This is a genomic window from Halomonas sp. SCS19, from assembly GCF_040147015.1.
In the GTDB taxonomy this organism is placed as follows: domain Bacteria; phylum Pseudomonadota; class Gammaproteobacteria; order Pseudomonadales; family Halomonadaceae; genus Halomonas; species Halomonas litopenaei.
In genome coordinates, this window is record NZ_JAMSHN010000001.1 from 978,463 (window position 1) to 1,036,004 (window position 57,542).

Sequence of the window (57,542 nt, forward strand, 5' to 3'; positions counted from 1 at the left end):
GCCACTTGTCGAGTCTGACGCTATCCACGGGGGGCCTCCGGAGTCTGCGGCGCCGAGGGCATGATATCGGCGAAACGGTCCAGCGCGATAAAGTCCTTGAGCGACTTCTCCGGCCGCCGGCTGTCCGGCTGGCGGATCCCCAGCAGATGGCGAATACCGTACTCGCGGGCGCTTTCGAGCACCGCCGCGTTGTCGTCGATGAACAGGGTCCGCTCGCGGTCGAAGGGCTCGATCTCGTTGAGCGCATGCCAGAACGCCTGTTCTTCCTTGGGCTCACCGATATCGGCAGACGACACGATGGCGTCAAGGTAGTCGTCGAGGCCCGTCAGCGGCAGCTTCAGCGCCAGACTCTCGCGATCGGCGTTGGTCGCCAGCACCACTCGCGGATGGGCGCTCTTGAGCCAGCCCAGAAAGTCCAGAGCATCGCCGCGCAGGCCGATCAGATGCTGGACCTCGCGCTTGAGCGCGACGATATCCACGTCGAGCTCGCGGCTCCAGTAGGCCAGGCTGTACCAGTTGAGAGTGCCCTGCTCCCGGATGATCCGCGCGCGCACCACTTCCTGGGTGGCCTCATCCAGCTTGTGCAGTTCTACGTAGCGGCGAGGCAGATGCTCCAGCCAGAAATGACTGTCGAAGTGCAAGTCCAGCAAGGTGCCGTCCATGTCCAGCAGCACGGTATCGATGGTGTCCCAATCGAGCATTACCTCATCTCCCGCCATCACCAGCTCAATGCTTGTTCCACTGCGCCGGCGAACGTCCGCCGACACCTGAGTAACGTGTTAGTGTACCTCAAAGGCATTCGGGCTCGCAGCCCGGGCGCTTGCGCCTGGTCTCGGCCCGGTGCGGACGGCGGATGTCCCGCGACGCCGCCAACCCCGCCTGCCCCCTGTTCATTACGCTAGTCATTGCGCTATTCGTTGCGTTATTCATTACGCGATCCACCAGCCCATCCCACCGCCCAGGAGCTCCCATGGACGACAGTTCCCCGGAAAAACCCCGCATCCTCTCACGCAAGACCGTCGCCGAGAGCCGTCTGTTCCGGGTCGAGGAACTCGAACTGCGCTTTTCCAACGGCGCCGAGCGTCACTTCGAACGGCTGCTTGGCAACGGCAAGGGCATCGGCGCGGTCATGATCGTCGCCATGCCCGACCCCGACCATGTGCTGCTCATCCGAGAGTACGCCGCCGGTTTCGAGGACTATGTACTGACCCTGCCCAAGGGCGTCGTGGACCCCGGCGAGGACATCGTCACCGCCGCCAACCGCGAGCTGATGGAAGAGTGTGGTGTGGGCGCCCGGCGTATCGAACCGCTGGTCGAGCTTTCCCTGTCGCCCAACTATATGCGCCAGCGTATGCAGGTCATGCTGGCGAGCGACCTCTACCCCAAGCGCCTGGAGGGCGATGAGCCGGAGCCGCTGGTGGTGGAGACCCATGCGCTGGACAGCATAACCGCGCTGCTCGCCCGGGAGGACTTCCACGAGGCCCGCGCCATCGCTGCGCTGTACATCGCCCGGGACAAGCTCAAGGGCGAGCAGGCCGATACCTCACTTTGGTAAGACCCACCCTACCAATACGACCAGGGGGCCCTGACGGCCCCCTGGTCAACGTGCCTTGGTCGAATTTGCCTTGGCCAAGCTTCCTTGGCCAAGGCCCTCTTGTCGTGCCTGGCTGATTCGCCTCAGCGACGGGCGTGCAGCCGGCGGAGGTTGCTGTTGCCTTCCTTCAGGCGCACCCAGCGCCCCTGGCGGTAGCTGTCGAGCCCCGCTTCCAGCAAGGTCATCACGTCCACCGCCTGCTCGCCGGACACCGGCGGCGGGTCGCCATGCAGCAGGGTCTGAGCGACGGCAGTGTAAAAGGCGGGATAATTGCCCGGTTCCGACAGCCACTCTTCGGTGACCAGGTCCGGCTCCTCGGCGCTGCCCCGGTTGAGGGTCAGTTGTCCCGGCGCATCGTCGACGCCCCAGTCTTCACTCGGCATCAGTCCCTGCTTGAGCCAGCCTTCCTGGGGGTCGAGCCCGTAGATCGAATAGCTGCCCTCGGTGCCGTGCACCACGAAGCGCGGGCTGGGCTCGGCTACCAGCGAACTGGCCTGCAGGGTCACCCTGAGGCGGTCGTACTCGAGCAGCGCCAGAAAGTCGTCATCCACCTCGGCGCCGTCTCTGGCGGAGGCCAGTTCCAGCAGAATTGCCCGAGGCATGCCGAACAGCTCTATGGCCTGATCGAGCAGATGCGGGCCGAGGTCGTACCAGATGCCGCCACCGGGCTTGTGCTGCTCTCGCCAGCGGTTGTTCACCGCCGGTCGATAGCGATCGAATCGCGAGGTGAAGGATGTCACTCGCCCCAGCCGGCCCTGCTCCAGAAGCTTGCGCACCGTCAGGAAGTCGCAGTCCCACCGACGATTGTGAAAGACGCTGAGCAGCAGTTCCGAGCGGTCCGCCTGGGCGCGGAGCTGACGCGCCTCCGAGGCCGACACCGTGATCGGCTTGTCCACCACCACGTGCTTGCCTGCCGCAAGGGCCGCCTTGGCCATGGCATAGTGCTGCTCGTTGGGCGTGGCAATCACGATCAGGTCAACGTGGCGCACCTCGAGCAGCTCGTTGAGCTTGGCGTGCACCGTCACGTCCGGAAGGTCACGCAAGACCTTGTCGGCGTCGGAGCTGACCACCGAGGTCAGCTCGAGCCCTGGCGCGGCCTGGATCAAGGGGGCATGGAAGGTCTTGGCAGCCATGCCGTAACCCACCAGGCCCACATTGAGAGTCTGTGTTTTCATAGCGGTCCCCGTGCCTGCATCTCGCCCATCTTGTCGAGGGCTTCTTTGATCTGTCGATCCCCTGTCACGTCAGAATGACCAAATCCCCGGAAATTATCGAGTTCCGGCGTACACGCAAGCTGATTCAGTGAGCTGATCGGTCGCTCTTTTTGCCCATGGTGTCGCCTGAGCGCCGGACGCCATCAACGATGAAGGCCGGCGTATGCCGGCCTTCATCGAGCTACTCTGTGCTAAAAAGCGCAGACACTAGTCGTCAAGCTTTTCCAGATCGCGCACCGCGCCCATGTCTGCCGAGGTGGCTAGCAGAGCATAGGCCTTCAGCGCAGGAGTCACCTTGCGCAGACGCTGAATGCTCGGCTTCCAGGCATCCTTGCCGCGCTCCTGCTGGCGCTGGCGGCGCTCGGCAAGCTCGGCGTCGTCCAGCAAGACATTGATGGTCCGAGCGGGGATGTCGATGCGGATACGGTCGCCGCTTTCCACCAGAGCGATGGCGCCGCCGGCGGCGGCCTCCGGCGAGACGTGGCCGATCGACAGCCCTGAGGTGCCGCCGGAAAAGCGTCCGTCGGTGAGCAGGGCGCAGCCCTTGCCCAGTCCCTTGGACTTGAGATAGGACGTCGGGTAGAGCATCTCCTGCATGCCCGGGCCGCCCTTGGGGCCTTCGTAGCGGATCACCACCACGTCGCCTTCCTTCACCTTGTCGCCAAGGATATGTTCCACCGCCTGATCCTGAGACTCGACCACGTGGGCCGGCCCTTCGAACACCAGGATGCTGTCGTCGACGCCGGCGGTCTTCACCACACAGCCGTTCTCGGCGATGTTGCCCTTCAACACGGCGAGCCCGCCCTCCTTGGAGAAGGCGTGTTCGTAGTCGCGGATACAACCGGTGGCGCGGTCACCGTCCAGGCTCGGCCAGCGGGCGCTCTGGGAAAACGCCGTCTGGGTCGGGATACCACCGGGGCCGGCCTTGAAGAAGTTGACCACCTCCTCCGACGGATTGCGCATGATGTCCCACTCGTCGAGGGCCAGCTTGAGGCTGTCGCCGTAGACCGTGGGCACCGAGGTATCCAGCACCCCGGCGCGATCCAGCTCGCCGAGGATCGCCATGATGCCGCCGGCCCGGTGCACGTCCTCGATGTGATACTTCTGGGTATTGGGCGCCACCTTGCACAGCTGTGGGACTTCGCGGCTCAGCCGGTCGATGTCCATCATGTTGAAGTCGACGCCTGCCTCCTGGGCGGCGGCCAGCAGGTGCAGGATAGTGTTGGTGGAGCCGCCCATGGCGATGTCCAGGGTCATGGCGTTCTTGAACGCCGCCTTGGAACCGATGGCACGGGGCAGCAGGTGCGCTTCGTCACCTTCGTAGTAGCGCCTGGCCAGCTCGACGATGCGCTCGCCCGCCGTCTCGAACAGGCGGCGGCGATCGGCGTGGGTGGCCAGCACCGTGCCGTTACCCGGCAGCGCCAGACCCAGCGCCTCGGTCAGGCAGTTCATGGAGTTGGCGGTGAACATGCCGGAGCAGCTGCCACAGGTGGGGCAGGCGCTGCGCTCGACCTCGTTCAGGGTTTCCTCGTCCACCGAATCGTCGGCGGCCATGACCATGGCGTCCACCAGGTCCAGGCCGTGATCCAGCAGCTTGGTCTTGCCGGCTTCCATGGGGCCGCCGGAGACAAAGATCACCGGCACGTTGAGGCGCATGGCGGCCATCAACATTCCAGGCGTGATCTTGTCGCAATTGGAGATGCACACCAGGGCGTCGGCGCAGTGGGCGTTGACCATGTACTCGACGCTGTCGGCGATCAGATCGCGACTCGGCAGCGAATAGAGCATACCGTCGTGGCCCATGGCGATACCGTCGTCCACGGCGATGGTGTTGAATTCCTTGGCCACACCGCCGGCCTTTTCGATCTCACGGGCGACCAGCTGGCCCATGTCCTTCAGGTGAACGTGGCCCGGCACGAACTGGGTGAAGGAGTTCGCCACCGCGATGATCGGCTTCTGGAAGTCGCCATCCTTCATGCCGGTGGCGCGCCACAGGGCGCGAGCGCCGGCCATGTTGCGACCGGCGGTGGTGGTACGGGAGCGATACTCAGGCATGGAATCCTCGTCATTTTTCGTCCACCCGTGATGCAGAAGGCAACCGGGCGGTGTCGCGTGTCCAGACTGTCGATTCTGTCACGCACAGACGGCACTGACTAGCCTTGCACAGGCCATCACGCCACGGGCCCGAGAACCGCGTCATGCGGCCTCGGGCCCGATCCGGAACGGCTTGCCGGCTTACTGTCGGCGAAATGCACCGTCATATTGCCGCTAGCCGAACACCACCTTGGCGACATCCTTGTACCGATTGGCGAAATGCACGGTCATGCCGTCCTTGAGGTACTCCGGCAGTTCATCATAGTCGCGCCGATTGGCCTCGGGCAGGATCACCTCGAAGATATCGCTGCGGCGCGCGGCGATGACCTTCTCGCGAATGCCCCCTACCGGCAGCACCTGTCCGGTCAGCGTCAGCTCGCCTGTCATCGCCAGGTTGCGCTCGATGGACTGATGACGCGCCAGTGACAACAGCGCCGTGGTCATGGTCACACCCGCCGAGGGGCCATCCTTGGGGGTGGCGCCTTCCGGCACGTGCAGGTGAACAAAGGAGGCATCGAAGAAGCCGGCATCGGCGCCGTACTCGGTCAGGTGCCCCTGAACATAGCTGTAGGCGATGTTAGCCGACTCCTTCATCACGTCGCCCAATTGGCCGGTGAGCTTGAAGCCGCGATCCAGCCCGTGCACCTTGCCGGCCTCGATGGACAGGGTGGCACCGCCCATGGAGGTCCAGGCCAGGCCGGTGACCACGCCCTGCCCTTTCATCACCTTTTCCTTGCGGAACAGCGGGGCGCCGAGGAACTCCTCGAGGTTCTTGAGCGAGACCTTGACCGTCGCCTGGTCGTTCTCCAGAAGCTTGACGGCAGCCTTGCGCACGATCCGGTGCAGCTGTTTCTCCAGTTGCCTGACACCGGCCTCCCTGGCGTAGCCCTCGACCACCTGGCGCAGGGCTGCGGCGGTCAGATTGATACGCTTTTTGGGGATATTGTCGCGCTTGAGCAGCTTGGGCCAGAGGTGGTTCCTGGCGATCGCCTGCTTCTCTTCGGCGATATAGCCCGACAGACGAATCTGCTCCATACGGTCGAGCAATGCCGGCGGGATGGAATCCAGGGTATTGGCGGTGCACACGAACAGCACCTTGGACAGGTCCAGGCGAACGTCGAGGTAGTGGTCGAGGAAGTCGACGTTCTGCTCCGGGTCCAGCACCTCGAGCAAGGCCGAGGCCGGATCGCCCTGGAAGGACTGGCCCATCTTGTCGATCTCGTCGAGCATGATCACCGGGTTCTCGACCTCGACCTCCTTGAGCGCCTGGACCAGCTTGCCGGGCATGGCGCCGACGTAGGTGCGCCGGTGGCCCTTGATCTCGGCCTCGTCGCGCATGCCACCCACCGAGAAGCGATAGAACTCGCGGCCGAGCGCCTCGGCGATGGAGCGACCGATGGAGGTCTTGCCGACACCTGGTGGTCCCACCAGCAGCACGATGGAGCCCCCCACGTCACCCTTGAAGGTGCCCTCGGCGAGGAACTCGACGATCCGCTCCTTGACGTCGGTGAGTCCGTCATGGTCGCGGTCGAGTACCTGTCTGGCGTGGGCCAGGTCCAGCTGGTCCTGGCTGCGCTGGCCCCAGGGCATGGCCGTCAGCCAGTCCAGATAGTTGCGGGTGGTGCCATATTCGGGCGAACCGGTCTCGAGCACCGACAGCTTGGCCAGCTCGTCGTCGATGCGTTCCTGCACCCGCTCGGGCACCTCGCGGCCCTCGAGGCGCGCGCGGAAGGTGTCGACGTCGTTTTCACGGTCGTCCTTGGAGATGCCCAGCTCACGCTGGATCACCTTGAGCTGCTCGCGCAGGAAGAATTCGCGCTGACGCTCCTGCATCTGGGCGTTGACCTGCTCGCTGATCTCGCTCTGCAGCTGCGCCACCTCGATCTCCTTGCGCAGCAGCGGCAGCACCTTCTGCATCCGCGGCACCACCGGCAGCGTGGCGAGCACGTCCTGCAGCTCCTGCCCCTGGGCGGAGGTGATGGCGGCGGCGAAGTCGGTCAACGGGCCCGGCTCGTGGGGACTGAAGCGATTGAGGTAGTGCTTGAGTTCCTCGCCGTACAGCGGATTGATCGGCAACAGTTCCTTGATGCCGTTGATCAGCGCCATGGCGTAGGCGCGGGTCTCGTCTTCCTCCGCGTCCACCGGCTCACGAGGGTAGGACACCTCGACCAGAAACGGCGGGGTGCGCGACAGCCAGCGCTCGATCTTGAAGCGTCGCACGCCCTGGGCGATGAACTGGATCTGGTTGTCCTCGCCCTGCAGCTTGTGGGCCTTGACCGCGGTGCCGATGGTCGGAAAGTCCTCGTGGGACAGCTCCTCGACACCGGCCTCTCCGACGAAGGCGAGACCGACGGTGTCATGGGGCGTATTGGCGACCCGCTCGATGGTCTCGGACCAGCGTTCGCGGTTGATCACCAGCGGCTGCACCTGGGCGGGAAAGAAGGGACGATTGTGAATCGGCAACAGGTAAAGCCGTTCCGGCAGCGAGGCGCTGGCAGGAATCACCGCATGGCCCTGGACCTGCTCGCCATCGGCCAGGCCGTCCGCGGTTCCGTCTTCGGCGTCGCCACTCATGGGAATCCAGTCCAGATCGTCGGACCGGGGATCGCGATCATCGCTCATGGTGTCCTCATCCTGAAGTAGGGGGCGTCTTGCCCGTCTGGGTATCAGCAATGCGGGCGACCACGACCAAGTTCAAGGCGTGACAGGAGGATAGCAGCAGAGTGACGCCATCGGGGACGCTGTCGGGCCCAGCCGGGAGGGACTCAGGGGACAGGAATCTGGTGGCTCTTCTGACGGTGTGAGCGGAGTCCGCTCAACCACCCAGCAGCGGTGGTAGCGGACGTCCGTTGACCCGCAGTCGCCCCTTGACCACGTCGATGCCCAGCATCGAGGTATCCAGCGGCAACCCCAGCCACAGCGCGACCACGGCCGGCGGATCACGCCATTCGAAGTCTCCGTCCAGGCGCTGGCGAAAGCGCTCGCGCATCTCGGGGCGATCCAGCGACAGCAGGCTCAGCGACGCAAGGTCTCGGGGGTCCAGCACCAGCACGCCCTCGCCCTTTAGACTCAGTCCCAGCATGGGGCTGTCGAGATCCACGTCCTTCAGATCCAGTCGCGGAGAGTCCTTGAGCAACTGGGCCAGGGCGCGATCCATCGCCGAGTAGGCCTCGGCGTCCTCGAGCGAGACGGTGCCTAGCGCGGTCTTGTGACGCGCCAGGGCCACCACCGAACGCAGCGCCTCGGCGTTGATGCGAGACAGCTCCAGACTGACCTCGCCGTCCACCAGCATGTCATTGCCGGAGCGCACCTCACCGATGGTCAAGGTGCTCTGCAGCCTCAGCTCGCTGTCATCCAGCAGGGTGCGGGCCTCGAGCACCAGTTCGGTGCCATCCAGGTTGACCTGAGGGTGACGCAGACTGACGGCGTCCAGGGTCAGCTTGTCCTGCTGGGTGAAGTGCAGGGCCCCGGGGGTATAGGCGTAACGGCTTTCGTGATGGAGCGGGCCGATTTCCAGCACCGCGTCTCCATCGCGCAACTCGATCGCCTCCAGCAGCACCTGGGTGCGCCAGTCGCCATAGACTCCGTCAAAGGCGATACGTCCACCGGAGAATTGCAGCGAGCGAGGCGCTTCACCGGACGGAGACTGACTGATGAGAAATGGTGCCAGCCGCAACTCCCCCTGCAGGGTGCCCCCCAGGGTGCGGTAGTGAGCTTCCCAGCGGGGCGGGCTTGCCGGCATGGCATCACCGAACAGGCGCCGGTCGGCGTCGCCGACGTGTACGTCGAGCCGGCCAAAGACGCTGGTATCGAGTACGCCGTGGCGTGCCTCATAGGGAATCGCAAGATGCCAGGCGTGACCGATCAGGGGAGCCACATGCAACACGCCGGAGGAACGCAGCCAGCCCTGCTCCACGTCGTCGCGCGAGATTCGCAGGTCACCGCGCGCCTCGAGATCGGCAAGCGCCCTCTCCAGTTCGCGCTCGAACAGCAGACTGGCGAGATATTGGGCCACCGCCCAGGCCAGCGCCAGCACCACCACCACCGGTACGATCCATCGTTCCTTGCGCATTCCTTGCCCTCTCTGCCGAGAGGAGCCTCCCTGCCCCCGTCGGCGTGACGATACGCTGTTCAGTGTAGCCAGAACCACAGGTGCATGGTGCACCAGGAGTAAACGCCGGCCATGACATCATCGACCATGATGCCGAAGCCGCCGGCGACGCGACGATCGGCCCAGCGAATGGGCCAGGGCTTGATCACGTCGAATACACGAAAGACAACGAAGCCCCACAGCGCCGCTTCCCAGGAAAAGGGCACCGCCGCCATGGTCAGCCAGTAGCCGACAAACTCGTCCCAGACGATACCGGAGTGGTCGTGCACGCCGAGGTCCCGGGACGTCTTGTCGCACAGCCAGACACCCCAGACGAAGGTGATGGCGATCATCACCAGGTACCAGCCCAGGGTCAGCTCGGACAACAGCCAGTAGAAGGGAATAGCCGCCAGGGTCCCGAAGGTCCCCGGGGCAAAGGGCGCCGCCCCGCTGCCCAGCCCGAAGGCAAGAAAATGGGTCGGTCGACGCCACACGCTAGCCGGTGCTTTGTTCACGATGTCCCTCCGTGGAAATGTTGCCACCCCGGCAGCGAAGAGGCATTCACCCCTTGTATCCCCGGCGACGCGGTGACCTGGCCGATGGCAACGAAGGCGAGCCCCAGTTCCGCCAGTGCCAGGCGGGCCCGATCGAACGCCGCCGACGGCAGCGCCACGACCAGCTCGTAGTCGTCGCCGCCGGTCAGGGCGGCCTCTCGGGCCGCCTCGGTGCCGAGGGCCTCTACGAGCCCTTCGGCCAGAGGCAGCGCTTCGGCGTCAAGACGCGCCCCGACACCGCTGGCTTTCAGCAGGTGACCAAGGTCGGCAAGCAAGCCGTCGGAGACGTCGATGGCCGCGCTGGCCAGTCCCCGCAGCGCCAGACCTGCCTGCCAGCGCGCCTGGGGCAACAGGTAGCGGGCAAGCAGCGGTGACTCAAGATCTCGCTGACCCTCGTACCAGGCCGCCAGTCCCCCGGCGCCGCCACCCAGCGCACCGGTGACCGCCAGCACGTCGCCGGCGCGGGCACCGTCGCGACGCAGCGCCTCGCCCGTGGGTACCTCACCCATCACGGTGACGCTGACGGCGCGCTGGCCCCGGGTGACGTCGCCCCCGACCAGGGTCATGTCCGCCTCGTCGCACACAGCATGGAAGCCCTGGGCGAACTTTGCCACCCACTGCTCTTCCACCTCGGGCAACGTCAGCGCCATCAGACACCAGCGCGGCTGCGCGCCCATGGCGGCCAGATCACTCAGGCTCACCGCCAGGGCGCGATGCCCCAGCGCCTGCGGCGGTGCGTCTTCGGGAAAATGCTGCCCTTCCACCGACGTGTCAACGCTGACCACCAGTTCGTGCCCTGGCGCAGGGCGCATCAGGCAGGCGTCATCACCCACCCCGAGCGAGACGCCGGAGGCCTTGCCGGGCTCGCCCGTCGTGGGCGCCAGCCAGCGCTCGATGAGTTCGAATTCTCCGTACATCAGGCGCGACCTTCAGCGGCGACGGGCACTGACCTCGGCGCTTCTGAGCTTGATGGCCAGCTTGTCGAGAATGCTGTTGATGTACTTGTGGCCATCGGTGGCGCCAAAGGACTTGGCCAGCTCGACCCCTTCGTTGATCACCGCCCGATAAGGGACCTCCAGACGCTTGGACAGCTCGTAGGCCCCAAGGCGCAGGATCGCCAGCTCGATCGGATCGATGTCCTCGAGGCGGCGGTCCAGCAGCGGCGAGATGGAGGCGTCGAGCTCCTTGCGGTAGCGTGCAACGTTATGCAGTAGCTCATGGAACAGCGCCAGATCGGCGATTTCCATGACCTTGAGCCAGTTCTCGTGCACCTCCAGGTCGTCATCGGGCACCTGGCTGCGAAATTCGGCCTCGACCGCGGTGATGGACTTGTCGGTCATCTGCCACTGATAAAGTCCCTGCACCGCCAGCTCGCGAGCCGCACGGCGAGACTGCTGGGCCTTGCTGGGCGCACGCTGTTCGCGGCTCATGCGGGGGTCTCCTCGGCATCGTCACCAAAATGACGCAGCAGCGACACCATCTCCATGGCGGCCATGGCGGCTTCGACGCCCTTGTTACCGGCCTTGGTGCCGGCCCGCTCGATGGCCTGCTCGATGGAGTTGACCGTCAGCACACCGTTGGCCACCGGGGTGTCGAACTCCAGCTGCAGCCGCGACAGCGCGGAATTGCACTCGCCGGCCACGTGCTCGAAGTGCGGGGTACCGCCGCGAATGACCGCGCCGAGCGCGACCACGGCGTCGGGACGCGCCACCGCCAGCACACGCTTGACCGCCAGCGGCAGTTCCCAGGCGCCCGGGACGTGGACGATGTCGATCATCTCCATGTCCACCCCGTGGCGCACCAGGCTGTCCACCGCGCCCTCGACCAGGCTATCTACCACATGGTGATTGAAGCGGCCCACGACGATCACGTAGCGGCCCTGAACGTCGACGAAGCTGCCTTCGACTTGGGAAATAGGTTGCATCTTGAATCTTCCTGAATGTACCGGCCTGGGGCCGGTAGTCGGGGTGACCCTGTCAAAGGGCCTGTCCCCTGGTAAAAACCGAAACACCGGACGCCAGCATTACTGCCTCGCCCGGCGTGAATCAACCGCTGATATCGCCTGGCGAGACGATGTCCACCACCTCGAGATCGAAACCCGACAGCGCGGAGAACTTCCACGGTGAGCTCAGCAGACGCATCCTGCCGACACCGAGCTCGCGCAGGATCTGGGAGCCGGTGCCGATGGTCAGGTAGTTGCCGGCGCCGTCGGACTCGCTGCCGCGAGCGGTGCGGCGGCGCTCCAGGAACACCTGCAGCATATCGTTGAGGTCCTGATGCGGACGCATGTCATCGAGCAGCACGAAGACACCCTGCTCGGCCCGCGCCACCTCTTCCAGCGCCTGGTGGGCGCGCCAGGAGGCGTCCTCGCCCTTGACCAGGCACATCAGGTCACGCATCTCGTTGGCCAGATGCACCCGCACCGTGGTCACGCTGTCCGGACTCGGCGAGCCCTTCACCAGCGCCAGGTGGTGCACCTTGTGGGTGCGGTCGAGAAAGACGTGGGCGGTCAGCTCACCGTAGGCGGTGGTCACCGGCAGTCGCTCGACCTCTTCTACCGTCTGCTCGTTGTGGATCCGGTAGTGGATCAGGTCGGCGATGGTACCCATCTTGATCCCGTGGGTCTCGGCGAAGCGCTCGAGCTCAGGACGTCGGGCCATGCTGCCATCGTCGTTCATGATCTCGCAGATCACACCGCTGGGATCACAACCGGCCAGGGCGGCCAGATCGCAGGCCGCCTCGGTGTGGCCGGCGCGCCTGAGCACGCCGCCGGGCTCGGCCATCAGCGGAAAGATGTGGCCGGGCTGGACGATGTCTTCTGCCTTGGCATTGCGCGCGCAGGCGGCCTGCACCGTGCGCGCGCGGTCAGCAGCGGAGATGCCGGTGCTGACCCCTTCGGCGGCCTCGATGGACAGGGTGAACTTGGTACCGAAACCGGAGCCATTGTCCTGCACCATCAGCGGCAGCTTGAGCTGTTCGCAGCGCTCCCGGGTCATCGGCATGCAGATCAGACCACGGGCGTGAACCGCCATGAAGTTGATGTGCCAGGCCTCGACCTTCTCGGCGGCCATGATGATGTCACCTTCGTTTTCCCGATCCTCGTCGTCCATCAGGATCACCATACGGCCCTGGCGGATATCCTCGACGAGTTCGGCAATAGGGGCCAGGCCCCCGCTGGAAGACTGCGACATGTATGCTCCCTGGATCTAAAATGGCCACTCGCGACGGCGGCCAGAAACCGCGTCAGGGTACCGTGGCGCGGCGTCGGGCGCCAGTCAAAGACAAAGACCTGGCAGGGCGTCGGGCGCCGCTTATATCAAGATCGGACACTGCGACTCCGCGTTGGGCGCCGCTTATATGAAGCCCCGCTACTGCGATCCCCCGGCGACTTTCGTCGGGTCAGTGCTCGGCGCAGGCGGCCAGCGCCGGGCGCGCCAGAATACGCCAGTCCTTGCCGAGGGCGCGGATATCGAGAATTTCCAGAGGCCGCTGCTCGGCCATGCGTTCGATGCCCGACAACGCCATCAGCCCGCGCGCGTCGGAGCCGAGCAGGGTCGGCGCCATGTAAAGACGCAACTCGTCCACCAGACAGGCATCCATCAAGGCACCTGCCAGGGTCGCGCCGGTCTCCACCAACAGCTCGTTGCAGCCGCCCTCGTCACCGAGCCACTTGAGCAGCGCGCCAAGATCGACGCGGCCGTCGTCGCCTGCAGGCATCTCCAGCACCCGCGCGCCGGAGCGCATCAGCGCGTCTCTGCGAGGGGATTCGCTGCCCTCGACGCAGACCACCAGCGTCTCCCCTGGCTCGCTCAGGCAGGCCGCGGCCAGCGGCATGCGCAGGCGCGAGTCCACCACGACCCTAAGCGGCTGGCGTCGGGCGATGACTTCGGCGTCATCGAGCCCGAGCTGATCGGCACGCACCGTCAGCCGCGAGTTGTCGAAGATGATCGAATCCACCCCGGTGAGGATGGCGCAGCTCTGAGCCCGCAGCCGCTGGACGTCACGCCGAGCCTCGGCACCGGTGATCCACTGGGACTCGCCGGAGGCCATGGCGGTACGGCCGTCGAGGCTCATGGCGAGCTTGAGGCTGACCCGTGGACGCCCCCGGGTCATGCGCGACACGAAGCCGGCGTTCAATACCTGGGCGTCCGCCTCGAGGCAACCGAGCCTTACCTCGACCCCGGCGTCACGCAGGCGTGCGATACCGCGTCCCGCCACCTGAGGATTGGGATCCTGCATGGCTACCACCACCCTGGCGACACCGGCCTTGATCAAGGCATCGCAGCAAGGCCCTGTGCGCCCCTGGTGAGAGCAGGGTTCCAGCGTCACGTAAGCGGTCGCGCCTCGGGCGTGCTCACCGGCAGCCTCGAGTGCATGGACCTCGGCGTGGGGTTCCCCGGCGCGCTGATGGTAGCCGTCGGCCAGATGCTTGCCGTGCTTGACCAGTACGCAACCGACCCTCGGATTGGGCATGGTGGTGTAGCGACCGCGTTCGGCCAGCTTCAATGCCCTGGCCATCCAGGCTTCATCCTGGCCTGCCGTGATGTCCGTCGGATTCATGTGCTCTCCCCGGTGTCGGGCGAGAAACTCGGCTCCTGGGCCAGGCGGTCGATCTCGGCGCGAAATTCGTCGATATCCTGAAACCGTCGATAGACTGAAGCAAAGCGGATATAGGCCACCTGATCGAGGCGCTTCAGGGCATTCATCACCTCTTCACCGACCACCCGCGCCTGGACCTCGCGCTCGCCCCGTGCGCGCAGGTTCTGGCGGATACGTTCCACCGCCGCCTCGATCGACTCGGCGCTGACGGGGCGTTTTTCCAGCGCCCGCAGCATGCCGGCCCGCAGCTTGATCTCGTCGAACACCTCCCGCGAGCCATCGGCCTTGATGATCCGTGGCATGATAAGTTCAGCGGTCTCGTAGGTGGTGAAGCGCTCACCGCAGCCAGCACACTGCCGCCGTCGGCGCACCTGATCACCTTCGGCGACCAGCCGGGAGTCAGTCACTCGGGTCTCTTGGGCGCCACAGAAGGGGCAATGCATAGCGGACAGTCCGGCAGGAAAAATATGTCGCCATAGTGTAACGGCTGAGGCCTGCCCCGCCCAGCGCAATGGCCCAGGTCATCCGCGATTTCAGCTGAGTTGGCACGCCCTGTGCTTGATACTTTCTTTCTAGCCGTCAATGAAATGGCGAGCGCTCACGGGGCAAGGCGCCCCCACGCCTGCGGAGGACACCATGGCAAGCCACCTCTCCCCTCTGGAACCCGACGACTTTCGCCAGCGTGCCGCAGAGCTGCTCGCGCCTCTCTATGGTGCACGCAGCGAAGAGGTCCTGCGCCGTCTGCTGCGCCTGATCGAAGCGCAGGGGGCCGGGTTGAGGCACCGTCATGGTGCACGCCAGACGCTGTGGAGCGAGCAGGACCAGTGGCTGATCGTCTATGGCGACTCGCTGCTGGATGCCGACAAGCCCCCCCTGGCGGTACTCGATGAGTTCCTGAGCAAGCGCCTGAAGACCGTCTTCAGCGGTGTCCATGTGCTGCCCTTCTTCCCCTGGAGCAGCGACGACGGCTTCTCGGTGATCCACTATCGCGAGGTCGACCCGAAACTGGGCGACTGGCGCGATATCCGGCGCCTGGCCAGCCACCATGATCTGATGGTGGACCTGGTGCTCAACCATGTCTCGCGGGAATCGCTATGGTTCGCCGACTATCTCGGCGGCAACCTGCCCGGGCGCGACTACTTCATCGAGATGGACCCCGATACCGATCTCAGCGAGGTGGTGCGTCCGCGCAGCTCACCGCTGCTGGTCCCCGTCAGCACCCGCCGTGGCGTTCGCCACCTGTGGGCGACCTTCTCCGAGGACCAGATCGACCTCAACTTCGCCAACCCCGACGTCTTGATCGAATTCGTCGGCATCCTGCTGTTCTACCTGCAGCAGGGCGCCCGCATCGTCCGGCTGGACGCCGTCGCCTTCCTGTGGAAACGCCCCGGCACCCGCTGTATCCACCTTCCCGAGACCCACGCGGTGGTGCGGCTGTTGCGGGCGGTGGTCGACCACGTCGCCCCCGGCACCCTGATCATCACCGAGACCAATGTGCCCCACGCCGAGAACATCAGCTACTTCGGCCTTGAGCGACAGGACACGCCGCCCGACGAGGCCCATCTGGTCTACCAGTTTCCGCTGCCACCTCTGTTGCTGCACACCTTGACCAGTGGCGAGGCCGGCACCCTGGCGCGCTGGCTCGACAGCCTGCCCGAGCTCCCCGCCGGCTGCAGCTATCTGAACTTCACCGCCAGCCACGATGGCATTGGCGTGCGCCCGCTGGAAGGCTGGCTGGAAGGCCACGAGATCGACGCCCTGGTCGCCTTGATGCAGCGCTTCGGTGGCTTCGTCAGCATGCGCCGGCAGGCCGACGGCAGCGACAGCCCCTACGAGCTCAATATCACCTGGTTCGACGCCATGAGCGGCACCCGGCGCGGCCCCGACCCGTGGCAGGTCGAGCGCTTCCTGTTGAGCCAGCACCTGATGCTGGTGCTGAAGGGTATCCCCGGCGTCTACCTGCACTGCCTGACCGCCACCCAGAACGACCACGACGGGGTCGAACGCAGCGGGCGCCTGCGTTCGATCAATCGCAAGCGCTGGGACCGCCAGGAGCTGGAACCTCTGCTGGACAGCCGTCACACGCCGACCCGCGAGGTGTTCTTCGCCCTCACCCGACGCCTCGAGATCCGTCGCAGGGAACCCTGCTTCCACCCCGATGCGGCCCAGACGGTCATCCCCACACCACCGGAGCTGCTGGCGATCCAGCGCGGCCCCCTGGACGATGGCCGTCGACTGTTGGCCATTCACAACGTCACCGATCGGCCTCAGCCACTGGTACTGGACGGCCTCGACCAGTCCGGCTGGCAGGACCTGCTGGAAGGAGGCGCCTGGCGGCCCGTCGACACCCTGGCCCCCTATCGTTCACTGTGGCTGGTGCGCACCGACAGATAAGCCACCGCGCGCTCGGTGTATCACACAACAGCGCGGCCCTGGCGCTTTCACTGCCCGGCGACGTCAGCGGTCGAACCGATGGCGTTTGCTGCTGTCCTAGTGCGAGTGATTCTCGCTTGTCGCGGGATTCGTCCTACAAGATGCCGGAGAGTAACGACATGCCCCGCCGCCCCCGACTGCCCCGCCTCCCCGACCTGCCCCGCCATCAGCGTTCCTTCATGACCCTGGCGGCGGTGGCCTTCGGCCTGATGCCACTGTCCAGCGTCGAGGCAGAGGACCACCCCGCCCCCATCGAAGCGCTGGAAGAGGAAGGTCTTGAGGTGCACGGTGAATTCGACGCGCCGGGTGGACTCAGCGGCTTCGCCGCCAGCCATCGCGGACAGCCGATGACCATCTTCGTCACCGAGGATGGCGAGCACGCCATCGTCGGCAATCTGATCGATGCCGACGCCAACAATCTGTCGGAGGCGCCGCTGGAGCGCCTGGTACGCGGCCCCCAGGACGAGACCACCTGGCAGAGCCTTGAGGACAGCGCCTGGATCGCCGACGGCGATCCCGACGCCGAGCGCATCGTCTATGTGTTCACCGATCCCAACTGCCCCTACTGCACCCGCCTGTGGCAGCAGAGCCGGCCCTTCGTCGAAAGCGGCCAGGTCCAGCTACGCCACGTGATGGTCGGTATCCTCGACCCCGAAAGTCCGCGCCAGGCGGTCACGATGCTGGCCGCCGATGACCCTCAGGCCGCCCTCCGCGCCCATGAGAGCGGCGATCCGATTGAGCCCATGCGCCAACTGCCCAGAGACCTGGAGCAGCGCCTGCAGAGCAACCACGAACTGTTTCGCAGCTTCGGCATGGTGGCGACCCCGGGCATCGTCTATCGCAACGATGGCAAGCTCGAGATGAGCCAAGGCCTGCCGAGCGAAGAACTGTTCCATACCATCATGGGGCCGGAGCCCGACTGACAGGGTTTATCAAGGCGCTGGCACCAGGCCCCGGGCGGGGCCTGGTGCCAGCGCGATTTAGGCCCTTAGACATCTCCGGCGTTATCGGCCTCCACCGCGCTATATAGCTGTTCGGGCAGGTCCGGCAAGGCCGCCCGCACACGGTTCCAGCTCGGGATAAAGGGCTTCTCCCTGGGGTTGTCGAGAAAGGCGTTACCGGCCTCGATCAGATTGGCGGCAAACAACTCCACCGCCTGCTCCTCGGCGTGACGGTCCAGGCTCAACCCGTTCATGGTGGCGTCGTGGTCGTAGGCCTCGATCAGGTCGAGGGCCAGGCGATAGTAGGTGGCCTTGAGGGTACGAAAGCCTTCCGACGAGAAACCCACACCCTGGGTGGCCAGCTTGCGATAGAGCGCCTTGGCAATATCCAGGCTCATGCGGTTGAGCCCGGTGGCCGCGTCATCGGCGGACACCGGTTGATGCTTGTGGTCGTAGACGTCGGCGATATCCACCTGACACAGCCGATTGGTGGAGTGGTCGCGGTGGACCTCGGACAGCACCCCGATCTCCAGCCCCCAGTCGGCGGGGATACGGATGTTGTCCAGCACCTCGGTACGCATCGAGAACTCCCCCGACAGCGGGTAGCGATAGCTGTCCAGGTAGTCCAGGTAAGGCAAGGGCCCGTGCATGATCTTTAGCGCCCGCAGCAGCGGGGTCACCATCAGCCGGGAGACCCGGCCGTTGAGCTTGCCCTCGGCGATACGCGGGTAGTAACCCTTGCAGAAGGCGTAGTTGAAGCGTGGGTGGGCCACCGGATACATCAGCCGTGCCAGCAGGCCGCGGTCGTAGGTCAGGATATCGCAGTCATGCAGCCCCACCGCGGCGGTGCGCCCGGATGCCTGCACATAGCCCGCACAGAACCACACATTGCGGCCCTTGCCCGGCTGCTGTGGCGCCAGGCCTTCCTCGGCCAGCTGCGCGTCCAGCGCGCTCAGGCGCGGGCCGTCATTCCACAGGATGCGATGGTGCTGGGGCAGGCGCGAAAAGAACTCGCGTGCCCGCAGAAACTGGTCCCGGTCGGCACGATCGAGGCCGATCACGATCTCCGACAGATAGCTCGCCTGGGCCAGCGACTCGACGATGGCGTCCAGCGCCGGTCCTTCCAGCTCCGAGTACAATGACGGCAGGATCAGCCCGAGCGGGCGCTGGCGGCCGAAGCGCTCCAGATCCGCCTCCAGGTCTTCGACCTTGCGCCGGGTCAGGTTGTGAAAGTCGGTGATGATGCCGTTCTGGTGGAAATCGCTCATGCCTCACCCTCCTCGCCCAGCTTGTGATGATCCTTGTCGTCGGCGCCGCCGGCATCTACGCTGCCGGCCTCAGCGCTGCTGGCAGGCCCCGCCGCGTCCTGCTCTCCCCAGAAGTGCGCAACCCCCTCGGCCCAGCCCCTGGGGCCCAGCGCCTCGCTGCGATACAAGCGCGGCTGGCACGGGGACACGTCGAGGCCATGGCGGGCACGAATCACCACCGCCGCATCGGTGGCCTCGAGCATGGCGACATCGTTGGGGCCATCGCCCAGCGACAGGGTCTCGGGGCGTCGGCCCTTGAGCGCCTCGAAGCGGGCGCACAGCCATTGCACCGCCTGGCCCTTGTCGGTGTCGCCGAGCACGTGCCAGAAGCGCCCGCCCCTCGTCATGCGCAGGCCGTCACTGGCCAGGCCCTCGCGAAAGCGCTGCAGCAGCGCTTCGTCGTCTTCCCACAACAGCGGCTCGCTGCCCTCCCGCAGGCGTGCCAGGCGAGCCTCCTGTTCATCCAGACCGGTGAAGGCCACCACGTCCTCCAGCGCCATCTCGCTCATGGTCAGAAAGCGCGCGGACAGCCGCTCACGCCAGATCGCCACCCGCCGGCGAATCAGCCCGATATCCACCCCGAGGGTGCGGATCACCAGGCCATCCGGGCCCGGCTGTCCCTCACGTCGGGCGTGACACCAGCTGGGGGGCAGCGCAATCACCGCGCCGTTCTCGGCGATAAAGGGGCGATCGGCGAGGCCGAGCTGCTGGCGCAGCCCGAGCAGTTCACTGCGGGTCTTGCTGGTCACCGGGATCGCCGCAACGCCGGCCTCACGCAGGGCATCGAGCCAGGGCTCGGCGGGCTTCCAGCCGTAGTCATGGTGGTCGAGCAGCGAGCCATCCAGGTCGGTGAACAGCAGCCTGGGCCCGTCGAAGGCACCGATTCGGGGAGTCGTGCTGGCGTGCATGGTGGGACCTTCGCATCAAAAGGGTTCACCGAGATGCAAAGCAAGGGCTGCGCCAGCGCTCAACAGAGCAACGGGAAAACAAGTAGATGAAGGGAATGTAGACGTCAGCGCAACGAGGCCCCGTCAGGTCCGGGGCGGACGCGGCCGTGCCCGGTGCAGGATAAGGCACCACAATGGTGCATCGACAGCCGACGCCCCGCTGCAAGCACACAGCCCCAGAACGACGACACCCCCGAGAGCGGAGCTCTCGGGGGTGTCTTTGGTGGCCTGAGCGGCGGGTCACCCCGCCGGGCACTCAGCCGTAGACCGGCAGACGGGTGCAGACTTCTTCCACCTTGGCCTTGACCTCGGCCTCGATGGCCTCGGTGGACTCGCCCTTGGCCATGACGTCGAGGATGTCGCAGATCCAGCCAGCCAGATCACCGCACTCGCTCTCGCCGAAACCACGGGTGGTGACCGCCGGGGTGCCGATACGCAGGCCAGAGGTCACGAAGGGGCTCTGCGGATCACCGGGCACGGCGTTCTTGTTGACGGTGATGTGGGCACGACCCAGGGCCGCGTCCGCGTCCTTGCCGGTCAGGCCCTGCTTGATCAGCGACAGCAGGAAGAGGTGATCCTCGGTGCCGCCGGAGACCACGTCGTAGCCACGCTCGATAAATACCTTGGCCATGGTCTGGGCGTTCTTGACCACCTGCTGCTGGTAGGTCTTGAACTCGGGCGCCATGGCCTCCTTGAAGCAGATCGCCTTGGCCGCGATGACGTGCTCGAGCGGGCCGCCCTGGCCACCGGGGAAGACCGCAGACTGCAGCTTCTTCTCGATGTCGGCGTCGTTCTCGGCGGACAGGATCAGGCCACCACGGGGACCGCGCAGGGTCTTATGGGTGGTGGTGGTGACCACATGGGCGTGGGGCAGCGGATTCGGGTAGACACCGGCGGCAACCAGGCCGGCCACGTGGGCCATGTCCACCAGCAGGAAGGCACCCACCTCGTCGGCGATCTCGCGGAAGCGTGCCCAGTCGATGATCTGCGAGTAGGCGGAGAAACCGGCGATGATCATCTTCGGCTGGTGCTCGCGGGCCAGGCGGGCCACCTCGTCGTAGTCGATGCGGCCGGACTCGTCGATGCCGTACTGCACGGCATTGTAGTGCTTGCCGGAGAAGTTCGGGCGGGCGCCGTGGGTCAGGTGACCGCCGGCGTCGAGGCTCATGCCCAGCACGGTGTCACCGGGCTTGACCAGGGCCTGGAAGACCGCGCCGTTGGCCTGGGAGCCTGAGTGCGGCTGGACGTTGGCGTAGCTCGCGCCAAACAGCTCCTTGGCATAGTCGATGGCCAACTGCTCGACCACGTCGACGTACTCGCAGCCACCGTAGTAACGCTTGCCGGGATAGCCTTCCGCGTACTTGTTGGTCAGCTGGCTACCCTGGGCTTCCATCACCCGGGGGCTGGCGTAGTTTTCGGAGGCAATCAGCTCGATGTGAGCCTCCTGACGGGCGACTTCCTTCTGCATCGCATCGAACAGGGCATCATCGAAACCGGCAATCTGCATATCACGGCTGAACATCGGCGGCATAACCTCGCAGCGGGGGATTCAAGGGGCAATCGCGAAAAGCGGGCCGCCATCATAGCGCAGCCCATGACCGCTTTCACATGAAAGACCGTCATGGGCTGCTGCATGATTTCTCATCTTGGCTTCAGTCAGACTGAAGCGTGGCCCACCGGGCGCTCTTTTCCAGGCTCAGCCCGAAACGCCGGCGGGCGCCACGACCCTTCGGCCAAGCCCTAGTCCATCGTGACTTCCATGGACAACGCCTGGGGCAGCCCCAGCGGGTCCTGGGCCAGCTTCTGGAGCTGTCGGCTGGGTGGCAGGCTGAGGTCGATTGACATCTCGCTGGCCTCGCCGGCCATCATCTGCACCAGCCCCGTGAGCACCGCGCCGATCTGCGGTCCCATCATGATGCCGAAGCCTTCGGACTGGGTCCTGAGCTGTTCGAGCAGGGCGTCTTCGGACACCCCCTGGGTCGCTGCCACCACCGGTGCGATACGCCCGAACACGCCCAGATCGCTGAGACTGAGCGAGACGTCGCCGCCCTGGGTGTCCAGCTCGGTCCAGTCCTCGAGGCCGGCAAAGTAGGCCGCAGGGTCCTGGCCCTTGGGCAGGTTTACCGGCAGGTCACTGTCGAAGCCGAGGCGGAAGGCATCGGCTGCGGTCATCTCGAAACGGCTGGCCACCTGGCCATTGGCACCGCTGGCCTCCCAGGTACCGTCCATGTCGGCGTCCAGGGTGAGCTGTCCGGAGCCATCGGTCAGCACGTTGCTGACCAGACGTAGCTGGGTGCGCTCGTCCACCGGCGCCAGCTCGATCATCCTGGCCAGATCCACCGTCAGGTTGTCCATGCGCCCGCTGTACTCGCCGTCGTTCATGTCGCCGTCGGCCACCAGATGCTCAAGGCTTGCCACCAGGCGATCGGTGGCGATCTCCAGGTCCTCGAGCTCGAGGGCGTCCACCGTGGGCGCGTCGCTCGCAAGCCCCTTGAGGCCGGTCAGACTGAGTGACGGCAGCGAGAAGGTTCCGGCCCCGAGCTCCTCGAAGTTGTCGCTGGAGCCGCTCATCCCGGTCAGCGTCAGGCTGCCGATGGCATCGGCGCTGACGTCGCTGGCGCCCAGGCTCTGGATCTCGATGCGTCCGGGATAGTCGCCCCAGGGAAGGTCAGCCCCCACCTTGCCCTGGCGCTGATCCATCACCAGTCCTTCCAGGCTAATCCCGGCCAGCGGGTTGTCTTCATCCCAGGGCAGATCACGCAGATCGAGCACAGGCTGGCCGGGCTCCTCGAACACCAGCCGCTCAAGCAGCATGCTGGCGCCCCGGTCGACCAGCTCGATGTCCTCGAGCACCACTTCTTCCGGCGCGTCGTAGTCGCCCTCGACCAGGTAGCGCGCGATGGTCAGGCGTTCGCCGCTGTCGCCGGTCAGGGTCAGGTTCTCGGCACTGGTGGTGCTGCCGAGCAGCTCATCGGATACCTCGCCGATCTCGAGGGTACCTTCACGCTCCAGGGCCGCACGCAGGTCAGCCTCGAGACGTTCGGCGTCGGCCTGGGCGACGCTCGCCCCCAGAGAAAGCAGCGCCACGAAAGGGACGGCGTGGCGGGAAGACAGACGGCACTTCATGAACTTTCACCTCCGGTGTGAAAATAGAACCTGGCAAACGCCAACGATCTTTGCCGATACGGCAGTTGTGTCAGCCTTCACTGTAGCGCCTGAACGAACCCGTCGACAGGCCTTCAGCAGTGTTGACAGGACATCGGTCACTCAATCCAGCGGCAGGCGCGCCGACAACCGCCGACTCACCTCCTCGATCACCGCCAGGCGCGCCCGACGCTTGTCGTTGGCGTCGATCAGCACCCACTCGCCGCCAGGGGCATGAGTTTCCGCGAACATCTCGTCGATGGCCTGCTGGTAGTCGTCCCAGCGCTCGCGGTTGCGCCAATCCTCGTCGGTGAGCTTGTGCCGCTTGTGAGGAGTCTCGGCCCGGGCTTCGAAACGCTCGAGCTGCTCGTCCTTGTCGATGGCCAGGAACAGCTTGACCAGCACGGTGCCGTGCTCGAGCAGGCGCGCCTCGAACTGGCGAATCTCTTCAAAGCCGCGTCGCCAGTCCCGCTCATCGGCGAGGCCTTCGACCCGTTCCACCAGCACCCGGCCATACCAGGAGCGGTCGAAGATCGCCACCCGGCCATCGCGGGGCAGACGATGCCAGAAGCGCCACTGCCACGGGTGCAGGCGCTCCTCCTCGGTGGGCGCAGCGATCTGATGCACACGGTACTGACGTGCATCCATCGCCGAGGTCAGGCGATGGATGCCGCCGCCCTTGCCGGCAGCGTCATGGCCCTCGAACACCACCACCAGTGGCACTCCCTGGCGCGCGGCACTGCGCGCCAGCTGGGCCAGCCTGGCCTGGGCGTCGGCCAGGCGCTCGCTGTAGTCGCGCTTCTTGAGTCGGGGGGGCGGGTCGTCATGCTCGAGGGCGTCGAGCCGAGGGGGAGCGATGGCATTCAGTGGGGGAGTCTCGGGGCGCTCGAGGGCCGGGACAGGGCTTGCCATGACCTTCTCGAGGACTTCGGCCACCTGGGGCAGCAGGTCGTTGCCGGGGCTCGCGTCGAGCTCGATCCAGGGACTGTGGCGACAGTGGGTGCGCGCACGCAGGTCGCGGGCAAGCTCATCGAGCAGGCCATGCTGGGCGTGGCGGCGCCACTTTTCGTCGGTGACCTGCCAGCGACTGGCCGGGTCGGCGGCCCAGGCCTCGAGTCGTTGTCGCTGGGTGTCTGCATCGATCTGCAGCCACAGCTTGACCAGGCGAACCCCGTCGGCGGCAAGCTCCGCCTCGAACTGACGCATCTGTTCGATGCGGTCATTGTAGGCGCCCTCGCCCAAGGCGCGGGAGGCCCGCGCCAGCACCGCATCGCCGACCCAGCCATGGACGAACACCCCGAGCCGGCCACGCCCCGGAAGACGTCGCCAGAATCGCCACCAGTAAGGTCGCCGGCGCTCCTCGTCGCCGGGCACCATGGCGTGCACCTCGGTCAACCGGTTCTCCAGCCAGTGGTTGAGCAGGTTGATCAGTTCGCCCTTGCCGGTGGCAGCGTGACCGGCCACCAGCACTACCACTGCCCGATCCGCTCGCTGGGCCAATTCCAGCTGGGCCGACAGCAGCCGAAACCGCTGACACTCCTCGGCGGACATGGTCTTGCCGGAGGCGTTCTTGCGAGAGGCGTTGCTGGTTGAGCCCCGCTTCTTTCCCTTTGCCACCTTGGTCCTGGTCATCGTCGCTCCTTCATGACGCACTTCCCTGTTCATAAGGCGCTTCGCTTTGCATAAGGCGCATCGCTTTGCATAAGGCGCAACTCATAAGGCGCATCGCTTTGCATGAGGCGCTTAGCGTTTCGTGAGACGCTCCGCCCTTTCATGATGATTCGCCTTTCAGGCCTCGCCCAGCAGCCCCAGGCTCGCCGCCGGCGCCTGTCGACGAATGCCACGGGACAACAGATGCCCTACCAGGCCCAGTACCACAGCGCCGAGCGTCGGGACCAGCAGCCAGACCCAGGGATGCACCCGCGGCGGCAGATCCAGCCACAGCAGATATAACGCGGCCGTGGCGACCTCCGCCAGCAGCGCTGCCATCAGGCCGCTGGCCAGTCCCAGAACGGCAAATTCAGCCCACTGCACCCGCGCGAGCAGACGCGAACCTGCGCCAAAGACGCGCAACAAGCCGCTTTCGTGGGCACGTACCGGCTGACTGGCGATCAACGCGGCGTAGAGCACACTGACCCCGGCCAGCAGCACGAAGGCCAGCACCACTTCCACCGCCCGGGTCACGTGCCCCAGCACCTCACGGACCTGCCCCAGCAGGGCATCCACGTCGAGCAGCGTCACCCCCGGGAAGGCCTGGACCAGGCTCCCCAGTTCGCGCTTCTGCTGCTGCTCCAGATAGAAGGCGGTGATGTAGCTATGGCCGTAGCGTTCCAGCACACCAGGTGGGAAGATCACGTAAAAGTTGGGCTTGAAGCTGTCCCAATCGAGGTCGCGGAGACTGGTGATCTCACCGACCAGGGTGTCGGCGCCGATGGTGAAACTTAAACGATCCCCCAGCGCCAGCCCCAGACGTTCTGCCAGTTCTCGTTCCATGGAGATCGGCGCCGTCTCGGCGACGTCATCGCCTGCTGGCGCCGAGGACGGCTGGGCGTCCACCTCGTCGAGCCAGCCGCCGGCCTCGGCGCGCGAGGCAAACCATTCGCCGGCCACCAGACGATTACCGCTCGGCAGATCCTCCCGCCAGGTCAGGTTGAGCTCCCGGCGCAGGGCGTTTTCTCCCCTCGCCTCGGGGGGCACGGCCTGCCTCGGCGGCTGGCCGTTGATCGCGGTGATACGCCCGCGGACCATGGGGTAGAGATCACTGCTGGCCTCGGCGATGGCCTCGAGCCGCTGCTCGAAGTCGTCGCGCTCGCCGGGCTGGATATTGATCGCGAAATGATTGGGTGTGTCCTCGGGTAACTGCGCCTGCCAGGTGGTCAACAGATCGCCCCGCACCAGGGCGATCATGGTCATGGCGAAGAAGGTCACCGCGAATGCCAGCATCTGCCCCAGGCTGGCGTTACGACGGCGCGCCAACTGCCGAGCGCCCAGACGCAACGACCCGCGCAGACCAGCGGGATCGCCACCCTCCAGCCGCGCGGCCAGACGCAACAGTCCATCGAGAATCAAGCCCGCCAGGCCCCACAGCACGCCCAGCGCCACCATGCCGCCGGCCAAGAGCCCGGCCGCCAGCCCCAGGCTGCCGGAGTACAGCCAAAGCAGAGCACCGAAGGCCAGCGCCGCCGCCAGCAGCAGCGACCAGCCGGAGGCGGGCAAGGGGTCCAGCTCCCGGCGAAGTACCTTGAGTGCGCTAACCCGCTTCAAGCGCAGCAGGGTCGGCCCGGCAAAGCCGGCCAGCACGGCCAGTGCCGTCAGCACGCCCAGCCACAACGGCAAGGCGCCGGGAGGCGGCAGCTCCAGCGGCAGAAAACGCTGCATCAAGGCCAGCAGCAACGCCTGTCCCGCCAGCCCCAGAAGCGCGCCGATCAGCGAGGCCACCAGCGCCAGACCGGCCAGCTGGAAGGTGAAGATACGCGCCAGGTCCCGCTGGGAAGCGCCGAAGCAGCGCAGTAGCGCGGCGGTATCCAGATGGCGATCGACGTAGCGCCGCGTCGCCATGGCCACCGCCACCCCGGCCAGCAGCACGGCGGCTAGACCGGCCAGGCTCAGGTAGGTCTCGGCTCGCTCCAGCGCCGAGCCCAGCCGCGGCCGGTCCTCGCGCACGTCACGTACCTCGACGCCGTCGGCGCGCAGGCGGGCTAGCCAGGGCGACAGCGTCTCCACCGCCTGGGGCGAGCCGGCGGCGAGGATCTCGAACTCGATGCGCGAACCGGGCTGGATCAGCCCGGTCGCCTCGACGTCGTCGACGTGCATCATCACCCGCGGGTTGAAGCTGCCGAAGCCGGCAGACTGGTCGGCCTCCCGCTCGATCCAGCCGGTCACCTGGAACTCGCCCCTGCCGAGCGTCAGACTATCGCCGAGTTCGATGTCCAGCAGCGTCTCGAGCCTCGGCGCCAGCCACACCTCGCCTGGCGCAGGGCCACTGGCGAGCTCCTCGACGCCGGCGCCCTGGTCGACCCGGGACACGCCGTAGAGTGGATAGTCTTCGTCCACCGCCTTGATGCTGACCGGCTGAAAGGCGCCATCGCGACTGGCCATGGAGACCAGATCGACCTGGTCACTCAGGCGCATGCCGGCGCCTTCCAGACGCTCCCGCACCTCCTGAGCGAAGGGGTCGGACTGCTCAAGGACCACGTCGCCGCCCATCATCTGACTGGCCTGACGGGTCAGACCACGTTCCAGGCGGTCGAGAAAGAACCCCATCATGGTCGAGGCGGCCACCGCCAGGGTCAGTGCCACCAGCAAGGCGCGTACATCACCCGCACGAAGATCGCGCCGCAGAGAGCGCGCCGCCATCACCAGCTGACGTCCCAATTGGCCCTTCGCCGTGACGCTTCGTTCACTCATGCCGAGGCCTCCCGCTGGGCGTCTGGCGCCTCGGTTGGAAGCTTGGATGTCACCTCGGTGAGCTGGCCGTCGGCCAGGCGCAGACACCGATCGCAGCGCCTCGCCAGAGCGTGGTCGTGGGTAACCAGCACCAGGGTGGTGCCCTCGGAACGGTTGAGCTCGAACAGGGTCTGAATGATGCGCTCCCCGGTGTCTGGGTCGAGATTGCCGGTCGGTTCATCGGCAAACACCAGCTCGGGGCCGGTGACAAAGGCCCGCGCCAGCGCCACCCGCTGCTGTTCGCCGCCGGACAGCTGCTTGGGCAGGTGATCCAGGCGCTCGCCCAACCCCACTCGACCGAGCCAGTCGGTGGCACGGGCCTCACGGTTGGCAAGGGTCGACAGCTCGGTCGGCAGCAGCACGTTTTCCAGCGCTGTCAGGGTCGGCAGCAACTGGAAGTTCTGAAACACGAAGCCCACTCGGGTGTTTCTCAGCGCCGCGCGACCGTCCTCGTCGAGCTCGGCAAGCGATGTACCGAACATCGCAAGCTCGCCGGCACTCGGCGTATCGAGACCGGCCAGCAGCGCCAGCAGGGTCGACTTGCCGGCACCGCTCTGGCCGAGGATGGCGACGCTCTCGCCGGACTGTACGTCGAGCTCAAGCTCGCGCAGGATGGTCAGTTCCCGCGTTCCGCTGGCGACCCGCTTGGACAGGCCTCGCGCACGCAGCACGGTGGTCGGGACGGTATTCTCGGAAGGAGACAGCGACATGGTGATGGCATTCCCTGGGACTTGGACGTTTGGGGCGGCACGGCGGTTTTTTTCTGGAGCCTCGCGCTTCGGCGCTGCTGATGCCACGACGTCAGGAAGACGAGCGCAGGATCGCCGGGCAACGCCCGCCAGGCGGATGCTGAAGACGCTGATGATGGCCTGCGTCTTGACCGCCCTTGTGCCGGGGTCGGTCTGGGCCCAGTCTGACACAGCCCCGCCGACCTTGCTGGTGGTGGGCGACAGCTTGAGCGCCGCTTACGGCATCGAACGGGACGCCGGCTGGGTGGCGTTGCTGGCCGAGCGAGTAGCGCACCGCGCCGAGGTGGTCAATGCCAGCATCAGCGGCGAAACCACCGGCGGGGGCGCCACCCGTCTCCCTGAACTCCTCCGACAGCACGACCCGGACATCGTTCTGCTGGAGCTGGGCGGCAATGACGGACTCAGGGGCCTTCCGCCGAGCCAGATGTCGGCAAACCTCGAAGGCATGATCGAAAAGAGCCAGGCCGCCGGCGCCCAGGTGCTGCTGCTGGGTATCGATATTCCCCCGAATTACGGCGACGCCTACCGTCAGGCCTTCACCGGGGTCTTTCGAGAACTGGCCGACACCCACGAGGTGCCGCTGGTGCCTTTCCTGCTCGAAGGGGTGGCGCTGGACCCCGAGCTGATGCAGGACGACGGCATCCACCCCACCGCCGAAGCCCAGCCGAGGCTGCTCGACAACGTCTGGCCGAGCCTTGCGCCCCTGCTGGACGAGACCGAGACGCCGGGGACCGAGGCGGTGTCGACCCAGCCCTCCAGCCAGAAGGACAGCAAAGAACGCAGCGAGCAAGCGAGCGCCTCCTGAGGCGCTCCGCGGGCCCCTACGAGGAGGATGGCTCGACGTGAGCCGGCGCCTTCTGCCACTGCTGCAGCCCAAGCCCCAGCAGGATCAGCACCAGTCCGATCAGGGTCGAGGGGAGTATCGGCTCGCCGACCACCAGGTAGAGCAGCATCAGCGACACCGGTGGTGACAGAAAGATCAGGTTGGAGACCTTGGCGGTGCGCGACACCCGCTGCATCGCCGCCTGCCATAGCACAAAAGCGACGCCCATCTCGAACAGTCCGACATAGATGCCCGCGCCCAGGGCGGCACTGCCGTGCCACTGAAAGCCTGGCCCCAGCACCATCAGCAGCGTCAGCACCGGCACCCCGACGCTGAAGTTCTGCCACTGGGCGACCAGCGGAGGACGCCGGTCGCGGGCATTGAACAGCCAGTACAGCGCCCAGATCAGCGTCGACACCAGCGCCAGTGCGACTCCCAGAGGATCGGCGAAGGACACGTCAAAAACCTGGCCGCGGGTGGCGATGACCCAGACCCCGGCGTAGGCCACCAGGCCGGCCACCACGTCCATCGGCGTCAACCGCTGCTTGAGGATCGGCACCGCCAGCAAGGCCATGGCCAGCGCCCAGGTGTAGTTGAGCGCCATGGCCTCCTGTCCGGGCAACCGGTCATAGGCCGCAAACAGCACAAGGTAGTAGGCCACCGGGTTCATCAGCCCGGCCCACACAGCGGTGCGCCAGCCGCGACGAAGTGCCTGATGCAGCTGTCCGCGCCGCAGCATCAGCACGCTCATCAGCACCCAGGACACCAGCGCCGCCAGCCACATCAGCTCCAGCGGGCTCATATGGGCAAGCGCCAGCTTGAAGGCGGTGGCCACCGTGGACCACAACGCCACGGCGCCAAGGCCGAAGGCCATGGCCTGTCGATCAGTTGTCATGACATTCCCTGGGGTAAAGATGAGGACAAGGATGAGGGCAAGGAGCAGCGGGCCATGGCCACGCCAATCAGCGACGCGGCCAATCAGGATGACGCCATCGAGCCCGCGTTCAGACCGTCAACACAGGATGACCATCGGCAACGTTCAACGGTCCAGATGGCCCAGATCGCGCTCGGGAGCGATGCCGTCGCGGACCCGTTGCTTGAGCGTCTTGACGTCGGGAAAGCCGCCATCTCGCTTGCGCTCCCACAGCGTCTCGTCATCCAGCCGGATCTCGAAATGTCCGCCGTGGGAAGGCACCAGCGTCACCTCCTCGAGATCCTCGCCGAAGGTCGAGAGCAGCTCCTGGGCATACCAGCCACTACGCAAGAGCCACTGACATTGCGTACAGTAGATAATCCGAATGCGTGCCACGTTCAGCCTCCCTGTTCCAGCACGTAGGTGGAAACACCGGCAACGCGCTGCAAGGCAGCACGTACACCGTATTCCCTCAAACCACGATCATAACAGTCAGGACAGCCTCCATGGCCAGTGGCGAAACCCAGACGCGACTTTACGAGTGGCTCACCGGCGACGAGGACAGTCGCCTGTGCAAGGACATCCCGGACAGCGCCTGCGATGAGCAGCCGCGCAACTTCTTCCTGCATCTGCTGGCGTCACTCGGCAACAAGCTCGCCGACGAACTCTCCAGCGCTCGTCTGGTCCTGCCCTGGCTACTGGGCGCCATCGGCGCGCCGACCTGGATGGTCGGCCTGCTGGTGCCGATTCGCGAGGCCGGCGCCCTGCTGCCCCAGCTGTTCGTGGCCGGTTTTATCCGCCTGAAACCTCGGCGCAAGGGCGTCTGGGTGGTCGGTGGATTGCTCCAGGCGCTGGCCGCCGCGGCGCTGTCGGTTCTTGCCCTGATCGGTTCAGGCGGTGTTGGCGGCGGCCTGGTACTGCTGGCCCTGGTCGCCCTGTCGCTGGCCCGGGGGCTGTCGTCCATCGCCACCAAGGACGTGCTCGGCAAGACCATCTCCAAGCAACGTCGCGGGACCCTGATGGGCTGGAGCGGTAGCGTGGCGGGCGCCGTGACCCTGGCCGCCGGTGCGGTGCTGGTGCTGTTCGACGACCGCCCCGGTGAGCTCGCCCTGGCGGTGCTGCTTGGCGTGGCGGCGCTGGGATGGACCCTCAATGCGCTATGCGCCGCCGCCATCGAAGAAGCGGAAGGCGCCACCGACGGCGGCGCCAACGCCTGGGATTCGGTCAAGACCGGCCTCGCCCTGATGCGCGACGACGCCGCCTTTCGTAACTTCAATCTGACCCGCGCCCTGTTGCTGTCCAGCGCCCTGGCGTTGCCCTATGTAGCGCTGATGGCCCAGGACAACGGCGGTACTGAACTTGGCGGACTGGGACTTCTGATCGTGGTATCCGGGGTCGCCGGCATGGTCGCCAGCCCCATCTGGGGCAAGCGTTCGGATGCCTCCAGCAAAACGGTGATGCGCGACGGTGCCATCGGTACCACCCTGTGCTGCCTGCTGGGGGCATCGCTGGCCTGGTTGCCCGAGTCGATGAGCGCAAGTGTCTGGCCCTACGCCCTGGTCTACGCGCTGCTGGTCATCGTCCACTCGGGCATTCGCCTCGGTCGCAAGACCTACATCGTCGACATGGCCGGCGCCGACAATCGTGCCCTCTATGTGGCCCTGTCCAACACCATCACTGGCGTGCTGATGCTGATCGTCGGCGCCGTGATCGGTGCTCTGGCGCAATGGCTCGGCGCCGGCCCGCTGTTGCTGGTGCTGGCCGCCACCGCCGCCCTGGCCGCCCTCAGCGCATTGCGCCTGCCGGAGGTAGAGTGACGCAAGGGCAGCCTCAGCGTCCGCTCCACACTACCGCCACAGCAAAGACGACAGGAAGCGCTGAAGAAATGTCGCGAGCGATGACAGGTCGGTTGCCGCCGGAACGCAAGGTTTCGAGTTTACATGGGTTAAATGAGGAGCCTGAGTACCGCCGGCGGTCGAGATGTCGAGCGCAGCAATTTATGCAGCGTTTCCTTAGCGGACCATTGATTTAATCTCGCCCTCTGGCCATGCTTAGCATCAAATTTTGCCGATTAGAGCCATCATTACATCCCGAGGTTGCGCACAAACCGTCTACGAGAGACTACCGGTTTGGTGCACATCCTGGCCCCTGAATCCCCGGCCCCTGATTACCAGGCAACAAGGGTGTAACGCCAAGCCCGCAACAGGACGTCCCATGACACGACCGAACATGATCGCCCCGGAACTGCTCGAACGCATCGTCAACGCCTCGGAAGACGGGATCGTGGTGGCCGAGAAGGAAGGCGACGAGCATATCCTGATCTACGTGAATCAGGGCTTCGAGCGCCTGACCGGCTACAGCGCGGACGAGATCCTCTACCGCGACTGCCGCTTCCTGCAGAACGACGATACCGACCAGCCGGCCCTCGACGTCGTGCGCAAGGCCTTGAAGGAGTTGCGCCCCTGCCGCGAAGTTCTGCGCAACTACAAGAAGGACGGCACCCTGTTCTACAACGAGCTGTCACTGACCCCGGTGTTGGACGAAAGTGACGAGCTGGTCTACTTCATCGGCGTCCAGAAGGACGTCAGCGAACGTGTGGCCAACCTGGCCGAGATCGATCGCCTGCGTGACGGCGCCGACAGCGCCTGAGCCAGTCCACGCCTCCCTCTTGCACTTTTCTCGATTCCCGCTTATATAGCCAACAGAGTCCTCGGATTCTGTTGGCGCTTCCCGCCGTCGGAAGCATGGTGTGACAAGACGCGCTTCGGCGCTCTGGCCATGGGAGATTTCACATGAGCCGTGATTCCCTTCTCGATGATGCCTACCTCGACCTCTCTGATCAGGAGGCGGTCAACGACGAGGACTATTCCCGCAGTCGTCCTTCCAACCGTGCTGACACCCTGCGCGCCCGCCGACGAGTGGAAGCCCTGCTCGAGGAACGTCGCCTGCGCCAGGCCATCGATGACGACTGGGGCTATGACGAGGAAGAGGAAGAAGAAGAGGAATAGCACCCAGCGCCACCTGTCTTTCCCGGGGCGGTCGGTGCATCGCCCCCGCCATTCGCTCTCGCCTGGCGAATCCCCTCACCTTGCGTGGGGCGCCCCTCGATCTCGCCACACGGCTGGCGTTTGTGCGCCTCCGGCTCTATCATCTGTGACCAGCTTTTTTCCGCGAACCCCAGTGGAAACGCGGCATCGTCCACGTCTGGCTATGCTGTCGACGCCCAGGGCGTCCGTCAGCGCCGGTGGTGATCGTTTCCCCAACACTAGCGAGTTCCCATGGCGCAATACGTCTACACCATGAACCGGGTGGGCAAGGTCGTGCCCCCCAAGAAGCAGATCCTCAAGGACATCTCCCTGTCCTTCTTCCCCGGGGCCAAGATCGGCGTGCTCGGTCTCAACGGCGCCGGCAAGTCCACCCTTCTGCGGATCATGGCCGGCGTGGACACCGAGATCGAAGGCGAGGCACGGCCGATGCCGGGCCTCAACGTGGGCTACCTGCCCCAGGAGCCCGAGCTCGACGACACCAAGAACGTGCGCGAGACCGTCGAGGAGGCACTGGGCGAGATCAAGGAAGCCCAGGCCAAACTGGACGCCGTCTATGCGGCCTACGCCGAACCGGACGCCGACTTCGACGCGCTGGCCGCCGAACAGGCCAAGCTCGAGAACCTGATCGAGGCCGCCGACGCCCATAACCTGGAGCGCAAGCTGGAAGTCGCCGCCGAGGCACTGCGGCTACCGCCCTGGGAGGCCAATGTCGGCCACCTGTCCGGTGGCGAACGTCGCCGCGTGGCGCTGTGCCGCCTGCTGCTGTCCAACCCGGACATGCTGCTGCTGGACGAGCCGACCAACCACCTGGACGCCGAGTCCGTGGCCTGGCTCGAGCGCTTCCTCCACGACTATTCCGGTACCGTGGTAGCCATCACCCACGACCGCTACTTCCTCGACAACGTGGCCGGCTGGATCCTCGAGCTCGACCGCGGCCAGGGCATCCCCTTCGAAGGCAACTACTCCCAGTGGCTGGAAGCCAAGGAGAAGCGCCTGGAGCAGGAAGCCAAGGCCGAGGCCTCGCGTCAGAAGGCGATCAAGCACGAGCTCGAGTGGGTTCGCTCCAACGCCAAGGGCCGTCAGGCCAAGAGCAAGGCACGCCTCAACCGCTTCGAGGAGATGCAGTCCGGCGACTTCCAGAAGCGCAACGAGACCAACGAGATCTACATTCCGCCGGGTCCGCGTCTGGGCGACAAGGTCATCGAATTCCACGGGGTGTCCAAGCGCTTCGACGACAAGCTGCTCTACGAGGACCTGAGCTTCACCATCCCCCAGGGTGCCATCGTCGGTATCGTCGGCGGCAACGGTGCCGGCAAGTCCACCCTGTTCAAGCTGATCCAGGGCAGCGAGAAGCCGGACGCCGGCGAAGTGGTGCTCGGCGAGACGGTGGACATCGCCTACGTCGAGCAGATGCGCGACGCCCTCGACGACAAGCAGACGGTGTGGGAAGCGGTGTCCGATGGACAGGATATCCTCAACATCAACGGCTACGAGGTCTCCTCACGGGCCTACGTCGGGCGTTTCAACTTCAAGGGCAATGACCAGCAGAAGTTCCTCAGGGACCTCTCCGGTGGTGAGCGCGGCCGCCTGCAGCTGGCCCAGACCCTGAAGCAGGGCGCCAACTTGCTGCTGCTCGACGAACCGTCCAACGACCTGGATATCGAGACCCTGCGTGCGCTGGAAGAGGCTCTGCTGGCCTTCCCCGGCTGCGCCATGGTGATCTCCCACGATCGCTGGTTCCTGGACCGCATCGCGACCCATATCCTGGCCTTCGAGGGCGAGTCCCACGTCGAGTTCTTCGCCGGCAATTACACCGAGTACGAAGCCGATCACAAGAAGCGCGTCGGTGACGACACGCCGCATCGGATGAAGTACAAGCGTATCGACGCCTGATACGACAAGCACTGCGCACTGCAACGACGCCACCGGCCCACGCCGGTGGCGTCGTCGTTTGTGCAGTTCCAGTCTTTCCGCTGCCGCCAGCGTTTACCGGCGTACTTGCATGACAGCACGCTTGAAGCGATAAGAGCCACATGCGACGCATCTTGTCGTCGACATCGACCTATCCCATCCACCGCTACCTGACAGGGTCCCTGCCATGTCATCGCTGACCTTCCATCCGGTGCGGTTGATTCGCGCCTTTTACACCAGCATCGCCTACCTGCCGACCCTGGCAGCCCTGGTCTACGGTCTACTCGGCCTGCTGGCGCTGGCCCCACCGATCAGCGACACCTCGCTGCCGGAGGTGATCCAGAAGCTCAGTCTCACCGCCCCGGGCAGCGCCCAGTCACTGCTGGCGGCCATGCTCGGTGGCATGATCTCGCTGATGGTGTTCAGCTTTTCCATGGTGATGTCGGTGCTGTCCCAGGCCGGCGGCAACTTTTCCCACAAGCTGGTATTCGGGCTGGTATCGGAGCGCGCCAATCAGTGGGTGCTCGGCCACTACCTCGGCACCATCCTGTTCATCCTGATTCTATTGATCGTGCCGGAGGTCGACGACGGCGAAGCCGCCTGGCGTTCGCTCGCCATCTATCTGGCCTGCGCCATGGTGCTGCACTGCCTGGCGCTGTTCGTCTATTTCATCCACAACGCCTCCCAGTCGATCCAGATCGATGCCGTGATCTCCGGGCTCCATGACACCACCCTGGCCAGCATGCAGCGTCTGCACGACAAGGAAACCGATGACCATTGGCGCTACCTGCCCTCGGCTGCACCGCCGAGCGCCCAGTGTCACGAGATCCATGCGCGCATGGCGGGCTATGTGCAGAACGCCAACCTCGAGCGACTGGCGGAGCTTGCCGAGCGCATCGGTGGCGTGCTGCATCTGCAGTTTCGTTTCGGCGACTACGTGGTGGAGGGGCTGCCCATCGCTATCCTGGAATGCGAGGACACGCCCAACGAGGAGTGGTGCGACGAGGTGCTCTCCACCCTCACCTATCTCGACGGAGAATCCATCGACGAGCACTTCGTCCACGGACTGACCCAGATGATGGAAGTGGCGATCAAGGCGCTGTCGCCGGGGATCAACGACCCCGGCACCGCCAGGCTGTGCCTGCACCGGATGACCGATCTGCTGTGCCGCTACCTCAAATGGCAGCCGGCCAACACCATGGTCGACGGTGACGGCAAGCGCCGTGTGACCTGGCCGGTGGAACGCTACGACAGCCTGCTGCACCGCCTGTTCGTGCCGATCCTGTCCTACGGCGCCGAGGACCAGAGCACCCTGCTGGGTTTGCTCAAGTCGCTCAAGACCCAGTCACTGTTCGCCGGGGAACACCAGCTCCCCAGCATTCAGCGGATGGCTCAGCGGGTCGGCCAGGCGCTGGCGGACGGCGCCAGCGACCCGATGGATCAGGCCTTTATCGTGGAACGCCTGGAAAGAGGCGCACACCGCCTCGACCTGACCCCCATGCGAGAACGCCTGGCGGCGCGCCTCGAGCAGATCGGTTGACGCCTGGACCGACGGGGCGCCCGCGGCCAAGCCGGCAAGCCCCGCCAGGCGGGTCCATCAGTAGATCTTGGCCTCGCCCCTGGGGCGGGTCTTGAAGCGCCGGTGCATCCACAGATACTGCTCGGGATGGCGGCGAATCGCGGCCTCGATCACCGCGTTGATACGGGCAGCGTCGGCGACCTCGTCACCGCTGGGGAAGTTGTCCAGGGCGGGCAGGTATTCGAGGCTGTAGGTGCGATTGTCGGGATTGCGATGAAAGATCAGCGGCATCACCGGCGCGCCGGTCATCTTGGCGATCTTGGCCGTCAGCTTGATCGACGCCGCCTCGACTCCGAAGAAGGGCGCAAACACGCTGGCGTCACGACCGAAGTCCTGGTCCGGACTGTACCAGACGTGGTGACCGGCCTTGATCCGTCGCACCACGCCACGCAGGTCATGACGATCGATGGCGGTACCGAAGATGCCGTTGCGGGCACGGGTCATGAAACGCTCGAACACCGGATTGTCGTGGGGGCGATAGACCACGTCGGCGGGAAAGAACAGCGAGTGCAGGGCGCCGCCGAGATCCAGGGTGGAGAAGTGGATGCCGATGATCAGCGCGCCCTTGCCTTCGGCCTGGACCTTGGCCATATGCTCCTGGCCCTTGAAGGTGACCCGGTGGCGCAGATGTTCGGGATCCCGGCACCAGCCGGTGGCGGTCTCGAAGATGCCGATGCCGTTGGCCAGAAAGCTCTGCTTGACCAGGCGGGCCTGGGCCGCCGGGTCGAGCTCGGGAAAGCAAAGGCGAATATTGGTCTCGGTGATATGACGGCGACGCCCGGCGAAACGCCAGGCAGCCAGTCCGATCAATCGGCCCAGCGCCAGCTTGCAGCGCCACGGCAACCAGGCACTGGCGCGCATGGCGGTGATGGCAAGGTAGGTCGGCCAGTAGCGTGGCTGGGTCCAGTAACGTGGCGCGGTCGTTGTGTCCTTGGACATGCGATCCCTCGTCGGTCGATCAGGACGACCGACGAGCCAGGCCGTCAGTCGCTAACGGCGCCATTGTACCGCCTGGGCACCCGTGGCAGCACCCCGGTCAACAGGGTATAGCTGATGGTGTCGCAGAATCGGGCCACTTCATCCACCGACAGAACGCCACCGTGACGGCTGCGGCCCCACAGCACCACCTCGCTGCCGATGCCTGCCTCGGGTAGTTCGCTCAGGTCCACCGTCATCATGTCCATCGACACCTTGCCGGCCACATGGGTGCGCTTGCCGTCGACCAGCACCGGAGTGCCGTCCACCGCGTGGCGGTCATAGCCGTCGCCGTAGCCACAGGCCACCACCCCGATACGCGAGGGCCGAGAGGTGACGAAGCGCCCCCCGTAGCCCACCGGCTCCCCCGCGGAAAGCTCGCGCACGGCGATGATCTCGCTGCGCAGGCTCATCACCGGTGCAAGCTGCTGGCTTGCGCTGTTGGCGACCTCCAGAGGGTCGGCCCCGTAGAGCATCACTCCCGGACGGTTGATGACACCGTGGGCCGAGGGCTGGGCAAGAATACTTGGCGAGTTGGCCAGGCAGGTGGGCGCGTCGAGACGCTCGGCCAGCGCCACAATGCACTCGCGCTGACGTTGAAAGTAGCCAGCATCGGTACTGTCGGCGGTGGCGAAGTGGCTCATCAGGTGAAGATCACAGACACACTCGGGGGCCGCCTCGAGTGCCCGCCAGGCCGCTTCGGCCCGCTCGGGCGGGAAGCCCAGCCGATGCATGCCGGAGTCCACCTTCAGCCACACCGGGATGGGCCGGGCCGGACGCCGTGCCAGGGCGGCCTCGAGCTGCCAGTCGCTGTGAATCGCCATGCCCAGGCCAAGCGCCTCCACCTGGGCCAGCTCATCGGCGCTGAAGATCCCCTCGAGCAGCACGATGGGCTCCTCGATGCCGGCCTCGCGCAGGGCGACCGCCTCCTCGATCGCTGCCACCGCAAACATCGGCGCCTCGCCGGACAAGGCCCTCGCGCAGGCGACGGCGCCATGGCCGTAGGCGTCCGCCTTGAGCACCGCGACGCTGAGGCTGCCAGGGGCCAGGCCCGCGGCAAGCCGGTAATTGTGGCGCAGGGCATCCAGGTCGATATCGGCGATCAGGGGGCGAGACATGGGGACTCCGAGGTCAGTGTGCAGAGGCTAGTGTTGTCACCATATTATGCTCAATAGAAAAGGGTATTTCATGGCATATAAGTCCATAAAACTCTTCCGAGACAGCTAGTTAAACCAATACTTAGATAGCAACCAGACAAAACCACTAAAAAAAGCGCCAGGCTTGGCCCGGCGCTTATGGATACGTCTCACGGGGTCAGTCTTGAAGGTCGAGCACATGCCTCTATCCAAGCGCTCCAGCATGCACTGACATCATCTACTAGCGGGTACCTCCACCGACAGTACCCTGGTCACGCCAGGCTGACGGGACTACTCGAAGATGGCGTCCAGCGACAGGCCCTGCTTGTCGAGCATCCGGCGCAGCTTCTTGAGCGCCTCGACCTGAATCTGGCGCACCCGCTCGCGGGTCAGGCCGATCTCCTCGCCGACCTGCTCCAGGGTGGCGGCCTCGTGGCCACGAAGGCCAAAGCGTCGCACCACCACCTCGCACTGTTTCTCGGTAAGCTCCGCCAGCCAGTGATTGACGTGGGCCTTGACGTCACCGTCGACCAACGTCGACTCGGGCCCCTGCTCGTTGTCGTCGGTGAGGGTCTCGATCAACGGCTTGTCGCTCTCGCCGCCCATGGGGTAGTCGACCGAGGACACCCGCTCGTTGAGCCCCATCATCTTCTTGACGGTCTCGACGGGCTTGTCCAGATGTTCGGCGATCTCTTCGGCGGTGGCCTCGTGATCGAGCTTCTGGGTCAGCTCGCGGGCGGCGCGCAGGTAGATGTTGAGTTCCTTGACCACGTGGATCGGCAGGCGAATCGTGCGGGTCTGATTCATCAGCGCCCGTTCGATGGTCTGGCGAATCCACCAGGTGGCGTAGGTCGAGAAGCGAAAGCCGCGCTCCGGATCGAACTTCTCCACCGCACGAATCAGGCCGAGGTTGCCCTCTTCGATCAGGTCCAGCAGGGTCAGGCCACGATTGAGGTAGCGGCGCGCGATCTTCACCACCAGGCGCAGGTTGGACTCGATCATCCGTGCCCGCCCCTGGGGGTCGCCCTTGCGCGCCAGACGGCCGAAATAGACCTCTTCCTCCGGCGTCAGCAATGGCGAGAAGCCGATCTCGTTCAAGTAGATCTGGGTGGCGTCGAGGCTCTGGCGCGCATAGCGATCCTCGCGACCCAGCGCCTTCTCGAACGCCTGAGTCTCGTCGTCGGCTTCCTCGACCTCTTCGGCCTCGTCCGTCACGTCCTCGACGGCGTCCTCGTCAGCCTCGTCTACCGTTTCGAGATTCACATCCTGAAGATCCCGTTCAAGCATGCTCATCGTATAGCTACCCCGTGGTTGCGACCCGGCGTTGTCGTCACCCACTACGATCAACGCCAAAGATTATTATTGTGTGACGCTCATCCTGGAGAAACTGCCGTTTCTCAACGGGAAGGAAGATATTTCGTCGGATCCTGCGGCTGACCGTCCTTGCGCACCTCGAAATGCAGGCGTACGTCCTCAGCGTCGGAATCGCCCATGGTGGCGATGACCTGGCCTGCCTCGACGACATCGTTCTCGCTGACCTTGAGACTGTCGTTGTGGGCGTAGGCACTCAGGTATTCATCGTTATGCTTGAGCAGGATGAGCTTGCCGTAGCCCCGCACACCGCTGCCCGCGTAGACCACCTTGCCCGGCCCCGCCGCTCTGACAGGTTGCCCCTTTTGACCGCCGATATCAATGCCGGCGGTGATGCTCGAACTCTCGCCGAACTGGCTGACAATCTGGCCGTCGGCCGGCCACTGCCAGGGGACCTCATCGACCGGCGTATAGGTCCGGGACCCGCTGCTTGAAGCGCTTTCGCCGCCACTGGAAGACGTGGCCTGGCTGCTGCTGCCGCTGTCCTGTGAAGCGTTGGCGGCAACGGTTTCTGACTGTGCAGAATCGCTAGCCTCGGCCTGCTGCTGTTGCTGTGCCCTGGCCTCTCCCTCGGCGGCCGCCACCACCGATTCCTCGGCTTCGCGCTGGGCGCGCTCGGCCTCATCCTGACTGCTCAGGCTGCCATCGGCGCCGGGGGTGTCGTAGTCGTACACTGGTCCCGGAGCGGTCGCGCTGACACCGGCCACGGCGGCCGCGCCCTGGGCCGCGGTACCGCTGATCTGCTCGGTACTCGCGCTCACGGTCTCGGTGCTGCCGTCCGGCAACAGCCACTCGAGATCCTCGGAGGAGGGCTGAGCGTTCTGACTTTCCTGGCCGAGGGGCGTTGCCACCGCCCCGCCCTGGCCTGCCTGCGCGCCCGCCACCTGCTGGCCGCCGGCGCCCGACGACGGGGCTTGACCGTTGGCCGACAGGCTCAGCGTCTGGCCGACGTCGATGCGGTAGGGAGGCTGGATATTGTTGATCCGGGCCAGTTCGCGGAAGTCCATATCGTGGCGCCAGGCGATGCCGTACAGCGTATCGCCGGACTCGACGGTGTACTGCGCAGGCACCTGGGCGGCACGGGCCGACGACAGGTCCTGAACCTGGACCGGCTGGCTCGGGCCCTGCTGATTGACACAGCCGGCCAGGACCAGCGCCAGGCTGGAGATGACGAGAGTCTTATGCATCGTGTGGTGTCTCCTTGTCGGCTGACCGCGTCGAGCGGCTAGCGTTGGCGTCTTCGCGGGCGGCGGACGAAGCGCCAACCCTGGCAACGATGAGGACCACCAGCATGCCGAGGATGGCGAGCAGCGTCACCCCCACCAGCTGCGCGGCCTCTCCGGTCACCGCAGAATAATCCCAGGGGGCCAGATAACGATAGTCCAGCGGGATGACTTGATTGTCACTGCCTAGCTGATAGCGCGTCAGCTCCCGCCAGGGCCAGAGGATCGGCAGCGAGCCCACGATGAAGCCGACCAGCAGCTGCAGGGTGGCGGTGTGATGACGTCGCAGCAGCCACGACAGCAGACGCGAAAAGGTGAAAAGGCCAACCAGGCACCCCAGGGCAAACAGCCCCAGCAGCGGTACATCAAAACCGCGGATCCCCTGCATCACCACGTCGTAGAGGCCCATGCTCAACAAAAGAAAGCTGCCCGAGACGCCGGGCAACAGCATCGCGCTGATGGCGATGGCGCCACCGACGACCAGTACCAGCGAGGGGCTGCCGAGGGCGTTGACCAGCGGCATCAGCGACGGCAGCGCCTGGGCCAGCACCAGTCCCAGCGCCAGCGGCAGCATGTGCCACCAGCGCCAGTCGGCCGGGTGCTTGCCGACCACCAGCGCCGACGCCGCCACCAGGCCAAAGAAGAAGCCGTTGAGCAGCAGCGGATGGCTATCCAGCAGCCACACCACCAGGTGAGCCACGGTGATCAGGCTGGTCAGGATGCCGGCCATCAGCGGAAGCAGGAAGCGCAGGTTCAGGTGAGCGACGAGCCCCCTGACGCCGCCCTGTTTCAGCGCCCCGAAGGCACTGGGACCGAAGCGCTTGATGGTGTGGATCAGCTCCTCGTAGATGCCGGTGACGAAGGCAATGGTGCCCCCGGAGACTCCCGGGACGGCATCCGCCGCCCCCATGCCCGCACCCCGGAGGTAGAGGCCTAGCGAATGTTTCAACGAATTACTCCTTCAAGTAACGGCACGAAGCGTACCGGTTCCAGCCGTTCGAATTCAAAGCGCTCTCCCTCGCGCCTTACACGGGTCAGCCACTGGCGTCCATCGTGCCCTTCCAGCGGCGCGATCAGCACGCCGCCGTCCACCAGCTGGGACAGCAGAGGTTCGGGCAGTTCGCTGGCACAGGCGGTCAGCAGGATGGCGTCGAAGGGGGCGGCCTCGGGCCACCCGTGCCCGCCGTCGGCCAGCCTCAAGCGCGCGTTGTAGGTCTTCAACAGGCGCAGGCGTGAGGCGGCGATACGATGCAGAGCATTGATCCTCTCCACCGACCAGAGTTCCGTCACCAGACGTGCCAGGATCAGCGTCTGGTAGCCTGACCCGGTCCCCACCTCCAGCACTCGCTCGGGCGCCTGCTCGAGGATCAGCTCGCTCATGCGTCCGACGATCCAGGGCTGCGACAGGGTCTGGCCGTGGCCGATCGGCAGCGCGGTATCTTCGTAGGCACGATGCGCCAGGGCCTCGTCAAGGAACAGATGGCGAGGTTCCCGCGCCATCACCTCGAGCACGCGAGACGAGCGAATGCCCTGCTCGCGCATGCGGCTGACCATGCGGTCCCGGGTTCGCTGGGACGTCATGCCGACGCCTCTGAGATCAGGTGAGCGCATCAAGCCAGTCCTGCACATCATCGCGTGCGGCGTGTCGGGTCAGATCGGTCTGCAGCGGGGTGATGGAGACGTAACCCTCCGCCACCGCGGCGAAGTCCGTGTCCGGCGCATCGTCGGCATTTTCCCCCACCGGGGCGATCCAGTAGCGCAACCGTCCACGGGGATCGCGCGTCTCGATGGGGCGTTCGGCGGGGCCACGATAGCCCATGCGAGTGACGCGAAAGCCGCGCAGCTCCTCCCACGGCACATCCGGCACATTGACATTGAGCAGGCTGCGCGGCGGCAGCGAAAGCTGCTCCAGTGCCCCTACCAGGCTCGCCGCCACCCGGCCAGCGGTCTCGAAGTAGCGGTGCCCGACCAGTGACACGGCGATGGCCGTCATGCCCAGATTGCGCCCTTCCATGGCCGCCGCCACGGTGCCCGAGTAGAGCACGTCGTCGCCCAGGTTGCCGCCATGGTTGATACCCGAGATCACCAGATCCGGCGTCTCGTCCCAGACGCCGTTGACGCCAAGATAGACACAGTCGGCGGGGGTACCGTCGACGCTGTAGAAGCCGCTGTCCATGGGGCTGAGCGACAGCGGACGCGACAGGGTAAGGGAGTTGCTGGCACCGCTGCGATCACGATCGGGGGCGACCACCCTGAGCTTGGCATAGGGGCTGAGGGCGTCATGCAAGGCCTTCAAGCCAGGCGCGTTGACGCCGTCGTCGTTGGATAGCAGCAGTCTCCTCATGGTGTATCTCCCTGGTGTTGCTCGGCCACTGGTTGCGCGTCCCCGGTCAGCTCTTCCCCAGGCTGCCTGGCCACAGGCTCCTTCACTAAAGGCTCGTCGACGGACGGCGCGTTGCGAAAGCTCAAGGTGGGGTGATCCATCAGCTCACGCAGCACGGCGGTGGCAAAGGCCCCGGCGGGCAAGCGGAACTCGAGCCACACCGCGTCGCCCTGACGCCATAGACGGGCCTCGGTGGGCATGACTCTCAACGCCCGTCGGGACGCCTTGACCCTGGCCTTCTCGAGTCCGGCGCAAAGCGCCGGCGCCTCGGCCAGGACGTCTTGCTCCAGCGCCTCGGCTCGCTCCCGGGCGCGACTGCCACCGGTCCCCCAGAGTACCCCGGCGGGATGGATGTCGCCTTGCTCGAGGCGCGCCTTCAAGGCGTCATCGGGGCTTTCCACGTCGAACAGGCTGTGGGTACCTTCCAGCATCATCACATCGCCGGCCAGCACCTCTCGCCAGCAGCCCCTGCGCAGACGCTCGGCCAACTGGGCGTTGAACAGGTAGCTGCGAGCGGCGGACAACAGCATGCCCTCGCGGTCATCACGCTTGCGCCAGCCGCGCTCGAGCACCGCACAGGCCTTGCTCAGGTTGCGCCCCTCGTGACCGAACCGCTGGGGCCCGAAATAGTTGGGCACCCCGTCGCTCACCAAGGCCTCGAAGCGCTGTTCGAGCCCAGGGTCCCGAGCCACCTCGCCGGTCAGCTTCAGACGAAAGCGGTTGCCGCGATGGACCCCACGCTTGAGCTTGCGCGGATGACGGCTGGCGGCCTCGACCACATAGCCCTCCGCCGCCAGTCGTGCGTCGAGATCTTTCGGCGCCTCACGCCCCGCAAGATGCACCGAGAACCACTGACGCGTTACCGCCGTGCGGTCCTTCATGCCGGCATAACCGACGTCGCGGCGACTCACCTGACACTGGTGGGCCAGGGTCGAGGCGACCCTGGCGGTGGTGGTGTCACGCTTGGCGATCCACAGCCACAGGTGCTCGCCCTGGCCCTCAGGAGCGAACCCAAGGTCCTCCTCGACCTGGAAATCCTCGGGGGTTTCCCGGTAACGCCCAGCCATCGGGGCGCCGAAACGCTCGTCCAGATAGCGCGGCCAGTCCGGGGGCCAGACGATGGCATCGCTCATGTCGATTCGGCCCTCGTGACACTGGCGCCAGGGTCCCCGGCGGCGCTGGTGGCATCATTGTCAATGGCCGCCATCAGCACCACCGCCTCGGCGGCGATGCCCTCGCCACGCCCGGTGAAGCCGAGACGCTCTGTCGTGGTGGCCTTGACGTTGATGGCGCCCCTGTCGATGCCCAGGTCCTCGGCCAGGGCGTCGCGCATGGCACCGAGATGCGGTGCCATCTTCGGCGCCTGGGCCATCAGGGTAGCGTCCAGGTTGGCCACCCGGTAGCCGGCCTGCGCCACCCGTGCCACCACCCGCCGCAGCAGGTCGCGACTGTCGGCGCCCTTCCACTCAGGGTCGGTATCCGGAAACAGGTGACCGATATCACCGAGGGCGCAGGCGCCCAGCAGCGCATCACTGATGGCATGCAACAGAACGTCGCCATCGGAGTGCGCCACGAACCCCCGATCGAAGGGCAGTCGCACGCCCCCGATCATCAGGTGGTCACCCTCGCCGAAGCGATGGACGTCGAAGCCGTGGCCTATGCGCAGGGGCAGCAGCATGTTCATGAACTCTCGTGCAGATCCCGGAGCACCGCGTCGCCGGCCAGGATCAACTCGGCCAGGCGCAGGTCCTCGGGGTGGGTGATCTTGATATTGTCGCGGCGACCGGCGACCAGTCGGGGCGCGCGGCCCAGGGCCTCCACCGCCGACGCCTCGTCGGTGATCCGGCCGACACCGATGCCGTCCGGCGCCAGCGCCCGGGCCAGAGCTTCCTGAAGCAGAGCAAAGCGAAATGCCTGGGGCGTCTGGGCCTGCCACAGACCCCGTCGGTCCTCGGTGTTCGCCACCGCCCCCTGGCCATCGTCACGCTTGATGGTATCCGCCACCGGCGAGGCCAGCAGCGCCCCGTCAGGGCTCGCGAGGGCAGCGTTGTAGAGCCGTGACAGGTCATCGGCGCTGACACAGGGGCGCGCCACGTCGTGCACCAGCACCAGGTCATCGGGGGCGCCTTGGGCGGCGACCGCCGCCAGGGCATTGACCACGCTGTGCACGCGCTCGGCGCCGCCGGCCACCCGCTGCCAGTCGGTAAAGGGGACCAGCGCCGGGTCGAACCAGTCGTCATCGGGCGCCAGGCACAGGCACAGCCGCGCCTCGGGAAAGCTCTGATGCAGCCGCGCCAGGGTATGCGCCAGCACCGGTCGCCCCGCCACTTCGAGATACTGCTTGGGGCAGGTCCCGCCGACCCGCTTGCCGACGCCCGCCGCCGGCACGATCAGCCACAGTCGGCTCATTCACTGGCCCCCTGGGCAGATCCCGGTGTCGGTTGGGCCACCGGGGCGACGTCGGTCTCGACCCCGGGCACCCAGAAGAACTGCTCGTCGGTGCGCACCATGCCCACATCGCTGCGAGCGCGTTCCTCGATGGCATCGAGACCGGTCTTGAGGTCCACCACCTCGGCGCTAAGGCGAGCATTGCGATCGCGCAGGGGCTGGTTTTCCGCCTCCAGCGCCGCCACCCGCCCGCTGACTTCATTCATTTCCATGACACCGCCCTGGCCCAGCCACAGTCGATACTGAAGCAGGGCGAGCAGTGCCAGCAGCACTATCGCCAAGGTCTTGAGCATGCAGGTACCGTCGACATTCGATTCGGCGCCTAGTATGCCATCGCCGCCCGGTCGGGGGCGAGTCGCGGGTCGGCCCATGTCACGATGGCCAGGAGAGCGCATCAAGACCAGAGGCACCAACGCAATCGGCCGACCCCGAGGGTCGGCCGACTCACTGGCGAGCGTTCTTGCGCTGGTTAAATGCCAACCGCTCTATAGCTGGAACGGCATACGGAAGGTCAGGCTGATATCCGAGGCGTCATCGGTCATGCCGATGCCCAGGTTGGTGACCACCGAGGTGGAATCGGTCATGGCGTAGGTGCCACCGATATTGAACACCCCGATAGTGGCGTCACTGCCGATAACCTCGGTCTCATTGCCACCTTCCGGAGTAATCTCGGTCTTGCGGATATATTCGTGGGAGTAGGACAACGCCAGACTCAGCCGCTCATTCAAGGCAAAGGCGGTACCGAAGCCTGCGCTGATGCTGTCACCCAGATCCACATCGGCGCGCTGATCACCCTCACCCGCCGAAATATCGTCGAAATCTTCCTCGATATTGTAGGTGTAGCCCAGGTTGGCGAAGACGATGGCCGGGTCCAGAGTCTTGAGTACCGACACCCCGGCAGTCACGCCCCAGACGCCGTTGCCGGTGGGCAATTCCTTGGGAACCGACAGGTTACCGGCGGTATCGGATTGCTCGATTTCGATGCCGTAGGGGTCCTTGCCGGTGGGCGCACGCACCCCCAGACTGACCACCACGTCGGGCCTCTCCACGGTCTCCGGCAGCAGCCGGTAGGACAGGCTCGCCGAGATATCACCTAGCCCGGCTTCATCGACGTCATCCTCCACATTGCGTTCTGTGGAGAACTCACCACCGATGGACTGGATGGTGGTGGTGCGATAGACGAAGGGCACATTGATGCTGGCTTCCAGCCGATCGGTCAGGCCATAACGGGTATTGATATCCAGGGTGGTAATGTGGGTCTCGACATTGTCGAGATTCAGCTCGCCGAGAAAGATGGCGTCCAGTGCCAGAAAGCCGCGTAGTGCCAGGCTATCCCGATCCGAGTAGGTGTAGGTGATCCCGGGTTCGATGGTCAGGCGATCGGAAAACAGCGCGTGCTCCTCGCGGAAAATATCCTGCACGCTGCGCGAGGCCTCCTGGGATTCCAGCGCTTCTTGCTGTTCGGCTCCGACGGTCTGTTGTGCAAGAGCAGGCGCCGCAGCACCGGCCAGTAAAAGGCCCGCCAACGGCGGGCAGAGCGTCCTGTTGATGACGATATTCACGTCGATCTCCTTGTCCCCGAATGAAATCGTTTGTACTTCTTGTCGAGCGTCTACTGCGCCCTTCTGCTCCCCTTCCAGCAGGGTCCCCCGACACTCCTGGTAAAGTGTAGTCAAATTGTGCGTTTACGACGGCCAAATCCTTCATAGCTGTCAACGCAGTGCCGCCGCGGACTTGATGCCGCTGAGCATGCCGGGTACCGCCCTGTCTCCCACCCCGGCCTGGTTACCCATATACAGCTGCAGCCGGGTCAGGTTGCGCACCTGCTGCATGTTGCTGGAGAGCTGGATCGCCTGATTCAGCCCGCCGCCGGGTACAATGGCCTGACTGATGCTGCCCATACCCGGAATGTCCACGGATACGCTCATGTTGTTGCCGACGGCGGATACCGCGATGGTACTGCCGGCGATGGAGCGGGTCAGATTGCCGCTGGTGTCCGGGCTCACTCCACCGAAGCTCGAGGCGTCCATGACATCGATGACCAGGTCATTGGCGGCGACGTTGAAGTCCCCCCCCGCCTGGATCGACTGCACCACGCCGGAGGCGTTGGCGGTGCCCCGATCGACTATCGTTGCACCGTTGCCAAGACTTGCCAGACCCGCGGCGCTCTCCACCACGGTAATGGTGGGCTGGAAGCTCACCGTGGGTTGGCCTCGACTCAGATCACCCAGCATCTGCGCCCCGGCAGATAGATGATCCCCCGCCGCGGTGCGCCATTCGCTGACCATCTGCACCCCGAAAAACATCAGGCGCCCCTTATCGGCGAAGCGCCCGCGCTGTTGTCCCAGTTCACTGTCGGATAGCTGACGCGCCTCGCTGAAACCCTCGAAGCGGTCAAAGTCGGTGGTGGCAGCCAACGCTGCCGGTGCGCCCAGAGCCAACGACAATGCCAACAGCATTGCCCAGTATTTCAGCCCTGGTCCCCTGTCATGTCCCATCATGGTGTTGCCCCCTGATCGACGGCGCCTTCCTGCTCGCCGCTGAGCCTTGCCGAAAGAGCGTTATCGTTATCAGAACAGTTCAGCGTGACGGAAACCGAAGTCGATCATCTGCTCGCGTGAGACGGGCGAAAACACGTCCTTCATTCGATGCGCCGTCAAAGGCTGGCGCGGATCGAGCAAGGCGGTATAGCGATCGAAGCCGTCGCCCACCACCGCGAAGATGATATTGTTCCAGGCGGCCATGAATTCGTCCCGGGACATCACCCGGTTGCCCAACGCCGGATCACCGATATAGACGCGATCTGCGCTGGCCTTCTTCATGACCACGAAGTGTTTGTAGCCGTTGAGGTCCAGTAGGACGATCACCGGAATCGAGACGTCATCCAGGGTCTCGGCGTCGACTTCATAGCCGCGCCCGCGCAGGCCCAGGGTCTCGACATAGTTCTTCAGATCCAGCAGGGAGAAGCCCTGCTGCTGTACCAGCTCCAGGTCGGCTACCTCCAGCATCCCCGCCAGCACGTCGTGCTCGGTGGTGTCGGGACGTTGGTAGGCGTACTTGAGCAGGGTGGCCAGCGAAGCGGCACCACAGGAAAAGTCGGTGCGCTGCTCGACCAGATTTTCGTAGCGACGCTCACGGATGGACTGCACGTCCTTGTTGATCACCGTCCCCGGCACGATCCCTCCCAGGCGAATGGTGGCAGCCTGGGTGTTGCCGAGTGGTAGTGCGAGGCCGATGGCCAGTGCCGCGGCCAGCGGCCAGCGTGGCAGTGTCATGACCTGTCCCCCGTATCCAGATGGTGAGTGTCGTATTGGCCAGCTTCTTGGTGAGCTTTGGCGGTCGTGTCTTGTTGGAAAGATCCCCGACCCAGATGGGCCGGGGAAGTACCGATTGGATCGAACGGATTACTGCGCTTCGCCCGCGCCACCGCCGGTGGCTGCGCCGCCCATGCTGGAGGCAATCGACAGCGAGTTGCGCTGCATGTTGCCGGTGCCGGAGGCGATGTTGACGCCGATGTTGCCGGTGGCGCCGCGCAGGGCATTGCCGCCCAGGGTGGCAGTATTTTCCTGGTAGACCAGCACTTCATTGAAGGAGTTGCTGGAACCGGAAGCGGTGCCGGCCAGGCCAATCAGACCGGCCTCGACGAAGCCGAGAGAACCGCCTTCTTCACCCTCGAAACGACCGTCGTTGCCATCCGGGCCCTGGTCGTCGAAGTCAGCATGGCCCCACAGGGACTCGCCGCCGGGGTGGCTATCGCCGCCCTGCCAGATTTCCGGATAGACGTCGTTGGTCTGCTCCCAGTTGCCCTCGTAGCTACCGACACCGCCACCGATGTAGCCACCGCCCAGTACCACGCCGGCGCTGAACTCGGAGCCGCTTTCCAGGGTCACGACCTGTCCTGCGGTGGTGGTGCTGTTGTTGTAGCTGGCCTGGACGCCGCCGGTGGTGGCGTCGGCGCTGCCGCTGGCGGTGTTGACGGCTGCCGCCAGGCTGTTGTGCTGGGCGTTGCCGATACCAGCCGCGACGTTGACGCCGATGTTGCCGCTGGCGTTACGCAGGGCGTTGCCACCCATCAGGGCAGTGTTCGGGCTGCCGGTGATGCCAGTCATGTTGTTGGAGGTGGACTGGAAGGAGAAGGAAGCCGCCTGGCCGAATACGGTGGCCGCGTCGGAAGACGACAGCGCGGCGTCGTTGGCCTGCTGGTTGTTGTCACCGGCGGCCACGTTGGCACCGATATTACCGGCAGCACCCTGCAGGGCATTGCCGCCCAGGGTCGCGTCATTGGTGGTCAGGTCTTGCGTGGCATAGTTGTTGTCGCTGAACTGCTTGCTGTCCACGGTGGCGCCGGAGTAGTTGTCATCTGTAACCAGGGCTCCACCGAGCGCACCCAGCCGCTTGTAGGTGTGGGAATCGTTCTTGATATGAACGTCGTAGCGGTTGTTGACGTCGGAATCCATGTAGGAATCGGTGTCAAAGCTGTTGTCCGCCAGTGCCGCCGGTGCGACCAGAAGTGCAGAGATGGCCAGAGCGAGCGGTGCTTTTTCGAAAGTTTTCATGATCGTTCTCCTGAATGAACCGTACTGTCTTTTCACTGCTTTTATTGACGTCACTCGTTGTCTTCCACGCTTGCTCTATTGGTTGAAGCGATAGCTGAAGCTGTTGCGAGTGGCGTTCCCCGTGCCGGCTGACTGGTTGACCTGAATCACTCCTCTGGCGCCCCCGAAGGTACTCTCATCGATCTCGAGATTCCGGATGGCGCTGTCGGAGCCATTGCTGCTCGACCCATTCAGCCCCTGCCTTGGTGCCAGCACCTGTTGCAGACTGTCGTCGCTCAGGCCGCTGACCGTGCTCCCCAGAGCCATGCCGAAGCTGTTGCTCTGAAGGTTGCCTATCCCCGCCGCCTGGTTGACGGACATCCACCCGGAGGCTCCACTAAAGGCGCCCTCCCTGATGGCGGTGCCCACCTCCATGCCGGCGAGTCGTTCGTCGATGCGCACCTGCTGCACCAGACGATTGTTGATGGTGGCGCCATCACCGATGGCCAGGGCGCCGCTGTTGGACTGCAGATTCTGGTTGCCCGCGGCCTGGTTGGCCGCCGCGACACCACTGACACCGCTGAGCGCCTGTCCGCTGATCACGCTGCTGCTGCGCAGGCCGCTCAGGTCCTGGCCCTGGGCCGGGTCCGGGCTCACCATCACCAGCCCGAAGGCGGCGGTAAGCACCAGGCTGCGAGTCAGCCGTACCGGCACGAATGAAGGCTTGAAGATCCGCATGATCAGCGCCTCCCGCCGGTCAGGGGCGCCAGCGCGCCAGTCACGGTATTGGCGATACCCGAGGTCGCCCCGATCACGCTGCCACCGGCTGCCGATCCGCCACCGACCGAGGTCGCTACCCGATTGCTGCTGCCCAGGGGGCCGGTGCCGAGATTGGCGCCGGTACCCAGGGCGCGGTGCATCTGACTCATGCCGCGGCCTACGCCGGCGGAGATACTGGCCGCCCGGGTGTCATCGAGCATGATCGCGGAGACCCCACCCATGCGGGTGTGAACGCTGCCGGTGGCGCTGCGCGCCATGTTGCTGCTGTGCATCAGGTCGGCACGGCCACGAATCGGCCCGCTTTCGCGATTGACGTAGCCGAATGGCGCAGTCTCGACCTCTCGCAGCATGATGATCTCGCCGGGCTGGACGCCGGGGCGAAGATCGGCGCCGAGGCTCTGGTCGGTCCCCACACCGACCAGGCCCACCGCTACTACCGCTGCGGCCAGGGCCAGACGCCACTGGCACGTCACGGCGTTCCCGCTTCCCCCTTGCCCTTCTTTGTGCTTCAGGTGTCCCATGGTGATCACCAGTCCCGTTGCGTAGTGACGTTGGCGCTCTGACGGTTGTTCAGCCCGTTGGCTGCGCGATGGCTGCTGTCGTCGCCCCCGCCTCCGGCACCTCGTCCCGGCCGTTCGTCCCAGAGGATGACGCCGTCGGCGTCGATTCCCTGCTCCGGCACGAAGCGGCCTCGAATTGTGTCCAGCGCCCCGTCATTGACGAGGTGCTGCTCCCCGGGAGCGCCGAACACCTGCTGCTCGTCGAGCATCGCGGTGTCCGATCGGGCCGACATGGATCCGGTGGCGGCCAGCGCCACACCGATCGCGATGGACGCGCCAAGGACTAGGGTCCGGCTGTTTGCGATCGTCTGGTTCATGTCGGCGTCTCCTCGGGTCCTGTTCCCGTTGCAGTGTTTCTCCTGCACAAAGAACAGAGCAATCGCCGTGCCAACTTATAACCTGTTGATTTATAGGCATTTTTATTTTTGTGCGAAATGAAGAGTGTTAAGCGGATGAAACAACGCACCTTCAGCCGATGAGAAAAAACAGCACAAAACATCGTCAACTATCTGTTTTGTCGGTGGTTTTCCAAAAAGTACCGTTACTGGTACAGCACAGAACTGAGCGATAGCGACAAACAGGCAAAGCGACGCTGCCAGCCTGGCACTATCGTGCTGAAGGGCCCGCGTGGCGGGGGTTTCAGAAGAAACAGCAAAAAAATGTGGCAGGGTGTGTTCAAGGACGACATTCGCGTTACGAGGGAAGCCGGCACCTTGTACGGATGGGGGAGAAATGTCAGAAATCACATGATTGAGCACAGTTAAAACTGACCCATCAACAAGCAATATACTGATATAAAAGGTATTTTTTAGACATTCACCACTTCAACACTGTCCTTCTGGCCAATGTTTCAACAAAGCAACACTTTTGCGCCAGGCCCATTTTTCGGGAGTACGAAGCATCAGCTTCGTCCGCATAGCGTCGACATCTTGCCGCGATCTCTCAACGTCGATAATCGGATCCGGATGTCAGAGCGCAGATACAAGGGTGATAGAAGGACCCAGATGCCAGGGCGATAGAAAGCCCCCAGATAGCAGAGCACTGGAACCTGGATGCAAAAAGCCCCGCTTGCAGCGGGGCTATTAAAGAGTGGTTTGCCGAGAGGTCATATAGCCGAGATGTCATATAGAGAGAAGAGAGCGCTGCGAGGAGAGACCTGCCGATAACGCCTCTTCACTATCGCTCGAACAGAATCAATGACACCAGGCCGTCAGGAAAAGGCGGCCTCCTGGGGAGGCGTACGTGAAATACCGTGCTTGTCGAGCAACCGATAGATGGTCACCCGGGAGACGCCAAGTTCCTTGGCGGCGGCGTTGACCCGGTACTTGTTGCGCCCCAGCGCCGAGAGCAGCGCATCACGCTCGGCTTCCTCGCGAACCTCTTCAAGCGTTATCTGGTGGCGGTTCAAGCCACGCCGTTCGATGCCGAGGTCCTCGGGCTGGATCAGGCGGTTTTCGCACATCACCATGGCCCGGCGAACCCGGTTGATCAGCTCGCGGACGTTGCCGGGCCAATGGTAGCGCTGCATCACCGACAGCGCCTCTCGGGAAAAGCCTTTCAGACAGGAGGCCTTCTCGCAGGAGAAGCGCTCGAAGAAGAAACGCGCCAGGATCTCGATATCTTCCGAGTGCTCGCGCAAGGCAGGTACCTGCACCTGGAGCACATTGAGCCGGTGATAGAGATCCTCCCGAAAGCGTCCCTCCTTCACCGCCAGCTCGAGATTGACGTGGGTCGCGGCGACGATACGTACGTCCACCGGAATATCCTCGAGCCCACCGACGCGCTGGATACAGCGCATTTCCAGAAAGCGCAGCAGGTTGACCTGAAGCTCCAGCGGCAGGTCGCCGATCTCGTCGAGGAACAGGGTGCCACCGTCGGCCGCCTCGATACGACCGATCTTGCGTTGCGAGGCACCGGTGAAGGCGCCCTTCTCGTGGCCGAACAGCTCTGACTGAATCAAATGCTCGGGCAGGGCGCCGCAGTTGATGGCGTGAAAGGGCTGGCGCGAACGCGTGGAGCGCTCGTGGATGGCCTGAGCCGTCAGCTCCTTGCCGGTACCGGACTCACCGCTGATGAACACCGGGGCATCGACCACCGCCACCTTGCGGATGGTCTTGAACAGGTTCCACATCACCGGCGTCGTACCGACGAACTCGTACTCGCTGTCTTCGGCGGCGGCCGACATGCGCTGTTCTTCACGGTCGCGCTGCTGCAGCATCGACAGTTCCGCAGCGTGCTCCATCAGAATCGACAGGCGTAGCAGATCCACCTGGGGCGACACCAGGGAGTGGCTCAGGTGGGCCATGATGCGACGCATCTCGGGGTCGTCACACTGATCCGAGGTGCCGACCGCGATCCAGGGCCTTTCGCTTTTCAGGATCAGCGGTTCCAGATGGCGCAGGTCCTGACAGGACAGGTCCTCCAGTACCATGATGCCGACCCGGCAAGGGTCATCAGGCTGCAAGCGGCAATCCGACAGCGGCGACACCAGCGGATGCATCTGCCAGCCACTCGACTGCAATCCCTCCAGCAGGTGGCCGGCACGACCACCGGGGTCGCCGATCCACCAACTGCAACGTTGCTTGACGTCCATCGCCTGTCCCCTGAACCCAACCGCCCGCAGACACCAGCAACGATCGGACTGTCGCGCCAGCGCGACTACGAACCCGACCGCCCTCGATCCATCTGCGCCTGCGTAATGTAATCGTTATCTCACATGAGTATCGGTTGAATCATAGCACCGTATTACGCTCTACCTCGAAACGGTAGTCCACGGTGGGCCGCCGCCACATACAGTTCGAGCTGTCGGGCTTCCTCTTGACAAAATCGCGCTACCGCATCGTTGAGGCGGGGATCATTGACATGATGCAAGGACGTCAGCCGGCGGGGGACGAAGCCCCGGGACACCTTGTGCTCACCCTGGGTTCCGGGGTCAAAGCAGTCGAGGCCTCGCGCAAGGCAGTGCTCGATACCCTGGTAGTAACAGGCCTCGAAGTGCAAACAGTCGGCCAGCACCTCGCTGCCCCAGTAGCGACCGTAGAGGGTTCGAGTTCCCTGAAGGCAGAGCGCGGCGGCCACCGGGCGGCCTTCAACAAAAGCTTGAACAAGCACAAGGTTTTCCGGCATATGACGGCGAAGCCGCTGAAAAAATACCTCGCTTAGATATCCTGTCGTACCTCTTTCGAGATAGGTGATGCGATAGCAGCGAAAGAAGTGGCGGATCGCCGCTTCGTCGATCTCGCTGCCCTCGAGGCGCCGCAGTTCGATGCCCTGGTCGGCGACACGGCGACGCTCGCGTCTTACTTCCTTGCGCCGTTTCGATGTCATCGCCGCCAGGAATCCCTCGAAGTCGCCGAAGCCCTCGTCTCGCCATTGAAACTGCACGCCGCTTCGGGCGATCAGGCCCGGACAGGCCTGTCGCCAGGCGGCCACCTCCGAGTCCTCGGCAAACAGCAGATGCCAGCCCGATAGCCCGGGGTCGTCTTGCCACTGGCTCGCCAGCATGGCCATGACGGTCTGCTCGTCTTCACCTTCTGCCAGTGCCAGGCGCGGGCCTGGCGCCGGGGTGAAGGGGATCGCGCTCACCGCCTTGGGGTAGTAGCGCCCCCCGGCACGCTCCCAGGCATCCGCCCAGCTCCAGTCGAACACGTACTCGCCCCAGGAGTGCTCCTTGAGGTAGTAAGGCAGCAGGCCTACCAGTCGCGCCCCTCGCCACAGCGTCAGATGTCGAGGCTGCCAACCGGTGCCCTCCCCCACCGCACCGGTGGCCTCCAGCGCATCGAGAAATTCGTGACGGGCAAAGGGGTGGTCCGGGTCCACCAGGGCGTTCCAGTGCTCGGCCGGCACCTCGGCGACGGTCTCCAGGCACTTGACCGAAAGACCTTCCTCGGCGTGGCCGCCCTGTTCTTGCTGCGGGGATGATGGCGTCACAACCCACTCCTTGCACTTTGCGATTCAGCCACAGAGTGCCAGACTTTGGAGGTGCTCGTCGCCGAGATCGTCGAAGGCGGCGACCACCGGCCACTCCCTGTAAAAAAACTACATATTCGACCAAAGCACTCGGTCAAGGGGGAGGAAATTGGCTTTTTATTTGGTAAAGTTACGTACCTGACCCGCATCAACACGTCTGAGGTTGACCATGGCTAGCCAGCAAGCTTCTTCGCTCGATCCCACCGTCGCCCGCGTCACCGAGCGCATCCGTGAGCGCTCTCGGCAAAGGCGCGCCCTCTACGAAGAGCGCATGGAGGCCCAGCATCGTCGCGGCGTCCATCGCTCCGAACTGTCCTGCGGCAACCTGGCCCACGGTTTTGCCGCGTGCGGCAGCGAGGACAAGAATCAGCTCAAGCTGATGAATAGCGCCAACCTCGGCATCATCTCGTCGTACAACGATATGCTGTCGGCGCACCAGCCGTTCGAGACCTTTCCCGAGGTGATTCGCGAAAGCGCCCGCCAGATGGGCTCTACCGCCCAGTTCGCCGGCGGAGTGCCGGCCATGTGCGACGGCGTCACCCAGGGCCAGCCGGGCATGGAGCTGTCGCTGTTCTCCCGCGACGTCATCGCCATGGCCACCGCCGTGGGCCTGTCGCACAACATGTTCGACGCCGCCCTCTATCTTGGCGTGTGCGACAAGATCGTGCCGGGCTTGTTCATCGGCGCGGCGCGCTTCGGCCACCTGCCGACTACCTTCATCCCGGCCGGGCCCATGCCCAGCGGCCTGCCCAACAAGGAAAAGGCCCGCGTCCGTCAGCTGTTCGCCGAGGGCAAGGTCGGCCGTGACGAGCTGCTGGAAGCCGAGTCCGAGAGCTACCACAGCCCCGGTACCTGCACCTTCTACGGCACCGCCAACTCCAACCAGCTGATGATGGAGTTCATGGGGCTGCACCTGCCGGGCGCTTCCTTCGTCAACCCCGGTACCGACATGCGCGAAGCGCTGACTCGTTTCGCCACCGAACAGACGATCCGCAATACCGAGCCCGGCGGCGACTACCGCCCGTTCTATCGCCAGATCGACGAGCGTGCCATCGTCAACGCCATGGTCGGCCTCTTGGCCTCCGGCGGCTCCACCAACCACACCATGCACCTGGTGGCCATGGCCGCGGCGGCGGGTATCACCATCAACTGGGATGACTTCTCGGAGCTGTCCTCCGCGGTGCCCAGCCTGACCCGGGTCTATCCCAACGGCCAGGCCGATATCAACCACTTCCAGGCCGCCGGCGGCATGAGCCTGCTTATCCGGGAGCTGCTCGGTGCGGGCCTGATCCACGGCGACATCCCGACGATATTCGGCACCGACCTGACCGCCTACACCCAGGAGCCCTTCCTCGAGGATGGCAAGCTGGTATGGCGCGAAGGCCCCCTGGAGAGCCTCGACCCGGACGTGCTGCGCCCGGTATCCAACGCCTTTGCCGCCACCGGTGGCCTCAACGTGCTCGAGGGTAATCTCGGCCGTGGCGTCATCAAGGTGTCGGCGGTAGAGGCTCAGCACCGGGTCGTCGAGGCGCCGATCAAGATCTTCGAGGAACAGAACGACCTCAAGGCCGCCTTCGACGCCGGCGATCTCGACCGTGACGTCATCGTGGTGGTGCGCTTCCAGGGCCCCAAGGCCAATGGCATGCCCGAACTGCACAAGCTGACCCCCTACCTGGGCGTCCTGCAGGATCGCGGCTACAAGGTTGCCCTGGTCACCGACGGGCGCATGTCCGGTGCCTCGGGCAAGGTACCTGCGGCCATCCACATGACCCCGGAG

The 57,542-nt window shown here is 65.0% G+C and carries 52 protein-coding genes (2 of these 52 only partly in view); 10 read left to right on the forward strand and 42 right to left on the reverse strand.

The genetic code is table 11. The annotated features are described in order from the left end of the window. Together NFH97_RS03990 and yrfG are read right to left on the reverse strand one after the other, a co-directional pair. A protein-coding gene (locus tag NFH97_RS03990) for an RNA-binding S4 domain-containing protein (RefSeq protein ID WP_108131399.1) crosses the window boundary here: on the reverse strand, window positions 1-28 show its 5' portion. 359 nt of this gene lie to the left of the window's left edge; the window shows 28 of its 387 coding nt (coding positions 1-28); its start codon is at window positions 26-28; the stop codon falls past the left edge of the window. Then, window positions 21-701, reverse strand: a complete 681-nt coding sequence (gene yrfG / locus NFH97_RS03995; RefSeq protein WP_108131398.1) for a GMP/IMP nucleotidase — start codon at window positions 699-701, stop codon at window positions 21-23. The genes NFH97_RS03990 and yrfG overlap by 8 nt, the downstream gene beginning before the upstream one ends. A 269-nt stretch (window positions 702-970) precedes the next feature. Here yrfG and nudE point away from each other — a divergent pair, with 269 nt between their 5' ends. Continuing rightward, complete coding sequence (gene nudE / locus NFH97_RS04000; protein WP_045993076.1) at window positions 971-1,555, forward strand: ADP compounds hydrolase NudE; 585 nt, start codon at window positions 971-973, stop codon at window positions 1,553-1,555. A gap of 122 nt (window positions 1,556-1,677) precedes the next feature. On the opposite strand, the gene NFH97_RS04005 is transcribed toward nudE, so the two are convergent. From NFH97_RS04005 to nrdR, 11 genes are all read right to left on the reverse strand, one after another. Continuing rightward, window positions 1,678-2,769, reverse strand: coding sequence for an oxidoreductase (locus NFH97_RS04005; RefSeq protein ID WP_045993077.1), 1,092 nt, complete (start codon window positions 2,767-2,769; stop codon window positions 1,678-1,680). A gap of 246 nt (window positions 2,770-3,015) precedes the next feature. Next, complete coding sequence (gene ilvD / locus NFH97_RS04010; protein WP_349624471.1) at window positions 3,016-4,863, reverse strand: dihydroxy-acid dehydratase; 1,848 nt, start codon at window positions 4,861-4,863, stop codon at window positions 3,016-3,018. Between the two features lie 213 nt (window positions 4,864-5,076). Then, entirely contained in the window at window positions 5,077-7,524 is a 2,448-nt protein-coding gene (lon, locus tag NFH97_RS04015) for an endopeptidase La (protein WP_108448155.1), read from the reverse strand. Window positions 7,525-7,717: 193 nt separating this feature from the next. Then, window positions 7,718-8,974 (reverse strand): DUF945 family protein, encoded by a 1,257-nt coding sequence (locus NFH97_RS04020; RefSeq protein WP_349624472.1) that lies wholly within the window; start codon window positions 8,972-8,974, stop codon window positions 7,718-7,720. A 59-nt stretch (window positions 8,975-9,033) separates the two neighbouring features. Beyond that, window positions 9,034-9,507: a phosphatidylglycerophosphatase A family protein gene (locus NFH97_RS04025; protein ID WP_045993081.1), complete on the reverse strand. Its 474-nt coding sequence runs from the start codon at window positions 9,505-9,507 to the stop codon at window positions 9,034-9,036. Further along, the gene (gene thiL / locus NFH97_RS04030; protein WP_045993082.1) at window positions 9,504-10,463 is read right to left on the reverse strand and encodes a thiamine-phosphate kinase; all 960 of its coding nucleotides are present in this window, start codon (window positions 10,461-10,463) and stop codon (window positions 9,504-9,506) included. Before thiL ends, NFH97_RS04025 begins: the two co-directional genes overlap by 4 nt. 12 nt (window positions 10,464-10,475) lie before the next feature. Continuing rightward, a complete protein-coding gene (gene nusB / locus NFH97_RS04035) occupies window positions 10,476-10,976 on the reverse strand; it encodes a transcription antitermination factor NusB (protein WP_045993083.1) in 501 nt (166 codons plus the stop codon). Continuing rightward, on the reverse strand, window positions 10,973-11,470 hold the full coding sequence (gene ribH / locus NFH97_RS04040; protein WP_045993084.1) for a 6,7-dimethyl-8-ribityllumazine synthase: 498 nt from the start codon (window positions 11,468-11,470) through the stop codon (window positions 10,973-10,975). The genes nusB and ribH overlap by 4 nt, the downstream gene beginning before the upstream one ends. Window positions 11,471-11,591: 121 nt before the next feature. After that, the gene (ribBA, locus tag NFH97_RS04045) at window positions 11,592-12,737 is read right to left on the reverse strand and encodes a bifunctional 3,4-dihydroxy-2-butanone-4-phosphate synthase/GTP cyclohydrolase II (protein WP_349624473.1); all 1,146 of its coding nucleotides are present in this window, start codon (window positions 12,735-12,737) and stop codon (window positions 11,592-11,594) included. A 208-nt stretch (window positions 12,738-12,945) separates the two neighbouring features. Further along, a complete protein-coding gene (ribD, locus tag NFH97_RS04050; RefSeq protein ID WP_108131393.1) occupies window positions 12,946-14,106 on the reverse strand; it encodes a bifunctional diaminohydroxyphosphoribosylaminopyrimidine deaminase/5-amino-6-(5-phosphoribosylamino)uracil reductase RibD in 1,161 nt (386 codons plus the stop codon). Next, window positions 14,103-14,588, reverse strand: coding sequence for a transcriptional regulator NrdR (gene nrdR / locus NFH97_RS04055; protein WP_045993087.1), 486 nt, complete (start codon window positions 14,586-14,588; stop codon window positions 14,103-14,105). The genes ribD and nrdR overlap by 4 nt, the downstream gene beginning before the upstream one ends. A gap of 193 nt (window positions 14,589-14,781) precedes the next feature. On the opposite strand from nrdR, the gene NFH97_RS04060 reads away from it, so the two are divergent. Then, window positions 14,782-16,539, forward strand: a complete 1,758-nt coding sequence (locus NFH97_RS04060) for a sugar phosphorylase (RefSeq protein ID WP_045993088.1) — start codon at window positions 14,782-14,784, stop codon at window positions 16,537-16,539. Between the two features lie 158 nt (window positions 16,540-16,697). Then, entirely contained in the window at window positions 16,698-17,501 is an 804-nt protein-coding gene (dsbG, locus tag NFH97_RS04065; RefSeq protein WP_253029118.1) for a thiol:disulfide interchange protein DsbG, read from the forward strand. Window positions 17,502-17,566: 65 nt separating this feature from the next. Here dsbG and NFH97_RS04070 read toward each other — a convergent pair whose 3' ends face one another. From NFH97_RS04070 to NFH97_RS04100, 7 genes are all read right to left on the reverse strand, one after another. Beyond that, entirely contained in the window at window positions 17,567-18,787 is a 1,221-nt protein-coding gene (locus tag NFH97_RS04070; RefSeq protein ID WP_045991048.1) for a glycosyltransferase family protein, read from the reverse strand. Further along, window positions 18,784-19,734 (reverse strand): HAD-IIB family hydrolase, encoded by a 951-nt coding sequence (locus tag NFH97_RS04075; RefSeq protein ID WP_349624474.1) that lies wholly within the window; start codon window positions 19,732-19,734, stop codon window positions 18,784-18,786. Before NFH97_RS04075 ends, NFH97_RS04070 begins: the two co-directional genes overlap by 4 nt. Before the next feature lie 295 nt (window positions 19,735-20,029). Further along, window positions 20,030-21,295, reverse strand: a complete 1,266-nt coding sequence (gene glyA / locus NFH97_RS04080; RefSeq protein ID WP_045991047.1) for a serine hydroxymethyltransferase — start codon at window positions 21,293-21,295, stop codon at window positions 20,030-20,032. A 218-nt stretch (window positions 21,296-21,513) separates the two neighbouring features. Then, complete coding sequence (locus NFH97_RS04085) at window positions 21,514-22,899, reverse strand: hypothetical protein (protein ID WP_108131389.1); 1,386 nt, start codon at window positions 22,897-22,899, stop codon at window positions 21,514-21,516. A 141-nt stretch (window positions 22,900-23,040) separates the two neighbouring features. Continuing rightward, window positions 23,041-24,549, reverse strand: coding sequence for a polyphosphate kinase (locus NFH97_RS04090; protein ID WP_349624475.1), 1,509 nt, complete (start codon window positions 24,547-24,549; stop codon window positions 23,041-23,043). Window positions 24,550-24,705: 156 nt separating this feature from the next. After that, window positions 24,706-27,324: an ABC transporter permease gene (locus NFH97_RS04095; protein ID WP_349624476.1), complete on the reverse strand. Its 2,619-nt coding sequence runs from the start codon at window positions 27,322-27,324 to the stop codon at window positions 24,706-24,708. Further along, the gene (locus NFH97_RS04100; RefSeq protein WP_349624477.1) at window positions 27,321-28,073 is read right to left on the reverse strand and encodes an ABC transporter ATP-binding protein; all 753 of its coding nucleotides are present in this window, start codon (window positions 28,071-28,073) and stop codon (window positions 27,321-27,323) included. Before NFH97_RS04100 ends, NFH97_RS04095 begins: the two co-directional genes overlap by 4 nt. Before the next feature lie 136 nt (window positions 28,074-28,209). On the opposite strand from NFH97_RS04100, the gene NFH97_RS04105 reads away from it, so the two are divergent. Further along, complete coding sequence (locus NFH97_RS04105) at window positions 28,210-28,917, forward strand: arylesterase (protein WP_222568158.1); 708 nt, start codon at window positions 28,210-28,212, stop codon at window positions 28,915-28,917. A 16-nt stretch (window positions 28,918-28,933) separates the two neighbouring features. Here the strand turns inward: NFH97_RS04105 and NFH97_RS04110 are convergent, their stop codons facing one another. Next, entirely contained in the window at window positions 28,934-29,830 is an 897-nt protein-coding gene (locus tag NFH97_RS04110) for a DMT family transporter (RefSeq protein ID WP_222515581.1), read from the reverse strand. A 144-nt stretch (window positions 29,831-29,974) separates the two neighbouring features. After that, a complete protein-coding gene (locus NFH97_RS04115; protein WP_045991043.1) occupies window positions 29,975-30,244 on the reverse strand; it encodes an Rdx family protein in 270 nt (89 codons plus the stop codon). Between the two features lie 110 nt (window positions 30,245-30,354). Between NFH97_RS04115 and NFH97_RS04120 the strand changes: the two genes are divergently transcribed. From NFH97_RS04120 to NFH97_RS04140, 5 genes are all read left to right on the forward strand, one after another. Then, window positions 30,355-31,665 (forward strand): MFS transporter, encoded by a 1,311-nt coding sequence (locus NFH97_RS04120; protein ID WP_108448146.1) that lies wholly within the window; start codon window positions 30,355-30,357, stop codon window positions 31,663-31,665. Between the two features lie 397 nt (window positions 31,666-32,062). Continuing rightward, window positions 32,063-32,497 carry a PAS domain-containing protein gene (locus tag NFH97_RS04125; RefSeq protein ID WP_108131386.1) on the forward strand — a complete coding sequence of 145 codons (435 nt, stop codon included), beginning with the start codon at window positions 32,063-32,065 and terminating at the stop codon, window positions 32,495-32,497. A gap of 143 nt (window positions 32,498-32,640) precedes the next feature. Further along, window positions 32,641-32,856 (forward strand): PA3496 family putative envelope integrity protein, encoded by a 216-nt coding sequence (locus NFH97_RS04130; protein WP_108131385.1) that lies wholly within the window; start codon window positions 32,641-32,643, stop codon window positions 32,854-32,856. A 270-nt stretch (window positions 32,857-33,126) separates the two neighbouring features. After that, complete coding sequence (ettA, locus tag NFH97_RS04135) at window positions 33,127-34,788, forward strand: energy-dependent translational throttle protein EttA (protein ID WP_349624478.1); 1,662 nt, start codon at window positions 33,127-33,129, stop codon at window positions 34,786-34,788. 205 nt (window positions 34,789-34,993) lie between these two features. After that, on the forward strand, window positions 34,994-36,346 hold the full coding sequence (locus tag NFH97_RS04140; RefSeq protein ID WP_045991038.1) for a DUF2254 domain-containing protein: 1,353 nt from the start codon (window positions 34,994-34,996) through the stop codon (window positions 36,344-36,346). Between the two features lie 57 nt (window positions 36,347-36,403). Here NFH97_RS04140 and lpxL read toward each other — a convergent pair whose 3' ends face one another. The 20 genes from lpxL to NFH97_RS04240 all read right to left on the reverse strand — a co-directional run bounded on the left by lpxL (window position 36,404) and on the right by NFH97_RS04240 (window position 55,726). Beyond that, the gene (gene lpxL, locus NFH97_RS04145) at window positions 36,404-37,324 is read right to left on the reverse strand and encodes an LpxL/LpxP family Kdo(2)-lipid IV(A) lauroyl/palmitoleoyl acyltransferase (RefSeq protein ID WP_108131384.1); all 921 of its coding nucleotides are present in this window, start codon (window positions 37,322-37,324) and stop codon (window positions 36,404-36,406) included. A 44-nt stretch (window positions 37,325-37,368) separates the two neighbouring features. Further along, window positions 37,369-38,478: an alanine racemase gene (gene alr, locus NFH97_RS04150; protein ID WP_349624479.1), complete on the reverse strand. Its 1,110-nt coding sequence runs from the start codon at window positions 38,476-38,478 to the stop codon at window positions 37,369-37,371. 309 nt (window positions 38,479-38,787) lie between these two features. Further along, window positions 38,788-39,783 carry an RNA polymerase sigma factor RpoS gene (rpoS, locus tag NFH97_RS04155; protein ID WP_108131627.1) on the reverse strand — a complete coding sequence of 332 codons (996 nt, stop codon included), beginning with the start codon at window positions 39,781-39,783 and terminating at the stop codon, window positions 38,788-38,790. 110 nt (window positions 39,784-39,893) lie between these two features. After that, window positions 39,894-41,054, reverse strand: a complete 1,161-nt coding sequence (locus NFH97_RS04160; protein WP_349624480.1) for a peptidoglycan DD-metalloendopeptidase family protein — start codon at window positions 41,052-41,054, stop codon at window positions 39,894-39,896. Next, on the reverse strand, window positions 41,047-42,000 hold the full coding sequence (locus NFH97_RS04165) for a DUF368 domain-containing protein (RefSeq protein WP_108131381.1): 954 nt from the start codon (window positions 41,998-42,000) through the stop codon (window positions 41,047-41,049). Before NFH97_RS04165 ends, NFH97_RS04160 begins: the two co-directional genes overlap by 8 nt. Before the next feature lie 35 nt (window positions 42,001-42,035). Beyond that, the gene (locus NFH97_RS04170) at window positions 42,036-42,701 is read right to left on the reverse strand and encodes a protein-L-isoaspartate(D-aspartate) O-methyltransferase (protein ID WP_045991033.1); all 666 of its coding nucleotides are present in this window, start codon (window positions 42,699-42,701) and stop codon (window positions 42,036-42,038) included. Beyond that, window positions 42,688-43,434, reverse strand: coding sequence for a 5'/3'-nucleotidase SurE (gene surE / locus NFH97_RS04175; RefSeq protein WP_045991032.1), 747 nt, complete (start codon window positions 43,432-43,434; stop codon window positions 42,688-42,690). Before surE ends, NFH97_RS04170 begins: the two co-directional genes overlap by 14 nt. Then, complete coding sequence (gene truD / locus NFH97_RS04180) at window positions 43,431-44,606, reverse strand: tRNA pseudouridine(13) synthase TruD (RefSeq protein WP_071211075.1); 1,176 nt, start codon at window positions 44,604-44,606, stop codon at window positions 43,431-43,433. Before truD ends, surE begins: the two co-directional genes overlap by 4 nt. After that, window positions 44,603-45,139, reverse strand: a complete 537-nt coding sequence (gene ispF / locus NFH97_RS04185) for a 2-C-methyl-D-erythritol 2,4-cyclodiphosphate synthase (protein WP_045991067.1) — start codon at window positions 45,137-45,139, stop codon at window positions 44,603-44,605. Before ispF ends, truD begins: the two co-directional genes overlap by 4 nt. A 14-nt stretch (window positions 45,140-45,153) precedes the next feature. Further along, a complete protein-coding gene (ispD, locus tag NFH97_RS04190; protein ID WP_045991031.1) occupies window positions 45,154-45,882 on the reverse strand; it encodes a 2-C-methyl-D-erythritol 4-phosphate cytidylyltransferase in 729 nt (242 codons plus the stop codon). Then, entirely contained in the window at window positions 45,879-46,214 is a 336-nt protein-coding gene (ftsB, locus tag NFH97_RS04195) for a cell division protein FtsB (RefSeq protein ID WP_045991030.1), read from the reverse strand. Before ftsB ends, ispD begins: the two co-directional genes overlap by 4 nt. Before the next feature lie 192 nt (window positions 46,215-46,406). After that, window positions 46,407-47,483: a transporter gene (locus NFH97_RS04200; RefSeq protein ID WP_231498461.1), complete on the reverse strand. Its 1,077-nt coding sequence runs from the start codon at window positions 47,481-47,483 to the stop codon at window positions 46,407-46,409. 150 nt (window positions 47,484-47,633) lie between these two features. Continuing rightward, on the reverse strand, window positions 47,634-48,422 hold the full coding sequence (locus NFH97_RS04205; protein ID WP_124802684.1) for a hypothetical protein: 789 nt from the start codon (window positions 48,420-48,422) through the stop codon (window positions 47,634-47,636). A 69-nt stretch (window positions 48,423-48,491) separates the two neighbouring features. Beyond that, complete coding sequence (locus tag NFH97_RS04210) at window positions 48,492-49,196, reverse strand: C39 family peptidase (RefSeq protein WP_108131380.1); 705 nt, start codon at window positions 49,194-49,196, stop codon at window positions 48,492-48,494. Window positions 49,197-49,325: 129 nt separating this feature from the next. Continuing rightward, entirely contained in the window at window positions 49,326-50,477 is a 1,152-nt protein-coding gene (locus NFH97_RS04215; RefSeq protein WP_108131379.1) for a FapB/FapC family functional amyloid domain-containing protein, read from the reverse strand. A 75-nt stretch (window positions 50,478-50,552) separates the two neighbouring features. Further along, a complete protein-coding gene (locus NFH97_RS04220) occupies window positions 50,553-51,194 on the reverse strand; it encodes a FapB/FapC family functional amyloid domain-containing protein (RefSeq protein ID WP_045991028.1) in 642 nt (213 codons plus the stop codon). Between the two features lie 2 nt (window positions 51,195-51,196). Beyond that, window positions 51,197-51,709 carry a hypothetical protein gene (locus NFH97_RS04225; protein WP_045991027.1) on the reverse strand — a complete coding sequence of 171 codons (513 nt, stop codon included), beginning with the start codon at window positions 51,707-51,709 and terminating at the stop codon, window positions 51,197-51,199. A 53-nt stretch (window positions 51,710-51,762) separates the two neighbouring features. After that, a complete protein-coding gene (locus NFH97_RS04230; protein ID WP_045991026.1) occupies window positions 51,763-52,113 on the reverse strand; it encodes a hypothetical protein in 351 nt (116 codons plus the stop codon). Window positions 52,114-53,006: 893 nt separating this feature from the next. Further along, a complete protein-coding gene (locus NFH97_RS04235; protein ID WP_231498460.1) occupies window positions 53,007-54,389 on the reverse strand; it encodes a sigma-54 interaction domain-containing protein in 1,383 nt (460 codons plus the stop codon). A gap of 152 nt (window positions 54,390-54,541) precedes the next feature. Further along, the gene (locus NFH97_RS04240) at window positions 54,542-55,726 is read right to left on the reverse strand and encodes a GNAT family N-acetyltransferase (RefSeq protein WP_108131378.1); all 1,185 of its coding nucleotides are present in this window, start codon (window positions 55,724-55,726) and stop codon (window positions 54,542-54,544) included. A gap of 208 nt (window positions 55,727-55,934) precedes the next feature. Here NFH97_RS04240 and edd point away from each other — a divergent pair, with 208 nt between their 5' ends. Next, window positions 55,935-57,542, forward strand: partial view of a phosphogluconate dehydratase gene (gene edd / locus NFH97_RS04245; protein WP_045991024.1) — the 5' portion only. The gene runs 282 nt beyond the window's last position; only the first 1,608 of its 1,890 coding nucleotides appear in the window; the start codon lies at window positions 55,935-55,937; its stop codon lies off the right edge, out of view.

Bases quoted from the DNA above. Each gene is read 5' to 3' on its own strand.
- NFH97_RS04205 (WP_124802684.1), bottom strand. From the start codon at position 48,422: ATGATGGGACATGACAGGGGACCAGGGCTGAAATACTGGGCAATGCTG.
- thiL (WP_045993082.1), bottom strand. From the start codon at position 10,463: ATGTACGGAGAATTCGAACTCATCGAGCGCTGGCTGGCGCCCACGACG.
- truD (WP_071211075.1), bottom strand. From the start codon at position 44,606: ATGAGCGATGCCATCGTCTGGCCCCCGGACTGGCCGCGCTATCTGGAC.
- ribD (WP_108131393.1), bottom strand. From the start codon at position 14,106: ATGAATCCGACGGACATCACGGCAGGCCAGGATGAAGCCTGGATGGCC.
- NFH97_RS04165 (WP_108131381.1), bottom strand. From the start codon at position 42,000: ATGGGGGCGGCGGATGCCGTCCCGGGAGTCTCCGGGGGCACCATTGCC.
- NFH97_RS04210 (WP_108131380.1), bottom strand. From the start codon at position 49,196: ATGACACTGCCACGCTGGCCGCTGGCCGCGGCACTGGCCATCGGCCTC.
- alr (WP_349624479.1), bottom strand. From the start codon at position 38,478: ATGTCTCGCCCCCTGATCGCCGATATCGACCTGGATGCCCTGCGCCAC.
- nrdR (WP_045993087.1), bottom strand. From the start codon at position 14,588: ATGCATTGCCCCTTCTGTGGCGCCCAAGAGACCCGAGTGACTGACTCC.
- NFH97_RS04090 (WP_349624475.1), bottom strand. From the start codon at position 24,549: ATGACCAGGACCAAGGTGGCAAAGGGAAAGAAGCGGGGCTCAACCAGC.
- ilvD (WP_349624471.1), bottom strand. From the start codon at position 4,863: ATGCCTGAGTATCGCTCCCGTACCACCACCGCCGGTCGCAACATGGCC.
- NFH97_RS04110 (WP_222515581.1), bottom strand. From the start codon at position 29,830: ATGACAACTGATCGACAGGCCATGGCCTTCGGCCTTGGCGCCGTGGCG.
- NFH97_RS04020 (WP_349624472.1), bottom strand. From the start codon at position 8,974: ATGCGCAAGGAACGATGGATCGTACCGGTGGTGGTGGTGCTGGCGCTG.
- NFH97_RS04230 (WP_045991026.1), bottom strand. From the start codon at position 52,113: ATGAACCAGACGATCGCAAACAGCCGGACCCTAGTCCTTGGCGCGTCC.
- NFH97_RS04060 (WP_045993088.1), top strand. From the start codon at position 14,782: ATGGCAAGCCACCTCTCCCCTCTGGAACCCGACGACTTTCGCCAGCGT.
- NFH97_RS04075 (WP_349624474.1), bottom strand. From the start codon at position 19,734: ATGCACGCCAGCACGACTCCCCGAATCGGTGCCTTCGACGGGCCCAGG.
- NFH97_RS04125 (WP_108131386.1), top strand. From the start codon at position 32,063: ATGACACGACCGAACATGATCGCCCCGGAACTGCTCGAACGCATCGTC.
- rpoS (WP_108131627.1), bottom strand. From the start codon at position 39,783: ATGCTTGAACGGGATCTTCAGGATGTGAATCTCGAAACGGTAGACGAG.
- NFH97_RS04100 (WP_349624477.1), bottom strand. From the start codon at position 28,073: ATGTCGCTGTCTCCTTCCGAGAATACCGTCCCGACCACCGTGCTGCGT.
- NFH97_RS04160 (WP_349624480.1), bottom strand. From the start codon at position 41,054: ATGCATAAGACTCTCGTCATCTCCAGCCTGGCGCTGGTCCTGGCCGGC.
- NFH97_RS04215 (WP_108131379.1), bottom strand. From the start codon at position 50,477: ATGAAAACTTTCGAAAAAGCACCGCTCGCTCTGGCCATCTCTGCACTT.
- NFH97_RS04095 (WP_349624476.1), bottom strand. From the start codon at position 27,324: ATGAGTGAACGAAGCGTCACGGCGAAGGGCCAATTGGGACGTCAGCTG.
- nudE (WP_045993076.1), top strand. From the start codon at position 971: ATGGACGACAGTTCCCCGGAAAAACCCCGCATCCTCTCACGCAAGACC.
- dsbG (WP_253029118.1), top strand. From the start codon at position 16,698: ATGCCCCGCCGCCCCCGACTGCCCCGCCTCCCCGACCTGCCCCGCCAT.
- NFH97_RS04235 (WP_231498460.1), bottom strand. From the start codon at position 54,389: ATGGACGTCAAGCAACGTTGCAGTTGGTGGATCGGCGACCCCGGTGGT.
- NFH97_RS04105 (WP_222568158.1), top strand. From the start codon at position 28,210: ATGCTGAAGACGCTGATGATGGCCTGCGTCTTGACCGCCCTTGTGCCG.
- NFH97_RS04120 (WP_108448146.1), top strand. From the start codon at position 30,355: ATGGCCAGTGGCGAAACCCAGACGCGACTTTACGAGTGGCTCACCGGC.
- yrfG (WP_108131398.1), bottom strand. From the start codon at position 701: ATGCTCGATTGGGACACCATCGATACCGTGCTGCTGGACATGGACGGC.
- NFH97_RS04170 (WP_045991033.1), bottom strand. From the start codon at position 42,701: ATGCGCTCACCTGATCTCAGAGGCGTCGGCATGACGTCCCAGCGAACC.
- glyA (WP_045991047.1), bottom strand. From the start codon at position 21,295: ATGTTCAGCCGTGATATGCAGATTGCCGGTTTCGATGATGCCCTGTTC.
- NFH97_RS04005 (WP_045993077.1), bottom strand. From the start codon at position 2,769: ATGAAAACACAGACTCTCAATGTGGGCCTGGTGGGTTACGGCATGGCT.
- ribBA (WP_349624473.1), bottom strand. From the start codon at position 12,737: ATGTCGCAGTCTTCCAGCGGGGGCCTGGCCCCTATTGCCGAACTCGTC.
- lpxL (WP_108131384.1), bottom strand. From the start codon at position 37,324: ATGTCCAAGGACACAACGACCGCGCCACGTTACTGGACCCAGCCACGC.
- NFH97_RS04220 (WP_045991028.1), bottom strand. From the start codon at position 51,194: ATGCGGATCTTCAAGCCTTCATTCGTGCCGGTACGGCTGACTCGCAGC.
- surE (WP_045991032.1), bottom strand. From the start codon at position 43,434: ATGAGGAGACTGCTGCTATCCAACGACGACGGCGTCAACGCGCCTGGC.
- ettA (WP_349624478.1), top strand. From the start codon at position 33,127: ATGGCGCAATACGTCTACACCATGAACCGGGTGGGCAAGGTCGTGCCC.
- ispD (WP_045991031.1), bottom strand. From the start codon at position 45,882: ATGAGCCGACTGTGGCTGATCGTGCCGGCGGCGGGCGTCGGCAAGCGG.
- nusB (WP_045993083.1), bottom strand. From the start codon at position 10,976: ATGAGCCGCGAACAGCGTGCGCCCAGCAAGGCCCAGCAGTCTCGCCGT.
- NFH97_RS04085 (WP_108131389.1), bottom strand. From the start codon at position 22,899: ATGAAGTGCCGTCTGTCTTCCCGCCACGCCGTCCCTTTCGTGGCGCTG.
- lon (WP_108448155.1), bottom strand. From the start codon at position 7,524: ATGAGCGATGATCGCGATCCCCGGTCCGACGATCTGGACTGGATTCCC.
- ftsB (WP_045991030.1), bottom strand. From the start codon at position 46,214: ATGCTCAAGACCTTGGCGATAGTGCTGCTGGCACTGCTCGCCCTGCTT.
- ribH (WP_045993084.1), bottom strand. From the start codon at position 11,470: ATGCAACCTATTTCCCAAGTCGAAGGCAGCTTCGTCGACGTTCAGGGC.
- NFH97_RS04130 (WP_108131385.1), top strand. From the start codon at position 32,641: ATGAGCCGTGATTCCCTTCTCGATGATGCCTACCTCGACCTCTCTGAT.
- NFH97_RS04140 (WP_045991038.1), top strand. From the start codon at position 34,994: ATGTCATCGCTGACCTTCCATCCGGTGCGGTTGATTCGCGCCTTTTAC.
- NFH97_RS04070 (WP_045991048.1), bottom strand. From the start codon at position 18,787: ATGAGCGATTTCCACCAGAACGGCATCATCACCGACTTTCACAACCTG.